Consider the following 57,671-nt stretch of genomic DNA (forward strand, 5'->3'; position numbering starts at 1 on the left):
ATCCACCTGGGCGCGCATGGACGCGGTGTTTTCCGCAAAGGCCGGGCTGCGCGGATCGATAGCGGTGGGGAGGATGGGCATGGGGGGCCTCGCAATGACCGCGCTTGCCTTTTTCCCACCGTCACCCCGGCGTAGGCCGGGGTCCAGCATCGTAGGGCACAGCGCTTGTGAACTGGACCCCGGCCTACGCCGGGGTGACGGTGGAAAAGGTGGGAACCGCCACCCTCAAACCGTCTCGCGGAACAACTCCCGCCCGATCAGCATCCGGCGGATTTCGCTGGTGCCGGCGCCGATCTCATACAGCTTGGCGTCACGCAGCAGCCGACCGGTGGCGTAATCATTGATATAGCCATTGCCACCCAAAATCTGGATCGCATCCAGCGCCACCTGGGTGGCCTTTTCCGCCGCCAGCAGGATGGCACCGGCAGCATCTTTGCGGGTGATGCGCTTGGCATCCGCCGCCCGGCCCACGGCATAGACATAGGCGCGGCAGGAATTCAGCGCGACATACATGTCCGCCACCTTGCCCTGGATCAACTGGAACTCACCGATCGGCTGGCCAAACTGCTGGCGTTCATGGATATAGGGCACCACAATATCCAAGGCCGCCTGCATGATGCCCAGCGGCCCCGCCGCCAGCACGGCGCGTTCATAATCCAGGCCGGACATCAGCACCCGCACGCCACCATTCACTTGGCCCAGAACATTTTCTTCCGGGATTTCGCAATCCTGGAAGACCAGCTCGCCCGTGTGGCTGCCGCGCATCCCCAGCTTGTCCAGCTTCTGCGCGCAGGAGAAACCTTTGAAATTCTTTTCCACCAGAAAGGCGGTGATACCCTTCGGCCCGGCCGCCGGGTCGGTCTTGGCATAGACCACCAACACATCGGCATCCGGGCCGTTGGTGATCCACATCTTGGTGCCGTTCAGCACATAGCGGTCACCCTGCTTGTCGGCCCGCAGCTTCATGGATACCACGTCTGATCCCGCCCCAGGCTCGCTCATCGCCAGCGCCCCGATGAAATCGCCGCTGACCAGCTTGGGCAGATAGCGCGCCTTCTGGTCCGCATTGCCATTCAAACGGATCTGATTGACGCAGAGGTTGGAATGCGCGCCGTAGGACAGGCCGACAGAGGCCGAGGCGCGGGAGATTTCCTCCATTGCCACCATATGCTCCACATAGCCCATGGCGGCCCCGCCATATTCCTCCTCCACCGTCACGCCCAGCACGCCCAGATCGCCCATCTTCTTCCACAGATCCATGGGGAACTGGTCGGTGCGGTCGATCTCCGCCGCGCGCGGTGCGATCTCATTCCCAGCGAAGGCGGAGACGGCGTCGCGCAGCGCATCCGCCGTTTCGCCAAGGCCGAAATCGAACGGGGCAAGGCTGTTGCGCAGCATGGGCGTTTCCTCCATTTATGGCTTCTTATAGAAACGGTCATACGTTTTTTTAATGGCTAAATCAACCAGCATCCGCGCGGGTCTCAACCCGTCGGCAATGCGTTGCAGGGGCTTGACGCGACCAGCCCGGACGGCCGATGAAAGCCACCCGAACAAACCGCAGGAGCAACCCCATGGCCCGTACCGCCGGCAGCCACGGCCCCCGGACCATGGAGGCCATCCGCAAGGCGGCCCTGACGCTGATTTTCAAGAAGGGTTATGAGGCGCTGACCTTGCGGGAATTGGCCGTTGCCGTGGGCATCCAGCCCGGTTCCCTCTACAATCACGTGCGCAACAAACAGGATATCCTGTTTGATCTGGTGCATGACCATATGACGTTGCTGCTGGCAGAGGCAAAGGCCGCCATCCCGCCCGACCAGCCGCCCAAGGCACAGTTGGAAGGTTTCATTACCTTCCATGTGCTCTATCACATCACAAGGCGCGAACAGGTTTTCATCGCCAATTCGGAACTGCGCAGCCTGGAGCCCGCCAACCATGCGGCCATTGTGGGTTTGCGGCGGGACTATGAAGGGCTGCTGATCGATATCCTGCGCCGGGGGCGGGAGGATGGCAGTTTACGGGCGGATGAACCGACCATCACCGCCTATGCCATCCTCTCCATGCTGACCGGTATCTGCACCTGGTACCAACCGGGGGGGCGCAAAAGTGCCGAACAGTTGGTGGCCCTGCACCGTGACCTTATCCTGTCCGGCATTGCCACCCGCTGAACAGCCGGGCCGTCAGGCCGCCTGTTCCCCCGCATGTTCCACATCGTTCAGGAACTTCGCCACCTCGTCACGCAACTGATCGGCCTGTTCGGACAGGGAACCCGCCGCCCCATGCAACTGGGTGGAGGCGCTGAGGGTGAAATGCGTGCCCTCCCGCACCACGGCGATATTGTCCGACACTTCCGAGGTGCGGCGGGCGGCTTCATGCACATTGCGGCTGATCTCTGCCGTGGCAGCGGCCTGCTGGGTGACCGCGCTGGCGATGGTGCCGGAATTCTGACCGATCCGGTCGATGATATCGGCAATCTCCGCCATCATGGTGCCGGCATCACCGGCGGCACCCTGCACGGCACGGGCCTGGTCGGCAATATCGTCGGTGGCCTTGGCCGTCTGGTTGGCAAGGCTTTTCACTTCCGATGCCACCACGGCAAAGCCCTTGCCGGCCTCCCCTGCCCGCGCCGCCTCGATGGTGGCATTCAGTGCCAGCAGGTTGGTCTGGGCGGCAATGTCGGCGATCAGCCCCACCACACCCTGCACGCTTTCCACCACCTGGGCCAACTCGGCTACGGTGCTGCGGGCCTGATGCGCCTTTTCCACCGCCTGCCCCGTAATGCTGGAGGTGATTTCCACCTGCCGGCCGATTTCGGAGCTGGACGCCGTCAGCTCCTCTGTCGCCGCGGCAACGGTGCCGACATTGTCGCGGGCGATATGCGCCCCGTCCGCCACCATTTCCGACCGTTCCCCAGTTTCGCGGGCCTGGTCGCGTAGCCCCCCCGAGGTCGCCTCCAACTGGGCAGCAGCCGAGGCGACGGTACTCAGCCGGTCAGAGACGCGAGCCTTGAACTGGGCCATCAGTCGTTCCAGCGCTTCCTGGCGCCGCTGGCGGAATGCCTCTTCCTTGGCCTTTTCCGCTTCCAGGGCGCGGGCTGTCAACGCATTGTCGCGGAACACTGTCACGGCGGCGGCCATCTCACCCAACTCGTTCTGGGCGCTGGCATCCGGCACCCGCACATCCAGATCACCCCCGGCCAGACGGCGCATAACCAGTGTCAACTCATGCAGGGGGCGGCTGAGGGTGCGGCTGATGGCAAGCGACAGCAGAAAAACGATCACGCCAATCAGCAAAACGATGCTCAATTCCGACAGCATCGCCTTATGATATTGCTTCTCAATATCGTCAATATAGATGGCCGATCCGATGATCCAGCCCCATTCCGGCAATTGCTGCACAAAGGCCACCTTGTCAAAAGCCTCCGTGCCACCGCGCGGCCATTTGTAAAGGACGAAGCCTTTCTTGTCAGGCCCGGCGGCTACCTTAATGAATTCGCGGAACAGATAGGTTCCCCCCGAATCCTGATTGTCCCATTGCGAGGTTCCGACGACTTCCGGCGAGGTCGGATGCATGAGAACAAGCGCCTTGTCGTCATTCACCCAGATATATTCACCACCATAGCGCATGGCGCCCATGGCATCCAGCGAGGCACCCTGTGCCTCAGCGCGGCTTAGGATACCCTGTTTTTCCTGATCGGCGTAATGGCGAGCAACCGCAAGCGCGCCTTCCACCGCCATCTGCGCCTGTTGCTTGTGCTGCTGCACCAGTTGGTGATGCAACATTTCCGTATTGAAGACGGTATGCGCGATCAGGCCCAGGATCGACACAGCCACGATCATCCCCAAACGTCGCCCGATACGCGCGGTAGTGATGCTTTTCATGATAAGCGAGATCATTTATACCCCCCCGGGAAATCCAGCCCTAAGGTAAAACTACTTCCTTGGGGTATTTGGGGATGAAATTATTAACGATGTGTTAATTTTATAAATAAATCACAATTAACTCAATGTATTGATCCAGCTCAATGTCAAAAGGGCAAACAGGGTGTTTACTGAACTTTTTCCCAGCAAATCCAATGGTGAAGATGGGCGGTGAAGAAAAGGCCGCATTGCGGGAACCCCGTGAAGGGGTAACGGCCTCGGCAGCTCAATCACAATGACGCCGCCCCGCCAAAAATACAAGGGGCGGCAATATGGTTTGGATTATTCTGCTGCCTTACGCAGCACATAGTTCAGCTTGGCAAGCGCATTACGAGCCAGTGCGGCCCGGCCTGCGCTGGCCGGGCCCTGGATCACCACTTCCCGATTGGTGCGGGGATCAATGGCACTGACGCGGATGATCGAGCCCACCTGCTGGAATTCGATCAATATATCACCTTCCGTCAGCGGCTTATCGCGGCCGACCATTCCAGCACCTCGTCAGAGATCGGACGCGCTATAGGCGCCATAAGAGAGTGAATTGGTCCAGAAGCGCTCCAGCTTGCGCATGGTCTCGTTGCAGCGGGACAACTCATCAGGCGACATGCCGCTGCGGTCCAGCATTTCCACCTGCCGGGCAAACAGTTCCGACACCCGGTCACGCAACGCCAAGCCTTTTTCCGACAGGCGGACACGGACAGAGCGGCGATCATGCGCAGAGCGCTCCTGCGTCAAATAGCCGTTCTCGTGCATCTTCTTGACGTTATACGACACGTTGGAGCCCAGATAATAACCACGGGCAGTCAGCTCACCCACTGTCAGTTCATCATCGCCGATATTATAAAGGATGAGGCTCTGAACATTGTTGATATCCTGCACGCTCAGCCGATCCAACTCGACCTTCAGCACTTCCAGGAAATGGCGATGCAGCCGCTCAATGAGCAGGATGCTGTCATAATAAGGCTGGTGCAATGCCTTCTCCATTGAACTCGACCGCCCGCAGAACACGTCAAATGAAAGGCGTCAGCCAGACGCCCATTATCCACCGCCCGGCAGCGCCGGTATGTGAACTGCATAGCACGACACTAACCCGAGGTTAATGCCTGAATAATATCACAAGGGGAAGGCATCCATACAAATTGGAAAAAATTCGGGCAAAAAGCCGGTCAGGCGTTTCGCCGTGCCCCCAGCTTGGCCCGTGCAACGGAGAGTGAGCCGTTCAACGCCTGGCCAATCGCCCCACCATCGCCCTTGATATTGTCACGCACCAGCACATGCATCGCATCGATATGAAGACCCACCACCTGCATTTGGGCCGGCGTGGGTTCCGGCAGAGGAATCAGGAAGCTGTTCAATGCATGGGCGAAATCTGACAGCAAATCATAACCGAAGGTTTTTCCCAGAGTCAGAATTCCATCACTGATTTTGACGATGCGCCGCAGATGGGTGGCGCGGTTCTCCACATCATCCAGGGCCCGGCGATAGGCTGCGTGCAGATCGCTCAAATCCAGTTTCGTCTGCGCCTCATGCGCATCCGCCAGACGGGCCACATAGCTGTTTGCCCGCATGATCGCGGCGGGATCAATCCGGCCGGGTTTGCCATCGGCGGAGCCGCCCACCTTTTCGCGCAGCTTGTTGGGACGCTGGATGATCTCCACCGTGGGTTTTGCAGCGCCGGGCTTGACGTTATCGTTCATGGCCCCGCCATTCATGCCTGCATCCGCTGCTGGGCAATTTCATCGCTTTCTTCCAATGCTGCCCCGGATGGGGGCTCGCTCTTCTTCGGACTTTCGCCGATTCCATTCTGGCTGTCGATAACCATGTGGGCGCCATCTTCGACAACACGCACATCTTCGGGGCCCAGGCGGCGTTTTTCTTCCCCATCATAGGGCAGAGTCTGGCGCCGGCGATCGGGGCCGAAATAATTGGGCGCACGGACGAAGGCACGCGGCTTGTCGATGATGGCCAGCAGCCGGCTGGCAACATTCATCACCGACATCGGCTTGGCCAGATATTCCGTCACCCCGCTGTCGCGGGCCAGGCGTACGGCGGCTTCATCGGCATCGCCGCTCATCATCACAAAAGGCAGGAAACGGATCTTGTCGCTTTCATGGGCGCGGACCCAGCGCAGCAGTTCAATCCCGTCCTTCGGCTCCATCAGGTGATCGGCAAAGACGATATCGATATCCTTGCCAGCACCGTCCATCTGGGCCGACACCTCCAGCACGGCCATCGCCTCTTCGCCGTTTTCGGCCTGGATCATCTTGCCGACGCCCAAGCCCTTGAACACCGTCATCATGATGGAGCGGACAAAACGGTTATCATCCACCACCAGGATGGACAGACCGTCAAACCGATAATATTTGCCGCTGCTGGCCATGGATAGGAACCGGCCTTCAACCGAAACAGGTGGGAAGCCGACATCGGCCTCGCTCAGGCTTAATGATTGTTAAGAAAAAGGCAAGCCCAGACACAACATGCAAAAGCATAGCACCATACTATTTTATTAAAATCATGGTTTCCACCGCGTTCATTTAAATCGCATTAACAGGCTATCCGGAAAGACAGGTATCTGGAACCCCTGAGATTAACGGGTTGGTTACGCTCCAGACGTTACGACTCAGCGATAAATATGACGCTGGAGTGACAGAGATGGCGCAGACAGGGGGTAAACCCGCAACCGAGGAAGGCGTGATTGAGCGTACTGCCCTGATCATGCACGGCCTGTGCAATGAGCTGCAACAGAGCCTGCAACGCTCTGCCACGGAAGCAGACGATATCGACCTGGGCATGTTGATGGGATTGACCATGTATCTGGATGCTAGGCTGGGGCCGTTTCGAACCGACCGGCTGATGACCGCTGCACCCCAGATCATTCTGCGCACCGATGCCCATGTCACCCCGACACAGGATGCAGCCATCCGCTCCACCTTGCGCCGGCTGGGGCGGGTGCTTGCGACTCTGCCGTAACGAACCCCTATCTTATTGACCGAATTCGAAAAATATTAACAACCATTAACTATTTTTCCGCCTAAAATCCGGGCATTAGCTGAGATCTGCTGTACGCAGGCGGCCATTATTGTTCAGATTTAACGGGTCGTTATATATCGAAACGCTATATATCTTGACTACTTATGTCGGTTGACTATCGTGGCGCCAGTTTTGGAAGGGTCCATGATGATTGATGTTAAAACGCTCTGCCTCGGTGTTCTCAGCCGGGGTGACGCCTCTGGTTACGAGATCCGCAAGGAGTTCGAGGAGGGGCCGCTCAGCCATTTCAGTGATGCCGGATTCGGCTCCATCTATCCGGCGCTGCGTCGTCTGACCGAAGATGGTCATATTGTTATGCTGCCGCATAGCGGTGACGGACGCCCGGACAAGAAGCTGTACCGCATCACGCCGGCCGGCCGTCATGCGCTCTATCAGGCGCTGACGCGCGCGCCGGCACCGGACAAGCTGCGGTCAGACCTGATGTTCATCCTGACCTTCGGCCATCTTCTGCCGCCGCGTCATCTGGACCGGATCATCAGCGACCGCATCTCTGACTATCGCCGCCTGATTGCGACGATGGAGGCGCAGGAAAATCAGGTCGCCCGCACGCCGGGTGAAAGCTTTGTGGAAGGTATGGGTCTGGCGATCTATCGCGCCGTTGCCTCCTATCTGGAAGATCACCGGCATGAACTGGTGGCCGCCGCCCTGATGGAAAATCAGGTGGCTGAATAATCCAGGTCAATCACAGGTCGGCCAGGGCTGGCCACACGGCATCCGGCACCACCCCGGATGCCGTTTTGTTTTTGCCCCAACGAAACCTAAGCAGCCCTTGCCCTGTGGCGGTGGGCTGGGTTAACTGACATCTCCCATGCAGCCTCAGCCCAGCCCCGCACCAGCACCCCGTTCGGCTGCCCCCCACTCTTCACCGGTGGCGGCATCGGCGCGGCGCATCCGGGCGATGGTGTTGCGCAACTGGTACCTGATCCGCCGATCCTGGCCGCGTCTGCTGGAACTCTGTTATTGGCCGACGGTGCAGCTGCTGATCTGGGGCTTCATGTCGCAGTTTCTGCGGGGGCAGGCCGGCTGGGTTGCCGGCACCGTGTCAGTACTAATTGCCGCCGTGCTGCTGTGGGAAGTGCTGGTGCGCACCCAGATCGGCATGAGCATTACCTTTCTGGAAGAACTGTGGAGCCGCAACCTGGGCAACCTGTTCGTCAGCCCGCTGCGGCCCTGGGAATGGGTGGTGTCGCTGGTGGTGATGGGTCTGATCCGGGTGTTGATCGGGCTGGCCCCGCCGGTGCTGATCGCGGCCCTGCTGTTTGACTATAATCTCTTGTCCCTGGGCCTGCCGCTGGCGGGGTTTTTCGCCAACCTGATGACGCTGGGCGTCGCCCTCGGGCTGCTCACTTCAGGGATTATTCTCCGCCACGGGCTGGGGGCGGAAATGCTGGCCTGGATGGCTGTCTTCGTTCTGGCACCCTTTTCCGCCGTCTATTACCCGGTGGCGGCCCTGCCCCACTGGTTGCAACCGGTCGCCCTGGCCCTGCCCACCGCCCATGTCTTCGAAGGGATGCGGGCCATCCTGAATGGTACAGGGCTTGCCTGGGGGCATCTGCTTGGCGCCGTGCTGCTTAACCTTCTCTATCTGGGGCTTGCCGCCCTATACTTCCTGCGGGCGTTCGGCAATGCGCGCCAGCGCGGCGCCCTGTTGCAAACCGGGGAGTAGGGAGAGAAGGGCTTTGGCCAGCGGCTTGCGCAAATATGCGATACAGAAGCCCAAAGGGGCGAAATGGGAGACCCTGTCCCTGGTGGATGATCTGCGCCAGGGACAGGCAGAGTTCCGCACGGCGGTAGAATTACACGGAAAAACACCCGTCCGCCTGATCCAGGTGGATTTCACCGGCGATGAGGCGCTGGCCGATTTCGACTGGCATCTGATTGAGCTGCATGACCCAAACAAGGGGGCGCGGCCGCGCCCCACCGTGGTGGCTGGCCGCGAACGGGGACAGAAACCGCCGAAACCCGGCCGCAAGCCGCCCTCGGCTTCCCCTCAGCCGGCCGCAAGCCGCACCAAGGGCCAGCCCCCCGGCCCGGGAGAGAAGGTGCCGGTGCCTTACAAGACATATGTCGCCGCCTTCCTGTTCGGTGTGCTGGCGATCATCATCTGGGCAGTCACGTTTAAAATGTGAATGACGAAGGGAGAGGCTGGGTTGCGGCGGCCGCCGATCAGGCGAGACCGCCGCCCACCGCGCGGTCAAGCCGCCGGCTCTTCCTTCCCAGCAGAAGCCGCTGGAGACGCCGTTTCGCCCTCCCCTGGTTCCCCCTTCAGGCGGGCAGCTTCCATGGCCAGGGTGCGATAGCGCTTGGCGGAAAACGGGATGCTGGCCAGATAGGCCAGACCCACCGCCGTCAGCGTGGCCCAGGGCGCGCTGACCATGGCGGCGGCTGTCATGCCGACACCCAGCAGCAAAAATACCACATAGCGCTGCGGGATGCGCAAACCCTTCAGGGAGAAGGTGGGAATGGCGCTGATCATCAGGCCCGCCACGCCAACCGTCCAGGGCACCACCAGGATAGGGCTGTCGAACCAGCCCTCCCCCACTTCCAGCGTGGCGATCAGCGGCAGCAGGGCCAGAAAGGCCCCAGCCGGTGCCGGCACACCCGTAAAGTAATTATAGGCAAAGGGCGGCTTTTCCGCCGCCGCCCCCAGCATGGTGTTGAACCGCGCCAGCCGCAAAGCCGCGCAGACGCCCATCACCAGGGCCGCCATCCAGCCAAAGGTGCGGGCATCAGCCAGCGCCCAAAGGTAAAGGATCATTGCCGGGGCCACGCCGAAGCTGACCACGTCGGACAGGCTGTCCAGCTCCTCACCGAACTTGCTCTGCGCGTTCAACATGCGGGCAATATGCCCATCCAACAGGTCGAACAGGGCGCCAACGGCAATGGCCAGCACGGCCTCCTTCCACTTGCCTTCCATGGCAAAGCGGATACCCGTCATGCCCGATGCCAGATTGAGCATCGTCAGCATGTTGGGCAGCAGCCGGTTGATGGGCAGACCGCGCAGCCGGGGCGGCCGCAGCCGCTTCTGACGCAGGCGGGGAGCGGGACGCGGCGGCACCCCCCCCATCAGCGAACCTCGCCCCCGCGTTGCGGTTCAGTACCGACCAGATCGGCCAGCACGGTCTCACCGGCGATCATCTTCTGGCCGATCACCACCAGCGGAGCGACCTCATCGGGCAGATAGACATCGCAACGGCTGCCGAAACGGATCAGGCCATAACGTTCGCCCGCCCGCACCGGCTGGCCAGGGGCCACCCACCACAGGATACGGCGTGCCACCAGACCGGCGATCTGCACAAACGCCATTTCCCGCCCGTCGGGCAGGGTCATGCGGATGGACATGCGCTCGTTCTCGTCGCTGGCCTTGTCGAAGGAAGCGTTGAGGAACTTGCCCGGATGATATTCGGCGCTATGCACCGTGCCGTCGGTCGGCACACGGTTCACATGCACGTCGAACACGTTCAGGAAGATGGAGATGCGGGTCAGCTTTACATCGCCCATGCCCAGCTCGGGCGGCGGCGATGCCTTGGTGATCATGATGACACGGCCATCGGCCGGGCTGACCACCAAGCCGGGGCGGGTGGGCGTCACACGATCGGGATCGCGGAAGAAATAGACGCACCAGGCGGTCAGCACCAGACCGATCCAGCCCAACGCCGTGGACCAGGTGAACAGCAGCGCCGACACGATGGCGAACAGGGCGATGAACGGCCAGCCGGCCTTGTTGATCGGAACGATGACGGTTTTCAGCGCAGACATTGGCGAAGCGGCTACCCGCTGGTGATTGAAACGAAAAGCCATACTAGACAGTCGGCCAATGGAAATTAAGCCAATTCGACGAAGGGCACCGGTGCGATGGCGGCAGATGGCCCCTTACTATCGCCAAGGGCCTAATCAAGGGGTGTCAGACCCAAGTTGGACTGTCGCTTAAGACGGCTTGGTCCATTATCAATGGGAACAACCCCCTGGTTGTTCCCTGATGCCCCTCACCTGATGGTTCCCCGATGGCCGCGTCCCCACTGCGAATCCTGATTTGCGAAGATGAATCGCTGATCGCGCTCGGCCTCTGCGCCATCGTGGAGGATGCTGGCCATATTGTCTGCGGCACCTGCGCCACGGCGGTAGAGGCGGTGGCCGCCGCCATCACCCACCGGCCCGATCTGGTATTGATGGATGTGATGCTGCGGGGCGGAGAAGATGGCATTGCCGCCGCGCTGGAAATCCGCCAGCGCCTGGATATCCCCTGCCTGTTCATGAGTGCGGTGGACGCCCCCGCCGTGCGGGAACGGATGGAAGCCGCGCGCCCGCTGGGCTTCATCGCCAAACCCTATCGCCCCGCCGACCTGCTGCAACAGTTGCAGCGGCTGGTTTGAAGCCGTGCTTTGAGCTAAATGGGGGCATGTCGACGCAACCGCTCCCCCTCTTCCCGCCCCTGCCGATTGACGAGGCGCTGCCGGCCTTGCTGGCCGCGCTCAGCAATGGCCCCAATGCCACGCTGCAGGCCCCGCCCGGTGCCGGTAAAACCACCCGCGTGCCGCTGGCCCTGCTGGACCAGCCCTGGCGCGGCGATGGCCGCATCATCATGCTGGAACCCCGCCGGCTGGCCGCCCGGGGTGCTGCCCGCCGCATGGCCGCCATGCTGGGGGAGGAGGTGGGCGGCACGGTTGGTTACCGCGTCCGCCTGGATAGCCGCGTTTCCGCCCGCACCCGGATTGAGGTGGTGACCGAAGGCATCTTCCTGCGCCAGCTCCAATCCGACGCCTCGCTGGACGGGGTGGCCGCCGTGCTGTTCGACGAATTCCATGAACGCAGCCTGGATGCCGATCTGGCCCTGGCCTTCTGTCTGCAAAGCCAGGCACTGCTGCGCGACAATCTGCGTCTGCTGGTGATGTCGGCCACGCTGGATGGCGGGCCGGTGGCAGGGCTGTTGGGGGGTGCACCACTGATCACCTCCGAAGGCCGCGCCCATCCGGTGGAAACCCGCTGGGCAGAGCCCAATGGCGGGGAGCGGATGGAAGATGCCACCGCCCGCACCATCCGCCGCGCACTGGCCGAAGAGATGGGCAGCCTGCTGGTCTTCCTACCCGGCAGCGGGGAAATCCGCCGGGTGGAGCGGTTGCTGGGCGAAGGCCGCCTGCCGGCCGACGTGATGCTGACCCCGCTTTATGGCGACCTGTCGCTGGAAGCCCAGGATGCCGCCATCCGCCCCGCCCCGGATGGCAAGCGCAAGGTGGTGCTGGCAACCTCCATCGCCGAGACCAGCCTGACCATCGAAGGGGTGCGGGTGGTGATCGACAGCGGCCTGTCGCGGCTGGCCCGGTTCGATCCGCGCAGCGGCATGGGCCGGCTGGAAACCGTGCGTTCCTCCCGCGCCTCTGCCGATCAGCGGCGGGGCCGCGCCGGGCGTACCGCGCCCGGCATCTGTTATCGCCTGTGGTCAGAAGCCGCCGACCGCGCCCTGGCCGCCTTCACCCCGCCGGAGATTGCGCGGGCCGATCTGGCCCCGCTGGCGCTGGAACTGGCGCAATGGGGCATCCATGATGCCGCCGAACTGGCCTGGCTGGACCAACCGCCCGCCCCTTCCCTGTCGCAGGCGCGGGAGTTGCTGCGCCAGTTGGGTGCCCTGGACGATGGAAACCGAATCACCCGGCATGGGCAAGCGATGGCCGGGCTGGGGCTGCATCCGCGCCTGGCCCATCTGGTACTGCGCGGGCGGGAACTGGGGCGGACGCGGCTAGCCTGCCGCGTCGCGGCCCTGATCGGGGAGCGGGACATTCTGCGCGGCGGCAGCGGGATGCGCGATGCCGACCTGCGCACCCGTCTGGACCATCTGGCCGAACGCGGGCGCGGGGGCGAGGTGGATCGCGGCGCCCTGCATCAGGCCCTGGATTCGGCCCGCCAGTTGGAACGGCAGGTCGGCGGGCCGCCGGGGGACATGGATCATGATGGGGCCGGCCTGCTGCTGGCCCTGGCCTATCCCGACCGTATCGCCCAGCGCCGCCCCGGCAGCCCCGGCCAGTACCGGCTTTCCGGCGGCCGTGGGGCAGCGCTGGACCCGACCGACGCGCTGGCCAGCCGTGACTGGCTGGCCGTGGCCGATCTGGATGGCCAGGGCCGCGATGCCCGCGTCTTCCTGGCGGCCCCGGTGACCCAGGCGGAGTTGGAGGAAGCCTTCGCCGGCGACATCGTAGCGGAAACCCTGGTGGAATGGGATGGCCGCGAACAGGCGGTGAAGGCCCGCCGTCGTCGTCGCCTGTTCGCCCTTTCCCTGAAGGAAGAACTGCTGCAGAACCCGCCGGCGGAGGCCGTGATGCCGGCCCTGTTGCAGGGCATCCGGGAAATGGGGCTGGCCTGCCTGCCTTGGAGCAAGGAGCTGGAAAGCTGGCGCACCCGCGTCGCCTTCCTGCATCGCGCCGCGCCAGAACGCTGGCCCGACATGTCCGACACCGCCCTGCTGGCCACGCTGGAGGATTGGCTGGCCCCCTATCTGGCCGGGGTGATGCGGCGCAGCCACCTGGACCGCATCGATCTGCACGCCGCCTTGACCGGCCTGCTGGACTGGAACAGCCAGCAGGCCCTGAATGCCGAAGCGCCCACCCATCTGACCGTCCCCACCGGCAACCGCATCCCCATTGATTATACCGGCGAGGAGCCAGTTCTGGCCGTGCGGCTGCAGGAACTGTTCGGGCTGGCCGAAACGCCGCGCCTGGGCGGTGGGCGGGTGCCGGTGCTGCTGCACCTGCTGTCGCCAGCCCACCGGCCCGTGCAGGTGACGCGCGATCTGGCCGGGTTCTGGAAAGGCTCCTACCGCGAGGTGAAGAAGGATCTGGCCGGGCGCTATCCGCGCCATTACTGGCCAGACGACCCGCTGGAAGCCGAACCGACGGCCCGCGCCAAGCGGCGGGGCACCTGACGGGCGTGAAAAACCCGGAAAACCAAGGATTTGGAAAAAATTTATTCGGCTTCGTCATTTTCCTTGTTGCCAGCCCCCCGTCCCTTTGCTAGAAGCACGGCCACCGCGACGGCGCCCCGATAGCTCAGCGGTAGAGCAACCGCTTCGTAAGCGGTAGGCCGTTGGTTCAAATCCGACTCGGGGCACCACGCGCGCCAGTTTAGGGCCCGCTGCTGACAAGGCAGCGGGCCTTTTACGTTTTCGGGCCTGTCCACACGTGCCAAAAGAAAACCCCCGCAGCCGGTGCCGGCTGCGGGGGTTTCAATGGAATCAGCCCCGATGTGCCGGCGCCCTTCAATGCTCCAGCGCTTCCGCCTTGTTGTGGCGCACCGAGGACCAGAAGGACAGGCCGATGAAGGTGGCACCGATCAGGCCGGTCAGCACTTCTGGAATATGGGTCAGGGTCTGGGCATACATGATGATGGCCAGGGCCAGGATGGCCCAGAAGGCACCATGTTCCAGATAGCGATATTCGGCCAGCGTGCCCTTATCCACCAGCATGATGGTCATGGAACGCACATAGAAGGCACCCACCCCCAAACCAATGGCGATGACGAACAGGTTGTTGGAAAGGGCAAAGGCGCCAATCACCCCGTCGAAGGAGAAGGAGGCATCCAGCAGTTCCAGATAGAGGAAGGAGGCGGCACCGGATTTATAGACCCCGTCCATCGTCTCCTGGCTGGCTTCCATATAGCCGGCGACCCCTTTCACCGCGACAAAGGCCACCATCCCCAGGATGCCGGCCACCAGGAACTCCCGCGCATCCTCGCCCAGGAACGTACTGACGCCATAGAGCGCCAGCAACACCAGGACAATTTCGATGGATTCGATGTTGGCCGCCTTAGCCAGGCGGCGTTCAATAAAGGCCACCCAATGGGTATCCTTCTCCTTGTCGAAGAAGAATTTCAAGCCGACCATGAACAGGAAGGTACCGCCGAACGCGGCGATGCCGACATGCGCATCGGTCAGGATCTGGGCATAGCGGTCGGGCTCCTCCACCGCCAGCGTCACCGCCTCAATCGGTCCCAGTTGGGCGGCGATGGCGACAATCAGCAGCGGGAAGATGATCCGCATCCCGAAAACGGCAATCAGAATGCCCCACGTCAGAAAGCGCCGGCGCCATTTGGCATCCATGTCCTTCAAAATGGTGGCATTCACCACCGCATTATCGAAGGATAGCGAAATTTCCAGCACGCAGAGCACACAAACAATGAAGGCCGTGCCCATCGCACCGGCCAGGGTGCCCGTGGCATTGTAGCCCAGAAAGGCACCCGCCAGCAGACCCACTACCGTGAACAGGAAGGACCAGTTGAAGTAGCTGAGCGTCGATTTTTGCGTCATGGCGGGGGCTGCTCTCATCGGAACCGGGGCTGTTTTGAATGGCCGAACCAGAGTGAATGGCCCCGTTTCGGCACATCCCCACCACACGGTCTGCGGCGAGGTGCCCCATGCTTGTCCGTGACAAGCCCGCCAATGGCAAGCCCCGCTTACGCAACGGTGCCTTCCTGGCACCGGCGCAAACGGGGCACCCCTGCCCCGATCAACCGGCGCGGATACCGCCGATGAAGCGGTCCATCTCCATCGTCAGGGCCTGGGATTGGTCCAGCAGCCCGGCGGCGGCGGTCTGCACCTGGCTGGCATTGCGGTCCGTCTCCCCGGCCAGTTGCTGCACGCCATTGACGTTTTCGATCACGCCTTGGGCACCATTGGCTGCCTGCTGCACATTGCGGGCAATTTCCCGCGTGGCCGCCCCCTGCTCCTCCACCGCCGAAGCGATGGCGGTGGAGGCCTGATTGATGGCGACAATGGTGTCGCTGATCTTCTCAATCGCGCTGACCACCGAACCGGTAGCACCCTGGATGGTGCTGATCTGGGCTCCGATCTCATCGGTGGCGCGGGCTGTCTGGCCAGCGAGGTTCTTCACCTCCCCAGCCACCACGGCAAAGCCCTTGCCCGCTTCACCCGCCCGCGCCGCCTCAATCGTGGCGTTCAACGCCAGCAGGTTGGTCTGGCTGGCAATGGCATTGATCAGATTGACCACATCACCAATCTTGGCCGCCGCACTGGACAGGCTGCGCACCATTTCATTGGCACGCTGTGTCTCATCCACGGCGCGGCCGCTCATCTCGGCAGAACGCGTCACCTCCACCCCAATTTCCTTAATGGAGGCGGAGAGTTCTTCTGCGGCAGCGGCAACAATCTGGATGCCGCTGCCGGCCTCGTTGGCAGCGCGCAGAGCGCCCGTCGACTGGCGGGTCGATTGCGTGGCCACGCTGCTCAGCGCGTCGGACGTGGCGCGCAACTGGGTCGCCTCGGCCACCACACCATCGACAATCCCCTTGATCTCACTCTCGAAGCCATCGGCAAGCGCCAGCATGGCCCGCCGCCGCTCCTGTGCGGCGCGGGCGGCGGCCTGTTCATTCTCCTGGCGCAGGCTTTCCACAGCCAGGCTGTTTTCCTTGAACACCTGCACGGCCCGCGCCATGTCCCCCATCTCATCCCGGCGTTCTGTTCCCGTGACCGGGGCCGCCAGATCGCCAGAGGCCAGACGCCGCATCACGCTCGACAGGCCGGTGATCGGGCCACTGACGGCCCGGCCGATATAGAGTGAGGCCGCCAGCAGCAGCACGACCACAACAACCAGCACAGCCGCCGCCTGATAGAGTTCCTCCCGGAAGGCGCTTTCAATATCATCAACATAGACGCCCGACGCGATCACCCAGTTCCAGGCAGTGAAGGGGGCGTTATAGGAAATCTTCTCGAAAGCAGCGTCACCGCCGCCGGGCTTGGTGAAGCGATAGGTGGTATAGCCACCGCCTGCCTGGGCCTTGGAGATCTGGTCCCGCAGAAAGGCGAAGCCATCCACATCCTTTTCGTCGATACGCTGTTTGCCCTCCAGTTCCCGTCGGGTGCCGTGCACCTCCGTGATGCCATTGACATTATAGATGAAGAAATAATCACCTTTGGCGAAACGCAAAGCCCGAATGGCATCCTTTGCCCGGGCCTGGGCATCTTCCTGTGACAAGCGTCCCGCAACCGACTCCTTGTTATAGAAATCAGCAATACTGACAGCAACCTCAACAACATTACGGATAGAATGCTAACGCTCCCCATACATAGTTGAACGAATATTCAACAAATCATAGGCGATCATTCCCAGTGGAAATATTATTGCAACAATAACAAGTATCAAGATTTTGCGGGTGATGGGCGTGTTATGTAACATTATAACCCTCTCAAATGCCATAAATAGGGTAATTCCATAATTTCCCGACTTTGAATCAGGCGAAATTCAAAAACCTCCCTTGCGCTAAGGCTGTCCTGATGTCCTCAGAAATTTTCAGATTGCCGGTGAGAGTGATTTGCAGTATCTAACCAGGGCCGCCGGACGATGGCGGCAAAAGGCCGGGGAATGGCATGTACGTCTGTGTCTGCAACGCCATCAACTGCAAGTCTGTGCGCCGCACCGTGGAAAATGGGGCGTCCAGCGTCGCGTCAGTTTTCAAGGCCTGCGGCAAGACCCCGCAATGCGGCCGCTGCGTCAGCATGATCCGCGACATGGTGGGGGCCGCCCGCCCCAGCGCCTGCAATGATCACGCCCATGGCCATGACATGGCCCCCGCCATCGCAGCGGAATGAGTGGCTTAGCCAGCAAATTTAAAGTTTTGGTTGAGTGATCAGGGGGCCGGGGCCGGCACACCCGCCCGGATGCGGTTGATCTGTTTCCAGGCCGCCTGCCCCATCGGCTCCCCCTCCATCCCGCCGGGCAGGGGCAGCGGATCGGTCACCCCCTCCCCATAAATTACCCGATACTGGCGCTCCGCATCCTGGGGTCGGCCGACCTTCTCATAGATTTCCGCCAACCGGTAACGGGCCAGCATGTCCTGGGGTTCGTCGCGCACCCGCTCCTCATAAAATCGCTGAGCCATGACATAATCATGCGCGGCCAGTGCAGCCTCCGCGCGTTCCCGGTTCAGGTCGCGCCAGGGCATGATCGGCATACGCGGCAGAGAACAGCCGCCCAGCAACAGCAGGCCCAGCATTCCTGTCGCCATAAGCCTGTTTGCCCGCATCATCCCCTCCCTAACTGCCATTGCCGGCAGAGTCGCGCGGAACGGATCGGTCGGCAAGCTCAATGCGCGGGCTGAAAGCGGAAAGCGACAGAACGGCACAGCAGCACCCAGGCCGTCCCAAAGGCCCAGCCGCCCAGCACATCGCTGGGCCAATGCACCCCCAGCACCACCCGGCTGATGCCGATGGCCAGCGGCAGGCCGCAACCCAGCGCCAGCACATAGGTCTTTACGGCGGGCCGGCTCACCCGGTCGGCCACGATCAGGGCCAGACTGAGATAGGTGACGGTCGACATGGTGGCATGGCTGCTGGGGAAGCTGGAGGTCAAGACCTCCACCGCATGGGGAACCAGATCGGGCCGGGGGCGCACGAAGGCCAGCTTCAACCCCATCCCCAGCAGCAGCCCGCCCCCGGCACTGACCAGCATCAGGGCCGCGTCGACCGGCCGATCCAGCAGACGCAGCAGAATGGCCGCCAGCAGGGCAACACTGAGGGTGACCGGCAGGCCCCCCATGGCCGTCAGATCCTCAACATAGATCAACAGCCAGCGCGGCAGGCGATAGAGTGCGGGATCGGTTGCATCGCGCCACACGGTCAGCATCATCCCTTCGACATGATCACCGGCTAAACCCACCATGAAAAGACCGGTCAGGCAGAGCGCCGCCACCAGCATCAGCAACCGTCTCTCTGCCTGCATCATCTCTCCTGCTTCAGCGATCTGAACCAACGGTATAACCCGGCGGATAGGCCGGTTGATCCGCTATTGTCGGTCCGGTCGCATCCGTCCATTGTTGAAAAAATAACCAGGATCGGGGCCTTTCACCTAACGGCTCCCGATCGAAAATCATCTGCATAGATGCGGAGAGGGCGGAACGTTTCAATGGCATTGGCGCTGAAAAGCTGGATCAGGGAGAGGATCAGCACCGTGCCCACGGCCAGCGAACCGCTGGCCGATTTCCCCGAGCTGCGCAGGCTGCTGACCATCTGGCGTCACGCCTGGGTCGATGCCGGCAGGCAGGTTCCCGACCGCCGGCTGATGGACCCGGTGAACCTGCCCCGCCCCCTGCTGCCCAGCATGTTCATCTATGAGCGGGAGGGGGAGCGGTTTCGTTGCCGGCTGGCAGGATCGCGCCTGCGGGAAGTGTTCGGCCATGCCATGGAAGGCCGTTACCTTGATGACATGGTGAAGCCAGAATCGGCTCCCCGGCGCAACGCCATCTTTAATACCGTGTTGGAAGAAGGCAAGCCATTGATCTATAGCGGCTTTCTGGTAGCGGAAGGCAAAGAGTGGCGTTATTTCCGGCGCCTGCTGCTGCCCATGCGCAAACAGGCCGGCGGGCCGGTTGATCAGATCATGGGCGCGGTGCATTTCTGCGACCCGCCGCCCGGCCTGCGGCAGAACCCGCATGATCCCGATGGTCAGATCATCCTGATGATTCTGGAGCCGCAGCCGGCCGACCGGTCTGTTTAAAGGCTGCGGCGCGAGCGCAGCGCCGCCGTCAGCGTGCCATCATCCAGATAATCCAGTTCCCCGCCCACCGGCACGCCATGGGCCAGCCGGGACAGGGCTACGCCGCAATGCGCCAGCCGGTCGGACAGGTAATGCGCCGTCGTCTGCCCGCCCACCGTGGCGTTCAAGGCCAGAATCACCTCCCGCACCTCCGGGCGTGACGCCCGTTCCAGCAGGCCGGGGATGGCCAGATCGTCCGGCCCCACCCCTTCCAGCGCCGACAGCGTGCCGCCCAGCACATGGTAACGGCCCCGGAAGGCCCCCGTGCGTTCCAGCGCCCAGAGGTCGCCCACCTCTTCCACCACGCACAGCAAGGCGGGGTCGCGGCTGGTATCGGTGCAGATATGGCAGGGGTCGCGGCTATCCAGGTTGCCACAGACCGAACAGCTGCGGATATTGGCCGCCGCCTCCGCCAGGGCGGCCCCCAGCGGTGCCATCAAGCCATCCCGCCGCTTGATCAGATGCAGGGCGACACGGCGCGCCGAACGCGGCCCCAGGCCGGGCAGCTTGGCGAGCAACTGGATCAGGCGGTCGATTTCAGGTCCAATCATGCGGCGGAGCCTAGCCGATGTTCAGCAATTGTTCCAGTGTTTAGCAACAGCCCGGCTGCCCTTATACCCCTCAATCGCCTGCGCCAGCATCCGCTGGCTTGGCTACGCCGCACGAGCGGCGCGGCAGCAGTCGCTGCCGTCCCAACGGTCATGAATGATGACCGTTGGGATTACAATAACGCCCCGGACGGGCCGGGGCGTTATCGTGGGATCAAAAGGACAGATCAGAACGGCATCTTGAAGCCGGGGGGCAGCTTCAGCCCGCCCATCATGGCGTTTGTCTGTTCCGACATATAGGCCTCGACCTTCGCCTTGGCATCGTTGAAGGCGGCGGTGATCAGGTCTTCCAGCACCTCGACATCTTCCGGATCGACGACCGATTTGTCGATCTTGATGCCGCGCAGGTCGCCCTTACCGTTCAGCGTGACCTGGACCATGCCGGCCCCGGAAACGCCGGTCGCCTCATGCTCGGCCAGCTTGGCCTGCATTTCCTGCATCTTGGCCTGCATCTGCTGGGCCTGCTTCATCATCTGGCCGATATTTTTCATGGCTCAGAAGTCTCCTTCATAATCGCCCTCGTCCATGGGCGGTGGGGCATCGAAATAAGGGTTGTCGGGCATCTCGTCACCCCCAAAAGCGTCCAGCGCTTCGGGAATATCGGGCAGAGCCAGCGGGAGCGGGGCCATGGTGACGGCGGAGAGGTCGCGGATCGTGTCGATCTTCGCGCCGGGAAAGGCCTCCAGGATGGCCTTGACCAGCGGATGTTCCGCCGCCTCGGCCCGCACACGCAGTTCTTCGGCCTTTTCCTGCTCAGCCAGTGTCGGCTCACCGGCCGAACCGGAAACAGAGACGACCCAGCGCCGCCCGGTCCATTCCGTCAGCAGCTGGCCCACCCGGCCCGGCAGATTCTGCGGCACGGAAGACTGCAAGCGCAGCTCAATCATCCCCGGTTCGAACTTCACCAGATGCACGGCGGCACGCAGCGTGCCGGCTAGCACCCCTTCCCGCTTGGCCAGGAACAGGTCGGCCACCTCCCGGAAGCTATGCGGATCATCCAGCACCAGGGCCGCCGGCTGGGGAACCGGGGCCAGCGCCGGGGCCGGCTGGGCCAGGGCCGCCATGGCCCGGCCACCGCCATTCACCACGGCCATCGGGGCGCCACCCGCCGGGGCTGCCGCCATCACCAGACCACCACCCAGGGCCGTGGCACCACCACCCTGGCCGCCCCCACCCGCGCCATGCAAGGCGCGGGCTGCCGCCTCTGCCCCGCCCGCCTCGTTGATCTTCTTGATCAGATCGCCGGGTGTGGGCAGGTCGGCGGTATAGGACAGGCGGATCAGCACCATTTCCAGCGCCTGCATCGGCACCGGCGCATGTTGGATTTCACCCAGCCCCTTCAACAGAATCTGCCAGGCCCGCGCCAGGGCCGGCATTCCCAGCCGGCCAGCCAGGGCCACACCACGCGTGCGCTCCTCCTCCGGGATGGAGGGATCGTCGGCGGTGCCCGCCACCACGCGGGCGCGGGTCAGGAAATGGGTCAGGTCGAGCAAATCCTGGGTGACAACAATGGGGTCGGCACCGCGCTTGTGCATATCTTCCAGGATATCCAGCGCCTCAGCCGGTTTGCCCGTCATCGTCGCTTCAAACAGGTCCAGCACGCGGGTACGGTCGGCCAGACCCAGCATGTCGCGCACCTGGGCCAGTGTCACCGACCCGCCACCCAGCGCAATGGCCTGATCCAGCAGCGACAGGCCATCGCGCACCGAGCCGTCGGCGGCGCGCGCGATCTGGGCGATGGCATCCGCCTCCACCGGCACCTGTTCCTTGTCGGCGATGCGGTTGAAATGGCCGACAAGCGTGCCATGATCCACCCGGCGCAGGTCGAATCGCTGGCAGCGCGACAGCACCGTCACCGGCACCTTGCGGATTTCCGTGGTGGCGAAGACGAATTTCACATGCGGCGGGGGCTCTTCCAGCGTCTTCAACAGGGCGTTGAAGGCGCTTTTCGACAGCATGTGCACTTCGTCGATGATGTAGAGCTTGTAACGCGCCGAAGAGGGGGCATAGCGCACCCCCTCAATGATCTCGCGCACATTATCGACGCCGGTATTGGACGCGGCGTCCATCTCGATCACATCGACATTGCGATCGGCGGCGATGGAGACACACATCTCACAGACGCCGCAGGGGCTGATGGTCGGCCCGCCGGTCCCGTCGGGGCCAATGCAGTTCAGCGCGCGGGCGATGATTCGGGCCGTCGTCGTCTTGCCCACGCCGCGCACACCCGTCAGCATATAGGCCTGATGGATGCGGCCGGACTGGATGGCATTGCGCAACGTGCGCACCAGCGCATCCTGGCCCACCAGCTCGTCAAAATTCTGCGGCCGGTACTTGCGCGCCAGCACGCGATAGGCAGCACCGGCGGCGGGGCTGGTCGATGTCGTCTCGTCGGTCACAGGCCTGATCTTCGGCAACGGGCTTGGGAAAGCATCGGGCTTCAATGTAGTGCCCCCCAGGGCCGGACGCCATGGGCAATTGCGCGATACAGCAAACGGCAACATTCGCGCTGAAACACAGCGTGCTGCATTAAACAAAAATTCTGCTGAAGGTGGGAGGCTGGACGAACGACCCGAGCCGAAACTCGTTACGGCTGCTTCCTTCCGGACCTGACCGGGTTGGCGAGGGACTCGCCCGCTGCCAACCTCCCGCCCCCTATATCGGCGTGCCGCGCCCACATGGCAAGGGAAAATTGCACCGTTGCTGTTTGAGCACAGGGGCGGATTTGTTGCAACGCGGCAGCAAACCCCCCTTTGCATGTTGCACAGCGAAGGATTATCCGTCGGCTTAATCCAGGCTGGCGATGCCGGGCCTGACCCCCACAGGAATGAACAGGCAAACATGACCAACCATCGTCGCACCCGCACTGGCAAGCTGCTGTCCTGCGCCGCTGCCGCCGCCATGCTGATGGCCGCCCCCGCACTGGCCGCCGATACCGCCATCCTGGAAGAAGTGATCGTCACCGCGCAGAAGCGCTCCCAGAATATGCAGGAAGTGCCGGTCTCGGTGGCCGCCGTGACGGCTGACCAGTTGGCGAACTTCGCCGCCGGTGGTGCGGATATCCGCTTCCTGGCCGCCCGCGTGCCCTCGCTGAACGCCGAATCCTCTTTCGGCCGCACCTTTCCGCGCTTTTATATCCGCGGCCTGGGAAACACCGATTTCGACCTGAACGCCTCCCAGCCGGTCAGCCTGGTCTTTGACGAGGTGGTGCTGGAAAACCCGATCATGAAGGGTTTCCCGGTGTTCGACGTGGAGCAGATCGAAGTGTTGCGCGGCCCCCAAGGCACGCTGTTCGGCCGCAACACGCCGGCCGGCATCATCTCCGTCAGCTCCGTCAAGCCGACCTTCGAGACGAACGGCTATGGCAAGGTCTCCTATGGTCGCTGGAACGCCATTGAGGCGGAAGGTGCCGTCGGCGGCGCGCTGATTGACAATGTGCTGGCCGCCCGTATCTCCCTCTCCCACCAGCGCCGCGACGGTTATGTCGATAATGACTATACCGGCGAGAAGGACGCGATGGAGGGCTACGAGGACACGGCCGGCCGCGTCCAGTTCCTCTATACCCCAACCGAGCGCTTCACGGCCAACCTGAACGGCCATTTCCGCTCGATGAACGGTACGGCCCGCGTGTTCCGCGCCAATATCATCAAAAAGGGCAGCAACGATCTGGTGCCGGGCTTCTCGCCCTACCACGCCTACACCGACGGTCAGAACACCCAGGACGTGAATTCGCGCGGCGCCAACCTGAACGCCCAGTATGAATTCGAAGGCGTCACCCTGACCTCCATCACCGCCTATGAATATGTCGACGCCTTCTCCCGCGGTGACGTGGATGGCGGCGTGGCCGGCAAGGGCCCGGGCTTCGTGCCCTTCTCCGTCGAATCGGCCAGCAAGATCAACGGCATCGACCAGTTCACCCAGGAACTGCGTCTGGCGTCGAGCAATGATGGCCCGCTGAAGTGGCAGACCGGCCTGTATTATTTCGATGAAAAGGCCGATTTCGCCAACCTGTCCTATGGTGCTGCCTCCAGCGACGTGCTGAAGCGCACCACGGTGGCTAATTCGGTGCAGGATAACGACACCTGGGCCGTGTTCGGCCAGATGTCCTATGCCCTGACCGAAGAACTGACCCTGACCGGTGGCCTGCGCTACACCGAGGACGACAAGACCCTGGTGCGTCGTGAAGTGGCCTATGGTTCCGGCAACCCGGTGGCCGGCAGCGTTTCCCGCGCCAAGACCAGCGACGAGCGCGTGAGCTGGGATCTGGCCGCCGATTACGCCTTCACCGATGACGTGCGCGGCTTTGTGCGCGTTGCCAGCGGCTTCCGCGCCCCCACCATCCAGCCACGCAGCGTGAACATCACCACCGCCAATTCGGAAAAGGTGATGTCCTATGAAGCCGGCGTGAAGTCCGATCTGCTGGGCAAGCGCGCCCGCGTCAACCTGACCGGCTTCTATTATGAGGTGAAGGACCAGCAGTTCACCGCCGTCGGCGGTGTCAGCAACAACAACACCCTGCTGAATGCCGACAAGGGCATTGGCAAGGGCTTTGAAGCCGACATCGAACTGCTGCCGGTGGAAAACCTGATGCTGACCGTCGGTACCAGCTACAACCACACGGAAATCAAGGACGCCACGCTGTATGTGCCGGCCTGCTCCGGTGGCTGCACCGTGCTGGACCCGATCCGTACCGTCGGCACCTCCCGGCAGGCCAGCATCAACGGCAACCCGTTCCCGCAGGCCCCGCGCTGGATCTTCAACACCACCGCCCGCTATGGCATCCCGGTGGGTGAGAATGATGAGGTCTATGCCTTCACCGACTGGTCGTACAAGAGCACGGCCAACTTCTTCCTGTACGAATCGGCAGAGTTCCATTCCCAAGCCCGCTGGATCGGTGGTCTGCGCGCTGGTTACGCCTATGATGGCGGCCGCTTCGACCTGTCTGCCTTTGTCCGCAACATCACGGACGAGCGCGGCCTGGAAGGGGGGATCGACTTCAACAACCTGACCGGTTTCATCATCGAGCCGCGCACCTATGGTGTGACCGCCCGCATGAAGTTCTGATCGGGTTCCTGATCCCCGGTGCCATGCATCGGGGATTCCAAGCGACAGCCCTCCCAGTGGGCATGGTTTATGCCCACTGGTGCAATCTGCTTGTTCTTTACGAAGGGGCGTCCCGCGTGGGGCGCCCCTTTTGCTTTTGCTGCTGCGGGCGTATGGCTTGTTGGCACAGGCAACAGCAAAGGCCGCCACATCATGGCGAAGCTGAATTTTTATGCCGGCAGCGGTCTGGACCGCGCAGCCCACTTACGCAAAGACCCTGACTGGCTGGCCCGACAATTGGCGCTGGCCGGGTCACAGACGCGGCTGGTGCCCTATTGGCGCGGCAAGCATCTGGTGGCGGGAAGCGATGATCAGCCCCTGCCCGTCTTCCTGTCGCCCGACGGTGAATGGTGGCGAGATCTGACCACGGCTACCCCCATCTTTTTAGGGGTAGAGGGGGAAATCAGCTATTTCGCCCTGGATTTCTCCGCGCAGGAGGATGCGGAAACGCTGCCCGCCTTCACGGCACTTGGCCGGTTCCAGGAAATCCGCACCGTGGCACGGTTGATGGATCGGCAGACGGCCGCGCTTTATGCCTATGTGCGGGCCCTGATGCTGTGGCATGAACGGCACCGGTTCTGCGGTACCTGCGGCGCAGCCACGGAAATCACAGAAGCCGGGCACAGCCGGCGCTGCTGTAACCCCGCCTGTGGGATCAGTCACTTTCCCCGCCACGACCCGGCGGTCATCATGCTGGTGCATGATGGTGACCGCTGCCTGCTGGGTCGCCAGTCGCGCTTTCCCCCCGGCATGTATTCCACGCTGGCCGGATTCGTGGAACCGGGTGAAAGCCTGGAAGAGACAGTGGCGCGGGAATGCTGGGAAGAAGCGGGCGTGCGGGTGGATGATATCACCTATCATTCCAGCCAGCCCTGGCCCTTCCCGTCCTCCCTGATGCTGGGCTTCCACGCCCGTGCCACCACGCTGGATATCCGCGTTGATGGGGAGGAACTGGAAGATGCCCGCTGGTTCAGCCGGGATGATCTGCTGGCGCAGCATGAGCCGGAAACATTCCGCCTGCCGTCGCCAGACAGCATTTCCCGCCAACTGATCAATAGCTGGCTGTTTGGCTGAGCATGAAAAAGGCCGGCGCGCAATCGCCGGCCTTTTTAACTCAATCGTCGCGCTGGGTGCGTTCCATTCGCTCATGCCGTTCCTGGGCTTCCAGGCTCAACGTGGCGATGGGGCGGGCTTCCAGGCGGCGGACACCGATCGGGTCGCCCGTCTCCTCGCAATAGCCGTAATCGTCATTGGCGAGACGTTCCAGGGCACTGTCGATCTTGGAGATCAGCTTGCGTTCCCGGTCGCGCGTGCGCAGTTCGAGGGCACGGTCGGTTTCCAGCGTCGCACGGTCGGCGATGTCCGGCTCTTGCAGGCCGCCATCCTCATGCAGGCTGTTCAGGGTTTCGTTCGATTCCCGCAGCAGCTCCGCCCGCCACTGCAGCAGCTTGTGGCGGAAATACTGCTTCATCACGGGATTCATATATTCCTCGTCCTCGCTGGGACGATATCCGGCGGGCAACAGAGGCAACGATGATGACGACATCTTCAGCGGTCCGATCCTGGGCCTCGAAACGGGGCGGAGTATAGGGAGAGGCATCTCTCCCCGCAACATTCCTGCAGGGCACTCATGCAATCTTCTTAAATCCCGCTGAAACAAAGGGTTAAAGCTCAGACGCCCCGTCGTGAAACAACAAGGGCGGCCCAAAGGCCGCCCCATACCCCGCCGACAGCGATGAAGCGGGGCCGCATCAGCCGCCGCTGGTCAGCTTGGCAATCTCCACCTGCGCCCGCAGATCAATCTCATCCAGCACTTCCTGCAGGCGGGGATCATCCAGATTCTCCCGCTGCACCTGCACCATGCGCACCAGATCGTGCAGCTTTTCCACGGGGAAGCTGCCGGTCAACAGGCCAAGGCGCAATTCTTCCAGCCGATCCAGAATATCTTCCCCGCGCGCTTGGGCGCGGCGGCGCTTTCCGGACAGGGCGTCATCCACCTCCTGCAAGGCAAACAGGGGATTGATGCCGACAGCCGCCTGCGAGCCGGAAGAGCGGACAGCCCCTTCCTCCTCCCCCTCATTCAGGTGGCTGGCGAACATGCCGCCGCCGCTTTTCTGCGCCTTCCGGACCTGGCCGGGGCGGGCGGAACCTGGACCCTCGATCTTCATGGCCGTGGCAACAACTTCCCATCAAAGCGACTAAGGAACCGACACCTTGGTATCGGTGGCTTGGATCATACATCATATAGGTATCATCCCGCCGCCTTGGACACATAGGGCAAATTTTTCCCAAAGGACCAGAGCGGCGGCGAAATACCCCCGCCACCCGGCAGGAATCGGATGGCGGCGGCCTCCAAAGTCCTTGAAAGCCGCACTATGGCTCGACTGGCATGGAAATGGCATAGTTATTGGCGAGACGAGGCGACAATGCCCGCCGGAACCGAATGACTTTCTGAAGAATCGGATCGACGCCATGGTGACGACCCAGCACAAGCGCCCCAACCGCTCCCGCCCGCTGCCGATGCTGCTGCTGGCCCTGGTGGCGGCGCTGACCGTGATGCTGACCCCCGGCACCGCTGGGGCGCAGAGCCGCATCAAGGATATCGCGAACATCGAAGGTGTGCGCGACAATATGCTGATCGGCTATGGGCTGGTGGTCGGCCTGAACGGCACCGGCGACACGATCAACAACTCCCCCTTCACCGAACAGAGCCTGATCGGCATGTTGGAACGGCTGGGCGTCAATGTCCGGGGCGACACGATCCGCACCAAGAATGTGGCGGCCGTCATGGTGACGGCCACCCTGCCGCCCTTCAGCTCGCAGGGCTCAAGGATTGATGTTTCGGTGGCCGCCATGGCCGATGCCAAGAATCTGCAGGGCGGCACCCTGCTGGTGACGCCGCTGCTGGGCGCCGATGGGGAGGTCTATGCCGTAGCGCAGGGGGCCGTGGCGGTGGGCGGATTCTCCGCCCAGGGGGCCGCTGCCTCCGTCACCCGCGGGGTGCCGACCAACGGCCGGATCGCCGGCGGCGCCATCGTGGAGCGGGAGATAGATTTCGCCCTGTCCGACCTGCCCTTCCTGCGCCTGTCCCTGCGCAACCCGGATTTCACCACCGCCATGCGCACGGCGGAGGTCATCAACCAGCAGTTCGGCCGCAATACCGCCAAGGCCCTGGACCCGGCCGCCGTGATGATCGATGTGCCGATGGCGCGCAAGGCCGATCTGGTCTCCTTCATCCGCGATGTGGAGCAATTGCGGGTGCAGCCCGACCAGCCGGCCCGCGTGGTGATCGACGAGGCATCCGGTGTGATCGTCATGGGCGAGAATGTACGGATCAGCACGGTCGCCATCGCCCAGGGTAACCTCACCATCCGTATCACGGAAACACCGCAGGTTTCCCAGCCAGGCCCGCTGTCGCAGGGTGGCCAGACGACGGTGGTGCCGCGCACCGATATCCAGGTGGACGATAGCGCTGACAAAAAGCTGGCCGTGATGCCGTCGGGCGTATCGCTCCAGGAACTGGTCAACAACCTCAATGCACTTGGGATTGGTCCGCGTGATATGATCTCCATCCTGCAATCCATCAAAGCCGCTGGCGCGCTCCAGGCCGAGATCGAGGTGATGTGATGAGCGACTTCAAACTCTCCCCCCCCGGCTTCGACGCCCAGGCCCTGGCCCAGGTGCGCAGCGCCGCCCTTCCCCGTACGCCGACGGCGAAATCCCCCGACGCACAGGGGGAAACCGCCCCCGGCGTGGAAAAGGCGGCGCAGGATTTCGAAGGGGTGTTCCTGTCACAGATGCTGTCGCAGATGTGGACCGATGTGGATACCGACCCGAATTTCGGCGGTGGCGAGGCAGAGAAAACCTGGCGCGGCATGATGACCGAGGAATATGGCAAACAGATCGCCAAAGCCGGTGGCGTCGGCATCTCCCGCGAGGTCCAGCAGGCCATGTTGCGGATGCAGGAACAGGCCCAGAACGGCAACCCATTGGCCAGCATGATGCATAAGGGGGAAAAATGAGCGCAAACAGTTGCGTGCAAGCGCTGGTGGAGGCAATGCAGCGTCTGGCAGCCTTGTTCGAGGAGGAGAACGCCGCCATCCGCAGCCGCAATCTGCCAGCCCTGACGGATATTGCCAGCCGCAAGACCCTGATGGTGCGCACCTATGAGGATTGCGTGCGTTCCATCAAATACGACCCGGACGAATTGCGCACCCTGGATGAGACGGTGCGCGACGTGTTGAAGCAGGAAACCGAACGCTTCATCGACAGCACGCTTGCCCATGCAAGGCTGGCGCGCGCCGCAGCACAGGTGACGCAATCCACCGTCCATACCATGGTCAATGCCATCAACCGAGCACGGGCCGAAGAAGGGGCCTATACACGCCGAGGCGGTATGGTGATGCCGGCAGCCTATGCCCGCAAAACCACGCCCAGCATGACGCTGGACAGGCGGCTCTAGCAGGGTGCTGTAAAGGGCATTTACACCGTGCGAGCGGGGGATTTTCGGCAAGATCAGACGTGAACAAGGCGCCCCGCCACCAGCCGGGCGCCTTTTCCTTGTAAACGCGCCGCCCCCGGCAAGCCTTGCCGGGGGAGAGGGCAGGAACTACCGCCCGGCAACGGTATCAGGGGGGGCAGACACACCGGGACACAGGGTTTTCAAGGCGCGGCGATTGGCACGAAGGCTGCATTCCTTGAAGCTGACACCAGCGCAGGAAGCCCATCATGGACATAGCCAGCCTTTTCACCACCCCGACGGCACCCACCGGTGCCACGGCCGGCATGGGAACCCCGGCGGGCAATGCAACCTCCATGACGGGCGGTGATGAGGTTCAAAACTTCAACCGCCTGCTGAAAGGCTTCCTGGACAATAGCGGCACAACAGGCAGCGCCGTGCCGGCGCTGCGGACCTCGTTGGAAAATGCCGGCACTCCGCGCCAGGGCGATGCGGTGAACATGGCCAGCCAGCCCCCGCAGGGCCTGGAAGGTGGCACCCCCCTGGTAACCGAGGGTGCCCCGTTGCCGCCGCCAACGGTCGACACAACACCCGAAATGCGCTGGCAGCAGGCCGGGCTGAACTTGCTGGCCATGGGGCAGGCCGATGACACCGCCCCGCCCCTCAGCGATGAGGTTGCTTCCTTTCTCAACGACCTCAGTGCCTTGATGCGCCAGCAGGGGCTGTTCGCCGGAAAGACCGCCCCGAAAATCAACAAGGGGGAGGATAATCCTGCGACGCTGTCAACCGGGCAGGAAATCCCCGCTCCGCAGACAATGGCGGCTTCTGCCGCCGCCCCCCTCCCCTCAATTCGCACGAATGCGACGCCGACAATCTTCAGCGGCGCGCTGGCCACGAACATGCAGGTGGTTGCATCCCCGGAAACGGGGACGATGACGGAGGAGATCACCATTACCAGCACCGGTCCGTTCGCCGGGCCGCTGGCGGGGGAGACCACAGCGGCAGAGGATGACGAAACCCTGGCCGCGGTGCCCATCGATGCCGAGCAGGCGGTGAAAGCAGCAGCAGCGGATTCAGGTCAAGATGTGGCGCTGCTGCTCAATAACGGATTGATGCCGCCCCCCGTAGCCGACACAGTGGCCACCCCGATGGCGCTGGCCGGAAAGGCACACGGTGATACGGTCGATGCCCTGGTGACTGAGTCGTCAGCACCGTCCCCCAACCCCACCCCGGCACCAGCGAAAACCGGGCGGGAAGTCCCCGCCAGCCGTCGGACTGACCCTGTGGCAGCAGGAATGGCTGCATCCACTCAAGCCACGCCCGGGGCAGGCGGACAGCAACACGCTGTCACCCGTCCCGATATCGCAGTACCGGAGGACACAACCACGCCCCCGGCCACGACAAAGGCCGGGACGAATGGCCCTGTCCCGCCCCAGGGCACCCCCGTGGCAGCAGTTTCTTCCGTACCGGCCGCCGCAATCGCGCAGGAGCCGGCGAGCCCTGCTGTCCATTCTGATAGGGGCATGGGAACGGCTGCTGCTGAACCGCCTGTCGTGACCACAGTCAGCCAGGACAACGCAGCCACCCGTCCCGATCAGCCAATCGCCGCGACTACCATTATCCGTTCTCCTGGCGCCCCCACCGCCACCGAGACGCGGCCAGCCGCCCGACCGGATCAGGGAACCGCGAATAGCGTGGCTGTGCCGGTACACCTTGCGAATCCTGCGCCGGATAGCGACCGTTCGTGGATTAAGCCCGCGTCCGTCAACACGGGGGCTGATCAAGTCGCCGCCCGTGGAACTGTCGCCGCCGGCAGCATCATTCTGCCAGCCGGAATGCAGCCTTCATCCGTGAACGAACCGACGCCGACAGCAGAAGGAATGGCAACAAGCAGGACAGCTCAGTCCGGCCCGGCGGTAAACGTGACGACAAATCCCGTTGTTGCCCCCCCTCCTTCCGCTGTTGGAACAACGACCACCGGCAGCATCGTTCTGCCGGCAGGGATGCAGCCGGCAACTGTGAATGAGCCGATACCGACCGCAGAAGGGGTGACAACCAAGGCCGCTCCGTCCGGCCCGGCGGTGCGCGTGCCGGCGCCTTCCAATGTCGCTGTTGATAATAGCAGCGTGCCTCTGCGGGATGCCGCCCCCCCGACCAGCGGTGATGCCCCCGTCATAGCCCCGATAACGAAGGGTGCGAGCGCTGCAACGCTGACACCCGCCGTTGCCCCCACCGCAGCATCCCGGTCGAACGCCCTTGCCGATAGCGCTACACCGGTCGCCAATGGGACGCCTGCCGCAGCCGCGACCGATCGCGGCTTGCAGCGCGGCAATGTCACCACAGCGACAGCAGCGCAGCCGGTTTCGCTGGATCAGGGCCAGCCGGCAGCATCCACCCCCGCCAGCAAGCCTGGGATGACGCGCGCCGCGGAAATGACGGAGAACCCAAAACCCGCCGTCAAGCAGGCTGACCTTCACCAGAATTCCACCACCGGTATCACAGATGCGCCCCGGCAACAGTCCGCCATCACGGATCAGCAGCCGGCAATTCCTGCCGCCCCAGCGGGGGCGGGTGAAACGGAAATGGCTGACCTGACCGGAATTGGCGCTTCTGCTTTATCTGGCACTTCAGTCAAGGTCACTCAGCCGCAACAGCCCCAGCCAGCGGCAGCGATTGCGCAACCCGAAACCATCGCCCCGGCCTCTAACCTGGTGGCAGGTGACACCACCCCTCAGGCCCCAGCGGATAATGCAGAGACCGCGCGGGAGGCCACGGCCTCTCCCACCAGCACCGGTATCAGCCAGCCAGCTGGCACCGTAGCCCGCCAAAAGACTGCCAACCCCACCGCCACCAGCGGCGCGAATGATGAAGTGGCGGCCCCAGCAACCGACAAGGCGACTGTCCGTGACGATAACCTCGGCACCGGCGCAATCGCTCCCAAAGAAGGTGGCAAACCACGCCGAATGCTGGCCCCCCATCATACCGAAACCGAGGCCGCGACGCACATGGCGGCAATGGAAGCAGCGGGCGAGCGGCCGCAGCAAGCCGCCCCACGCCCGGCCAGCACCATCCCGACAACGACCGGCGCAACGGACAGCCTTCTGAGCCGTGCAGTGGCGGAAACCGGCTCCACAGCCGGCGGAGAGTTGGGGACCGAACAGCAGGGCGCGCAGACAAGGTCCGGAACCCGGGGGCTGGAGGAAACCAGTCTCAACAATGCCGCTGCTGACGGTGGCAAGGTCGGGGCGGCCGATTTCAGCCAGCACCTGCGCCAAACCAGTGCCCCCGGCGCCCCTCACCGTCCGGGTACCACCCCCCCCGCCACCTATCAGGTTGCCGTGCAGATGCAGCGGGCGGCCCAGGACGGCAACGACAAGATTTCCATCCAGCTTCGTCCCTATGATCTGGGACGGGTCGATGTGCAGCTTGAGTTCAACAAGGAAGGCAGGCTGCGGGCCAAGGTGACGGCAGACAGCTTCCAGACCCTGGAATTGTTGCAGAAGGATAGTCGCAACCTGGAAAACGCCCTGCGGGAAGCGGGCCTGAGCACCGATCAGAACAGCCTCAGCTTCTCCTTGCGCGATGATGGTGATCAGGCACAACGCCAGCAGCAGGAAAAACAGCAGGATCAGAAATCTGGCACACGATTTGCTTCTATCGAGGTTGAGGAAGACGGTCCGGCAATCCCTGCCTACCAGCCCATAATGGGGCCGGGGCGGGTTGATGTCCGGATCTGATAGAACCCCCAGTGGGAAAGAAGGTCACCGATGTCGATCTCCAGCGCGGCCAATACGCTAAAGAACAGCACCCCCGCTGCCAATGGCACGAAGAACACGGCCACCAGCACCACGGGGACCGGCTCTTCGGCCACCACCAACTCCCTGAAGGATCTTTCGCAAAATTACGAAACCTTCCTGCGGCTGTTGACGGCCCAGCTGCAAAATCAGGATCCCCTTCAGCCGCAGGACACGGCGGCCTTCACCAATCAGCTGGTCCAGTTTTCCCAGGTCGAACAGCAGATCGCCGGAAACAAGAAACTGGATGAGATGGTGGCCGCCATCAATAACGGCCAACCCAACCAGGCCCTGGGCTATCTGGGCAAGACGGTGGAAATCCAGTCCAATGGTTGGTCATTGCAGGATGGCAAGGCCCACCTGACCGTCAGCACCGACGCGCCAGCCGACAGCTCCGTGCTGGAGATCAGCGACAGTAAGACCAATAAGGTTGTTCGCACGATTGAACTGACCAAGAATGCCGGAACCCAGGATGTCGACTGGGATGGCAAGGATGCCAGCGGCAACCAGCTGGAAGACGGCACCTATGTGGCCAAGGTCAAGGCCACAGGGTCTGACGGCAAGGCCCTCGAAGCCCAGATTCTCACCTTTGGCAAGGTAACGGGTGTCGACCTTACAGGGACCGAACCCCATCTGATGCTGGGCAAGCTGCCGATCAAGATGTCGAACGTCCTGTCCATTAAGTAATGGTAACCAAAGTTATTTTACAGCCTTTCACTGTTTGTTAATGGCGCCGACCTTATCGATGGGGGTACCCCGTTGATTGAGGTCAACATGACCATTTTAACCCGCAACGGCGCGGACGAAGTTGCCGACGCCAGCCCCCACGCCTCCAACGTCAGCAGCCTGACGCTGGACGATCTGCCGCCGCCTGACACACGCCGCTGGGTGATGCGCCGCAAGGCGGAAGTGGTGGCCGGCGTGCGCGCCGGCCTGTTGAGCTTCGCCGAAGCCTGTGCCCGCTACAGCTTGTCAGAAGAAGAACTGGCCTCCTGGCAGCGTCTGATCGACCGCCATGGCGTGAAGGCCCTGCGCGTCACCCGCCTGCAGGATTATCGCCGCCCAGTGGGTATGGAGTGAACAGCTGTCACGTCCCCACATCCATACAAATCAGTTCAGCGTAGATTATCGGCGATGCTGTGCAGACCATGGGCGCGCAGCACCGCCTCCCGCTGACGCAGGCGGCGGCGGTCAACGGACTGCCGGGTCGCCTCCCCGCCCAGAATCGTGCCATCCTCGCCCGACAGGGCTATGACCAGCCGTTCCAGCAAAGCCGGGTCACGACTGGGGTCGCGGGTATCCAGCGGCTTATCCGCATTGATCTCCCGCAACAGACGTTCGGCCAACGCTGCTTGACTGAACGGCAGATGCCCTTCCTGGATCAGCCGGGCGATCTGCTTCATGGCTGGGCTGGCCAGCGGTTCGGCCGCCCGCTTGCGGCACAGCACGATATCGGCCAACCGCAACAGCGCTTCGCCCAAAGTGGGCTGCGGGGCCAGTAATTCCTGCACGACATCGGCAAAAATCAGCAGATCGGCAAGAATGGCATCCACCTGGCGGACAAGCCCATTCTCAACATTCTCCCCCGCCAGCACGGCCAGGGCCTCCACCTTGCCCAACAGGGAGCGGTAATCAAACAGCCAGATGCTGATCAGCGAATTCAGCACATAATCGTGCAAATCGAGTGGGGCGCGCTCCAGAATATGCTGGCTGAAGCCACCCAGATCCTTGCCGCGAAAATCAGGGTAGGAACTGCGTTCAGCGGCAAAGGCGCGCGCTTTCTGCTGGGCCTGGGTGACCAGACCATCCAGCAGGGTCAGGCGTTGTTTCGGGGTTTGCCCGGCCACAGGGGCCTGTACCCCGGCAACCCGGTGCAGGGCCGCATTTACCAGCCCCTGGGCATCCTGCAGCTTGCGGATATGGCTGTAGCAATGCAGCAACTCGCTGGCGCCGATATTGTTGCGCTGAAGATAATCGCGCATCACCTGGCTGATGGTCCGGCGCCCTTCTGCCGTATAGAGATCCTCCAGCTGCTGGCACAGCGCCACTTCGCCCACCGGCGTGCACACCGTCAGGGGCTTCACTGTGCGCAGCGGGCGCGACTGTTCATAGACCACCGTTTCAGAACCCACGCCGTTGGCCAGCGTGCGCAGCCGGACGACCTTCACATCATGCGTCTTGTCGGTGATCAGCAGATGTCTGGCCTCGGCAATCGCATCCTCTTCCGTATCGCAGAGCATATGCAGCTGCCAGCGGTCCTCCGTTTTCAGGAAGACTTCAAAGGTCAGACGCTTGTTCCAGAAACCAAGACCGAAAAACATGAAAGCCCCCATGAACAGGCTTAGTCTATGGAATATAGGGGGAGAGGCAATGCACTGTTGAGCGCAGGATGAGTTCAAAAGAATAGCGGCGCCCCCAGGGAGGGGGCGCCGCGTCGGCAATATTGCTGAAAATCATTCCCCGTTCAATCAAAGGGATTGGAACTGCCCTTGCGCAGCAGCATCCGGATGGGGATGCCCGGCAGATCAAAACTCTCGCGCAGCCCATTGACCAGATAGCGGGAATAGTTTTCCGGCAGATCCACCGGCTTGCTGACGAACAGGGCGAAGGTGGGCGGACGGCTCTTCACCTGGGTCATATAGCGAATCTTCAGACGGCGGCCATCCACCAGCGGCGGCGGGTGCGATTCCGTCATCCCCGCCAGCCAGCGGTTCAGCTGAGAGGTGGGGATACGCCGGTTCCACACGCCATAGGTGGTCACCACGCAATCCAGCAACTCATGCAGACGCTGACCCTTCAGGGCGGAAATGGTGACGGTGGGGATGCCCTTCACCTGCGGCAGCGACGTCTGCAGCCGGTCGGTCAGGCGGCGCAGAGCGGCATTCTTGTCCACCACCGCGTCCCATTTGTTGAGCGCGATGACCAGGGCGCGCCCTTCCTCCACCACCAGACGGGCGATGGTCAGATCCTGCTTGTCCAGGATACCATCGGCATCCAGCACCAGCACCACCACATGGGCCATGCGGATGACGCGCAGCGTATCCTGGTTGGCCGCCCGTTCCAGCTTGTCATCCACACGGGCCCGCTTGCGCAGGCCGGCCGTATCGACCAGCCGGATGGCCCGGCCCTTCCAGCTCCATTCCACCGCGATGGCATCGCGGGTCATGCCGGCCTCTGGCCCGGTCAGCACCCGCTCTTCCTGCACCAGGGCGTTCAGCAGGGTGGATTTGCCGACATTCGGGCGCCCGACAATGGCCATCTGCAGGGCCTTGGGCTCCGGCTCATCCGGCACATCGTCGGTCTTCTCCGCGGCGATGGCTTCAACCAGATCGTCCTCGGGCAGGTCGTCTTCGACCTCCTCCTCCTCCGGCGCCGGTTCTTCCTTCGGCATATGTGGCAGCAGGGCATCCACCAGATCGGCCATGCCCTCGCCATGTTCGGCCGACAGCGGAACCGGTTCACCCAGGCCCAGCTCATAGGCCTCAATCAGGCCCGGCTGGCTGGCCGCACCCTCACACTTATTGGCCACCAGGATCGTCGGGGTCTTCACCCGCGCCCGCAGCCAGGCGGCAAAATGCTTGTCCATCGCCGTGACGCCGGCACGGGCGTCAATCAGGAACAGGCAGACATCGGCACGTTCGATGGCACGCTCGGTCTGGACGCGCATCCGCGCCTCCAGGCTGCCATCGAACACATCTTCCAGACCGGCCGTATCGACCACCGTGAATTCCAGCCCACCGACTCGACCATCGGCCGCGCGCCAGTCGCGGGTCACGCCCGGCGTGTCATCAACCAGGGCGATCTTCTTGCCGACCAGCCGGTTGAACAGGGTGGACTTGCCGACATTCGGGCGCCCGACAATGGCGACCGTCAGCCGGTGCGTGGCCTTTATCACTTAAAACACTCCAATTACTGATAGGCGACCACGTCGCCGTCGTCGGTGAGAATATACAGGGTCTCACCGGCAACGACAGGGGCCTGGATCGCAGGGCCGGGCAGCTCTGTACGCCGGATCACCTTGCCATCCGTCACCGACAGTTCCACCATCTGACCGGTGCTGTTGGTCAGGATCAGGCGGCCCCCCGCCACCAGCGGGCCGGTCCACAGGATCGGGTCTTCCCGGTCCTCCGGATCTTCATAGCGATCCAGCTCGGCAATCCAGCGGACACGGCCATCCTTGCGGGTCAAGGCCACAACCTGGCTGTCATTGGTGGTAACGAACACCCAGTCGCCCACCACGGCCGGGGTGGTGATGCCGCCAATATCCTGTTCCCAGACGCGCTGGCCGGAGCGGATATCGATGGCGGCCATGCGGCCGGAATGGCTGATGGCATAGGCCACGCCATCGGCAATCACCGGCAGACCACGAATGTCAGCCAGACCGGTCAGGTTCTCACCCCGGCGCACCGATGCCAGACTGTCCTGCCAGGCCTGACGGCCATTTTCCACGCGCAGGGCGAAGACCTCGCCGGAGGAATAGGGGACAATGGCGGTGTCACCCTCAATCGCGGCGGCAGAGCCGCCCAGCAGGGCCGCCGGCTCCAGGAAGCCGGTATGATACCATTCCAGCGCCCCCGTCTCCGCATTCAGGGCGATCAGCTGGTTATCCACTGCCGAGACGAAGACGCGGTTATCCACCACCGTCGGAGCGGAGCGGATGGGACCGGCGATTCGCCGCCGCCAGACCACATCCCCCTTGTCGACATCCAGGGCCACCGCCTCACCAAAGCCGTTGGTGGCGTACAGGCGGCCATTGGCGAACGTCACGCCACCGCCAAAGGCCTCGCCATCCTGCTTTTCCCGCAGGATGTTGCGGCGCCAGACGCGCGCCCCGCTCTTGGCATCAAAGGCGTGCAGATCATAATCCGTGTCCAACACGTAAAGCCGGCCATTGGCCACCACCGGGCCGGCCAGCAGACGCGCGCTGGAAGAGGAACCCTGGATGCTGGCCGACCAGACGCGGCGCAGCGGACCATTGCTCAGGGCCACATTACCGGGATAGTGCGCCGGGTTGCCGCCGGGCTGCGCCCAGTCGGCGTTGGCCTGGGCTTCCGGCAGGGCGACCGCCTGATCCGCCACCTGGGGATCGACTTCCAATTGCTGCTGAAGCTGCAGCACGGAGATGCGGTTGCCGCCCAGCTTGGGGCCCTTATCCTCGCTGAACCAGTCGCCGATACCGCAGCCGGACAGCAGCAGACAGGCAAGCAAGGGCGCCGCCACCCGGCGGGCCATCACATAACGGGAAGACCGGGCGGAAAACGTGGCGCGCGGGGCGCCGAAACGGGTGCTGCTGACCATGATATCCTGGTTCTCGGGCGTCATTTCGGCGCCGCGAACAGCGCGGCGAGTTCGGTGGCACGGCTGCGCACGCCCTGCGGGGCCTGGGCATCCTCGGCAAGCTGCTTGAACAGCTGTTCGGCGCGGGCATTATCGCCCGTCTTGGCGGCCAGCAGGCCGGCCACTTCGGTGGCAGAAGCCCGCCAGGGGTTGCCGGCCGTCAATAGCGGGGCAATGCGCTGGACCAGCTTGGCCGGGTCGCCCGCATCCATCTGCAACTGCACCGACAGCAGGGTCGCCATGTCGCGCAGCAATGCGTCGCTCTCCCCACTGCCGGCGATCTGGTCGTAAAGCGCAATGGCCTCGTCCCGCTGCCCGTTTCGGGCGCGCAGGCCCGCCTCATACAGGCGGGCAATGACGGCCTGGCTCTGCCCCAACTGGCTGGCAGCGGCGGCCAGCGCATCGCCGGCGACCTTCACATCAGGCGCGCCTTCTTCCGGCCGGGCCTTGGCCAGCGCCGCGCTCAGCACGGCGGTACGCTTCTCCATCTCATGGGCGCGCCACTCTTTCCAGCCTACATAGCCGGCTGTGGCCACCACGATCAGAACGGCCCCACCCACCACAGTCGCGCCATGGCGCTTCCAGAAGGAGACCAATTGATCGCGACGGAGATCCTCGTCAACTTCGCGAAAGATGTCGGACATGCATCACCCTCGGCCGGTCGCCGAACCGAATAAACAAAGGGGGGCGATACCAGACACCCCGCCCCGGGTCAAGGCGGCTGCCCCTTCCCTTCACCGCCCTTGCACGACCGGGACGGATAATCCCAGCGGCAAAGACGGCCATAACAATACGATGCTTTCAGGCAATTGCGGGGCAAAAAGCGAACTGCCAGCGGATTTCGCCAAGGCGGAGCCATCCGCCAGACACGGCAAGCATGATGGGCAAAGCGGTATCGACGGGTCATGCCAAGGGTCATGGACATGACCCTTGGCATCAGTTCCCCACCGGCTCCGGCGGATTCAGGTTCAGCCAGTCGGCCGCCACCATGGCCTGGGTGCGATTACGGACCCCCAGCGCCTTGAAGATAGCGGTGATATGAATCTTCACCGTTCCGACCGTCAGATCAAGCGCTTCAGCGATCTCGATATTGGAGCGCCCCTGGCGGATCATCACCAGGATTTCCCGCTGCCGGGGCGTCAGTTGCTTGCCCCCATCCTCCCGGAAGAATCCCGCCGGAACCGGCCCGGCCACGGTCATCAACGGTTCCCCGCCCGGACGCATTGCCACAACCGGTGGCACAAAGATGCCTCCGTCTGCAACCACCTGAAGGGCGCTGGCCAGTTCTGCATCCACATCGCTGCGTCGCACATAGGCCCGCGCCCCCTCACCCAAGGCTGCACGCATCCGTTCTGGATCATTCCCCCCCAGGGCGATCAGCGGCAAGGCTGGACAGGCGGCAACGAAATCCCTGATGGCCCCGCGCGACACCATGGTCGTGGACAAGACGACGATATGGCCGTCGCCCCCCGCCCCCGCCAATGCGCACGCCTCCGCCAGATCCGCCACATCATCCACACGGTCCGTGAAGCCGGCGCGCCGGGCAATCTGCCGAACCCGCTGGCAAAAGCCAGCCTCATGATCGATTAATAGAATACGCATTCGCTCCGACCCCTTGGGTCATCCCGCAACTTGTCATGGGTGGAGCGGGATGGCACTGGCTCACTATACACGGGGTTTCGCGCTCCTACAATTTTATGCATCAGCAAAATGCAAAATCTTTGAGTGCATCGTGAAAGCATCGCGCTCAACCGTAACGGGCCGTTAACCGACTTTGCCGACAAACAGTGAACGAAGGCAAATCTACGCCCAATGATGGCCAATAGAATATCAATAGGCATTAACCAAGATTAGATATCTCCCAACGGGTTAGGTCATGAAACACCGAATCTCCCATTTGCCCATCTTGCGACGCCAGTTATTAAGACATTCTATAGCATACATGTCATAAATTTCGGGGACGTCCCATGCAACCCACCACCGTGCTGCCCCCGCCCCAGAAAGCATACTATAATATGATGTGGTCAATAGGGTCATGCTCTCGCCCTGTCCGGGAATGCTGAATATGACATCCCGAGTGGCCATTCTGGTTTCCAGCGGGTCAGCCCATTCGGCACTGAAGGAGGGGTTACAGGATTGCATGGCGGAAGTGGCGCATTATCCGACCGTGGGCGCTCTGCTTCAAGCGGGCAGCCTACCCGATATCCTGTTGATCGACCTGCCCCATTTCAGCATTCTGCGGGGGCGTGAGCCGGTAGCTTGCCTGCGCCTTTCACGGCGGGGGCGAATCCTGCTGGTGCTGTCGTTGTCGGATACGCTGGCCGCCGCCCCTTTGCTGCCCTTCGCAGATGCCTGGATTTTCACCGACGCGATCGGCGGCCGAGCGCAGCCGCTGATCGCGCTGGGGCGGGAGGCCCATACCGCCCTGCCGGCGCAGCTGCTCAGCCAGGCGGGAATCGATCAGATGCGGCTGACTCTGCTCGACCGGCTCTCCCCGGCGGAACATCGTTGTCTGCTGGCTTTGGGACAGGGGCTTAACAACAAAGATATTGGCAAAGCGCTGGGCCTGCCAGAGACAACGGTCAAATCACTGGTACGATCAATGCTGAGTCGGCTGAATTTTCGCAACCGCACAGAGGCAGGCGTCTTCTCAGCCCGCAATCAGGACGCGATCAACTCCACATCTCCCGGCAATATCCTTCACTGAAAGGGCCCCCCGATATGTTGGGGGGCTGCCAGATCAGCCGGCGGCGGCCAGGGACGGGATATCACCCGCACTGCCATCCAGTTCCCCCGCGATCCCATTGTTCAGCGCCCAGATGGCGGCCTGGGTCCGGTTGGAGGCATTGATCTTCCGCAGCAGGCTCTTCAAATGCACCTTCACCGTGGCTTCGGTGATGGAGAGCTGGTTGGCGATCATCTTGTTGCTGTCACCGCTCAGCAGGCAGCGCAGAATCTGCACCTCACGCTGAGACAGGCCCTTGCGGGAGGTGGGCATTGCCGGAGCAGGCGCGGTCGATACCCGCCCGCTGATCAGCAGGGCCGCCAGATGAGTGGGGAATACCTTTTCCCCCAACATTACCAGCCGCAGCGACTGGGTCAGCGCATCGGAAGAAAGATCCTTCATCAAATAGCCATCGGCCCCCGCCTCCAGCGCACTTGAAAGCCGGCGGGTGCACAGTTCGGATGTCAGCACCACCATGCGGGCGTCAGGCAGGGCATGGCGCAGACGGCGCAAGGCCTCGGCCTCGTCGTCGCCCCCCGTTGCCAGATCAAGCAGAACCAGTTCCGGCTTGTGCCCCTGTTCAGCCACCTGAAGCCCTTCACGCACATTGCCGGCCTCTGCTGTGATCTGGAACGGCGACTCCTCCAGCAGACGCTTCAGCCCCTCACGGAACAGCTTATTTGCATCGATGAGAAAAGTGCTGACATTGTCCATTGCCATCTCCTGCGCATCTTGGGTCCCGTCATAAACGGGGGTCTCCAGCCATGGCCTTCTCCATCCGGGAAAGCCTTCCGAGCACCAGCCTTGGAGCCAACGCGCCGGAATGCCCAAATGAGCGACCCACTTTCGGCTTGAACCTTACCCCGGAAAGTACGGAACTGAATATCTCTCGAAGGCAGTAATTGCTGTCAGCTTTAGGCATATGCCAGAAAAATTGCCCCATTTTTGTCCCAATGATCGTCAACCAATAAGAAATACTATATGTAACAAGTAAATTTTACCGCATTAAATCCAGATATCTAATTTTTTGTAGAATTTCATAATCGATAATTTTGACATATGTCACATTTTAACTTAACCAAATTAACTATATTTTTTTACCACAATTCACGAAATTGGTAAAAATTCAATTCAGTACACCCGATCTACATGATCAGCAGCGGGCGGGCGCCCAGGCGACCCGAAAGGGGCAAAATACCGCCTATGACCCGCCATATTTCCGCCCCAACCGGGGGCCTATGCCCCTATACTTCCGGGGTAAGGGCAGCATCCGCTGTGACCTTTTCGTGGCGCGATTTCGGAGGCAGCACCCTTTTTCGGATATTTCCGCTACCCCGGAAGCGATGAGCACGGGGCTCCGACGCCCCCTTGCATAAGGGGCCCTGCTCCGCGCTTCACCCTGCCGTTGCAGCCAGACGGCGCTCGCCCAGACGCTGAAGCAACCATTCCACCGCTCCCACGTCGGGAATATGCAGATCGGCAGCGGTGGGCTGGTCGGGCGCCCCTACCCGGACTCCCAAACCGGTCCCCGCCACGGCGCGGAAACCATCCTCATCCGTCACATCATCGCCCAGGAACAAGGGCGGATGACCGGCCAGCAGGTCGCCCAGCAGCCAGCCGATGGCCGATCCCTTGTGCCAGTCCAGTACCGGCCGCAGTTCGTGCATTTCCTTCCCATCCATATGGCGCAGGCTCGGCTCCCCTGTCAGCACTTCGCGGACAATGGCGGCGACATGCGGCTTCGCCGCCGGGGCCACCAGCCGCGTATGCACGGTAATGGCATAGCGTTTGGATTGCACAAAGGCGTTGGTGATGGACGCCAGCTCGTTCTCCAGCCGGGCAGCGGCCCGCTGGATGGCAGCGCGAAAAGGCTGCCCAGGCTGGTAGACCTGATCGGGGGTGGCGATATCCAGCCCGTGGCTGCCGACATAGATGATATTGTCGATGGCGACCAGCCGCCGCACATCCTCCACATCGCGCCCACTCACAATGGCCAATGGATACAACCCAGCCAGATGGCTCAGCAGGTCATGCATGGTGGGGGTCAGGAATGCTTGATCCGGACGGTCCACGATTGGTGTCAGTGTCCCGTCATAATCCAGCAGAAGCGCGACAGGCTGGCTGGACGCCCGCTCCAGACCTGCGATACGCGCAAGGACTGCATCGACGGAACACATAGCTTCTGGTGAGATGGAAGGCGGATACATCATCTCTGATCCTGGCGTGACGGAAAATTCTCATGGCTAAGAGCGACTTAACGCCCAAACCCTCTGAGTGTTCCGCCACCCTGCCCCGAACCGGCGCAAGATGATACCGCTATGTTGATCATATAAATGGCGACGGCCCCGTAAAGGGGCCGCCAAAACACTTGCCATTCCCAGCACCCAAGGGCATATTGTGCATCGCAGCACATGTGCTGCTTGCCCTTTTCGGGCGTTTCCTCCCTAAACTCAGGCCGCTCCCGTAGCGGCCTTTTTCTTTTTCGGCCTTGGGGAGCTTCCCGCCCGGTTCAGGCTTCACGGTGGAACAATCCCACCGGAGAAGCTTGTTACCGTATCGGGCCCTCGTGAGGTCTATTTGTTTCAAATCAGTGCTGGCGGTCAAGCCGTTTCGATCCAAACAATGCGGTTACGACGTCGTTTCGTTGCCACGATCATACCGCTTTTTCGGTAAATGCCACAGACGGGTCGATCAGGCTGCGCGCAGCCGTCATTCTGGGGCGATTGCCATCGTACCGTAAGCGGGCCCAGTGCCAGAAGCCAAGGGCTGTTGGAAAAGGTGACCATTGGCGACAGGAAGCCGACAGCTGCCTGGTGAATTCCGGCAATTGAGAAAATCGTCGCTGCTGACAGTCGGTTGAAGCGCGGCAGCGGCAGCGGATGGCGGGCGCCCTTGCCCTGAACGGAAGGCCGCCCGCCCCGCCGGTCACTTCACCGTGTCGGCGGAGAAAATAAAGGAATAGGTGGACGCATAGTCCGGATTGCTGCTGGTCGCCTTCGTCCCCGCCGCCGTCATCGGGAACAGGGTGACACTGCGCTGGGTCATCCCATTCTTGCGGAAGAAGGTAACGGCAGCGGATTGTGCGATGTCAGCATATTGATGGCAATCCATACAGGCTGACTTGGCCTGCACATAGGTTTCCATCGTTGTATTGGCCACTATGCGCGTCGCCTTAGCCGGCGTGATGCCCCCAGCCGGTAACGGCACCACGCTCTGCGGCGGGATAGCCGTGGGCAGGGATGGCCATTGCACATCGATCAGCCGGTAATAATTAAATACCGACTGGGCGGGGAACAGGTTCCAGGCATATTGGTTGGTGCTGTTGGCCACATTCTCCACCGGTGTCATCCGCGTCACCTGCATCGGCGCGGCATAGGGGCTGCAACCCTGCGGCAGATAAGGCGGGCTGGTATTGGTACAGGGTACCGTGGGTGCCTTATTGGCCTCACATTTATAGAAATCGGTGGTCGGGTCGCAGGATGGATTAAAATAGGTATAGCCGGGGCTGGGCTTACGGTTGGGATTGGCCGGCAGGTTGACCGTGTCGCCGCCATTGTCCGGCGCATTATCCACCTGTTCGAAGGTGGACCAGAGGAATTGCGGTGCCCCCGGCAGCCGGCGGATAATATGCAGTCCAGTCAGGCCCACCGTCTGGTTGCTGGTATTGCCATAGGGATCGGTGACGGTCGCCTGAGCCGTTAGATAGCGGTAATTCAGCGATCCGTCGGATGGCAACACCACCCAGGCGGCCTTCAACTCAATGGAGCCGACATTCAGGCCAAATGTCTTGGCGTTGCCGGCGCAATCCACGTCACCCGGCCCCATCGGCAGGTTGAAAGCACCCTTCCCGTTCTGGCCGGCATTGCTGGCGCAGGCTTCCTGCCCGGCAAAACTGGTCAGGTTCTGGCCGGTGATATAGGCGGCCTCGTCCAGATTGACGCTGACCGTGTAATAGGTGAGCCCGCCCCGTTGATCGGTCAGCCAATCCGGCTCCAGCTTGGTGCCGCTGGCCTGGCCGATGGCGGACAGATCCAGGGTAGAGGCTTCCGACAATACCGAGAGGTTCAGCCGGCCCGGATTGGCCGCCGCCTTTTTTAAGGCAGCTTTGTCCCCGCTGAACAGCAGGTTGGCCAGCACATAGGTCTGCCACACGGTGGGCTTGGTATTGCTGGGCAGGCCGAACTGGCTGGACGGCACGGATGTGTCCGGCGTGCCGGGTGTGCTGCTGCTGGCTGCCCAGTTCAGATAGATGAATTGTTGCCAGGCAATGCAGTCCGCATTGGTCTGGTTGGCCAGATTGAAATTGGGCGGCAACACCGGCTTCATGGTGATCTGGGTCGTCCCAAAGCCGGTGCAGGGGTTGGAAACGGTCTGAGCGGCGACCGTGCCGGTGCCCAGCACCAGCACGGTCAGCAGCACCAACGCCGGGGACACGCCCCGGCGATAGAGCAGGGAAAGGCCCCGGCGCAGCATGGTTCAGGCCCCCGCCGTGATATGGACCAGCGCCGCCATGGTCTCGGCCTGTTCGTTCAGTGTCACCGCAACAGCGCGTAGGCCGGGCGAAGCCCCGCTAGCCACCGACACTTCCAGTGTCAGGGCCGTATACGTGCCCGGGTAGGAATTGCCGGGCACAGAATAAGTGACCGAGCTGGCGCCCGTCACGTTGACCGTGATGTTGCCATCCACCTCGCCACCGGCCAGTTCCGTCAGCACCGCCACCTTTGGCAGGGTGCCGCCTTCATAAGGACTGACGATCAGGGTCAGTGCTGCCTTGGCCCCACCCGCCGGCAGGAACGGGGCGATCATCGTGGTATTGCTGGCCATGGGGATGGCAAAGCCGGTGGGGTTGGGCTCCGCCACCGCATAATAGGCGTCCCACAGGACTGAATACATGCATTGCAGCGGCGCCGCCTGCGCACCGGCACCAGCGCAGGGCAGCGTGGGGGGAGTGGCCTCGGTGAGAAGCGGGCGAGCATACAGCCCCACATCGAACTGCTGGGCGATCTGGCCGGCCCAGGTGATGGGGCTGCCGTTGATCTGGATATCGGCCAGGGTCAGCGAGGAGTCCATAGCCAGCCAGGACAGCGGAATCTGACAGGCAGCGTGCAGGATGAAACCGCCATCGCCGGTATTGCCGGGGAAGTTCTCGCCCGTCACCGGGTCCACCAGCGTGGCTGACCCGCGCACGACCTGCCAGACATCCGACGGCTTGGCATCCGCCGGCACATTGGTGCCGGGCTTGATCCGCGCACCAAAGCTCCAGGTGGTGAAATTGGGCATCTGGATATAAAGACCGAACGGATTGGCCAGATTGATCAGGTTGAAGGTGCCCGTTACCTGCCCGCCGACCACCCGGTTCACCGTCTGGCCGATATGCGGATCACTGTTGCGATAAGCCTGACCGAACTGGCCACAGCACAGCAGGTTTTGCGCATTGTCGTTACCGCTGACCAACTGCTGGGTCGACACGCCGGCCAGCCCGATTTCCGTCTGCAAGGTATTGGGTGTGCTGGTCAGATGGACAGCACCGCCGGTGCGATCCGCCAATGAACCGGTGCGCGACGATTTCGGACCGCTGTTCCATTTGTTCAACGGGTTATAGGCGGCGCGACCGGTACCGGGATCGGTCACCACATTGCCTCCGCCGTCCTTCAACGTCAGATCATCCTCCGTGACGACCACCAGACGATCGGCGTGCAGGCCGTAATTCAGGATTTCGTTATAGAGTTCCACCACGCGGGTCGGGCTGATGGCCCACAGCGAGTACCAATATTCCGGGTTCTCACAGCAGAAATCCACGCGAATGATATTATTATTTTCATCGCGGGCCGCTGCCCATTCACAATATTCATCATGCCAGCCGCGCGGACCATAGGGACCATATTTTTGCAGGGGACCATTCCAGTTCGCTTCCGGGCAGAACTGTGCCGGAATATCCGGCAGGGCCGTGGCAGCGGTACCGTAATAGCCGGTATCGGCAAGTGAATAGATATCCTGCATCCCCAGATTATAGGGGTTGGCCGGCGGGATCGGCGGGGTGGCGGAGCAATATTGCATCAACCGGCCGGAAAAGGCCGACCAGGAGACCTGGGCCGTCGGTGTGTCAGCCGGAATGTCCGTGTCCGTTGGATCATAAAAGAAGGAGGGGGCGGCCGGCATGGCCTGCTGCACAAAACCCTTCAGATTGTCATTCCACAGCGCGGCCAAGGCCGTCTGGCTTGCCGTGGAATCCGGGAAATCAACGATGAAGGCAGGCGTACCGAACGTGAAATCGGACATTTCTCACCCCTGGTTGTGCATGAGGGAAAATTCTCCCGGCCGAACTGTCCGCCTTGGCATATTATTTGGTCAAGTTAAAGTTGTTCAGGTGCCTTCATATTTCCCCATTTTTTGCCGAGCCTTTTCTGCCGGGATGGGTGAGGCAGCGGGAAAAATTCGCCGCCCCCGGTAGGCAGAACGACGGGATTTTCGGCCCCCGCCGGCCGAAAATCCCAATAGAAGCGCTCATTACAGCCTCTGGCACGCTGATTGCTTTCCTGTTTTCCCGAACACCGGACGGCCCAAGGGGGGCAATGGACCGGCAGAAAGAACCGAAGGAGTTTTCCCATGTCGTTCGTCCAGGATTGCGTCAGCCTGTCCCGTCAGCATCTGATGGCCGGTTATCTGGCCGAGGCCGAGATGAGCTGCCTCACGGCGCTCCAGGTCGAACCGGAACATTCGGAAGCCACCCATCTGCTGGGTGTCATCGCGTTGCGCTCCAACCGGGCCGCAGAAGCCAACGACCTGTTCAACAAGGCCATCGCCCTGGACGACCACAAGGCGGAATTCCATAACAGCCGCGGCGTGCTGCTTTACGGCTGCTGCCGCTTCGTAGAAGCGGCCGTGGAATTCGCCAAGGCGGTGGAGCTGGATGACAATGATCCGGTTTCCCACAATAATCTGGGCAATGCCATGCGCGCCCTGGGCGATCTGGTGGAGTCCGAACAGAGCTTCCGCCGCGCCATTGCCCGCCGCCCCTCCTATGCCGAGGCCCATAACAATCTGGGCAACACGCTGCGCGATCTGGGCAATCTGGGCGAAGCGGAATTCTGCTTCCGCCATTCCCTGGCGTTGCGGCCGAAGAACCTGGATGCCGCTTATAATCTGGCAGCATTGCTGCTTTATACCGACCGGCTGGACGAAGCCGGCCGCCTGTTCGCCAATGTGCTGGCCGGCGATCCCTCACGCGGGGAAGCCGCCATTGGTCTGGCACAAGTGTTCCAAGGCCAGGGCCGTCTTGACGATGCCATCGCGCTGCTGACCGGGGTTCACAACCGTATGCCTGACAATTCCGATGTGCTGTTCGCCCTGCAGCTGCTGCGTTCCACCCAGATCCCGGCCTGGCACATCCCGATGATCAATGATCATGAACGCAATGATGCCTATGAGGCGGCCTTGCTGAACAATGTGCAGAAAGGCGATGTGGTGCTGGAAATCGGCACCGGTTCCGCCCTGGTGGCGATGATGGCCGCCCGCGCCGGGGCCGGTCATGTCTATACCTGCGAGATGCACAAGCCGCTGGTTGAGGTGGCGCGGGAAACCGTGGCGGTGAACGGCTACAGCGACCGCGTCAGTGTGATCGGCAAGAAATCCACCGATCTGGTGATCGGCAGCGATATGCCGGAAAAGGCTGATATTTTCGTGTCGGAACTGATCAATGTCGGCATGTTGGCCCCCGACATGCTGGCCATCCTGCAGCACGCCCGCCAGAACCTGCTGAGGCAGGATGCCAAGATCATCCCGGCCGCCGCTACCGTCTGGTGCTCCCTGATACAGGCCGATGATCTGCGCCGCATCAGCCCGATCCGCACCATCAGCGGGTTCGATATGTCGCGCTTCGACCAGTTCCGCACACCGGGTTACTGCACGCTGGATCTGGCCGCTGATAATCACCAGCTGCTCTCAACCCCGGAACAGGCCTGGTTCTTCGATTTCTACAAGAACATGCCGACCACCGCGTCCAAGACCCTGACAATCACCGCCAGCGAGACGGGCACTGCCCATGGCGTGGCCTTCTGGTTTGACCTGCATATGGACGAGAAGGTGACCTACAATTCCAACTCCCCCACCCGCACCAACCATTGGAAGCAGGCCGTTTACTTCTTCGGCCAGGATTTGCCGGTGGTGAAAGGCCAACCGGTGATGATCGGCACCGGTTACGACCGAACCCAAATCCACTTCTATATCTGATGCCGCACCGGCGCTGACCATGACCCCATCATGGCCAGCGCCGGTTTGCTCTTATATCTTGGGCACCGATGTGGTCAGCATCAGCGCGTGCAGCTCGCCCCCCATCCGGCCTTTCAGGGCCGCATAGACCATCTGATGCTGAGCAACGCGGGTCTTGCCCTTGAAGGCGGGGGTTTCCACATAAGCGGCGTAATGGTCGCCATCGCCGCGCAGATCATCAATCCGCACCACGGCGTCAGGGAACGCCTCGCGGATCAATGCCTCAATCTCGGATGCCTGCATCGCCATGGGCGGGTTCCTCATTCAAAACGGCTATGCGCTGAAGGGAAGCATCCAGCAGACACTTCCCCATCAGCAACAGACTCACCCCAGCTTGCCGTCCATATAGGCCGGCAGCCAGCTTTCATTGACTTCCACCAAGGATGCCACAGAGATGGCGAGCCCACCGGGGGCGGTCAAGCTGTCGCCACCCACGGTGCCGATATGGGTGAGCGTCACGCCGGCCTCAGCGGCCTTGGCTTCCACCGTTTCCACGTCGGACGGCTTTACCGTCAGCACGTAACGGCCCTGGTCCTCGCCAAACAGCTCGGCAATGTGCCAGCCGTCCAGCCCGGCCAGATCGGCACCCTTGCCGGATGCCATGGCCATTTCAGCCAGGGCCACCTGCAGGCCGCCATCGGACACGTCATGCGAGGCGGTGATCAGGCCAGCCTGAATGGCCTCGCGCACGAAGGTGCCATGGCGCTTTTCGGCTTCCAGGTCCACCGCCGGGGCGGGGCCGGCTTCCAGGCCCAGGATTTCGCGCAGGTAAAGGCTCTGGCCCAGATGGCCCTCGGTCTCACCCACCAGCAGAATGACGTCACCATCATTCTTGAAGCCCAGGCCGACCGCCTTGTGGCCATCGGCCAGCAGACCCACACCGCCCACGGTCGGGGTCGGCAGGATGCCTTCGCCGTTGGTCTCGTTGTAGAGCGAGACATTGCCGGAGACGACGGGATAGTCCAGCACCCGGCAGGCTTCCGCCATGCCTTCCACGCAACCGGCGAACTGGCCCATGATGCGGGGCTTTTCCGGGTTGCCGAAATTCATGTTGTCGGTGATGGCCAGCGGCAGCGCGCCCACGGCGGACACGTTGCGATAGCTTTCCGCCACGGCCTGACGGCCACCCTGCACCGGGTCAGCGAAGCAGTAGCGCGGCGTCACGTCGGACGACATGGCCAGCGCCTTGTTGGTGCCATGCACACGCACCACGGCGGCATCGGACTGGCCCGAGATGAAGCGGGTGTCGGCCCCCACCTGGCTGTCATATTGCTGCCAGATCCAGCGCTTGGAGGCCAGATCCGGGCAGGCCACCAGCTTGGCCAGGATATCGGCCAGCGACAGATCGGACGGCCACAGGGCGGATTCGTCCAGATCCAGCGCCGGCTGTGCCGGCGTCGGCTCCGTCGGGCGATGATAGAGCGGGGCCGCGTCGAACAGCGGGGCCAGTTCCAGATCGCAATAGGTCTGGCCGTGCATCTTCAGCACGAAATGGCCGGTATCGGTCAGGTGGCCAATGACGGCGAAGTCCAGTTCCCACTTGTCGAAGATGGCGCGCGCCTCTTCCTCGTGGCCGGGCTTCAGCACGATCAGCATACGCTCCTGGCTTTCCGACAGCATGATCTCGTAGGGGGTCATCCCCACCTCACGCTGCGGCACCTTTTCCAGATGCAGCTCGATGCCCAACCCACCCTTGCCGGCCATTTCGACCGAGGAGGAGGTGAGGCCGGCGGCACCCATGTCCTGAATGGACTGGATGGCGTCGGTGTTCATCAGTTCCAGGCAGGCTTCGATCAGCAGCTTTTCGGTGAACGGGTCACCCACCTGCACCGTCGGGCGCTTGGCCTCGCTATCCTCGGTGAACTCCGCCGAGGACATGGTGGCGCCATGGATACCGTCGCGGCCGGTCTTGGAACCGACATAGACGACGGGGTTACCGACACCGGCCGCCTTGGAATAGAAAATCTTGTCCTGATCGGCGATGCCCACGGTCATGGCATTGACCAGGCAATTGCCGTTATAGGCCTTGTGGAAATTGGTCTCCCCACCCACGGTGGGCACGCCGACGCAATTGCCATAATGGCCGATGCCCGACACCACACCGGCGACCAGCTGACGGGTCTTCGGGTGGGACGGCTCCCCGAAACGCAGGGCGTTCAGATTGGCGATCGGGCGCGCCCCCATGGTGAACACGTCGCGCAGAATGCCGCCAACACCCGTCGCCGCACCCTGGAAAGGTTCGATATAGGAGGGGTGGTTATGGCTTTCCATCTTGAAGATGGCGGCCTGATTGTCACCAATATCGATGACGCCGGCATTTTCCCCCGGACCGCAGATGACCCAGGGTGCCTTGGTCGGGAACTGCTTCAGCCAAACGCGGGACGACTTGTAGGAGCAATGCTCCGACCACATCACCGAATAGATGCCCAGCTCGGTGAAGGTGGGCTGACGGCCGACAATCTCCAGCAGGCGGGCATATTCGTCCGCCTTGATGCCATGTTCGGCGGCCAACGCCTCGGTGACCTCGGGTTCTTTCCAGGACGTGGCGCTCACGACAGGCTCTCCACCAGGCTATCGAAGAAGGCACGGCCATCGGTATTGCCATGCAGCGGATCAAAGGCGCGTTCGGGATGCGGCATCATCCCCAGCACATTGCGCTCGGCATTGAAGATACCGGCAATGTTGTTGGTGGCACCATTGGGATTGGCCTGGTCGGCGGTCTGGCTGGGAAGTGCGGCATAGCGGAACGCCACCAGCCCTTCACCTTCCAGGCGCTTCAACGTCTCCTCATCGGCGACGTAATTGCCTTCACCATGGCCGACCGGAATGCCGATCACCTGGCCCTTGGTGTATTTCTTCGTGAAATCGCTGTCGGTATTTTCCACCGTCAACCCGACGGTGCGGCAGACATATTTCAGCGACTTGTTGCGGATCAGCGCGCCGGGCAGCAAACCCGCCTCGGTGATGATCTGGAAGCCATTGCAGATGCCGACAACGCGCACGCCCTTGGCGGCGCGTTCCTTCACCAGCTTCATGATGGGCGAATGGGCGGCCATGGCGCCGCAGCGCAGATAGTCGCCATAGGAGAAGCCGCCCGGTACGGCGATCACATCGACATCCGGCAGTTCGGTGTCCTTGTGGAAAGCCATGTGGGGTTTACGGCCGGAGGCCTGCTCAAGCGCCACCGCGATATCACGATCGCAGTTGGAGCCGGGAAAGACGATGACGGCGGACTTCATCCCGCGGGACCCGTTCCTGGAGGTGGAGGGAAGGGCGGAGAACCGTCAGCGGGACGGTGCCCCCGATGCGGGCGGAACCTACTTCCGCTCCGTTCCTATTGCAAGGATCGCCATCCCCCCCTCGCCTGATAGCTGCCCCCCATTTGTGCGGGGTGCTTCAGGCGGCCCGGCGCTGCGGACCGGGGGCCGCCGGTTCCGGTTCTGTCTGTACCGGCAGGATGATGATGGCGTCCAGCCCGCCCGCCGGCCGGTTGCGCAGACGGACATCGCCGCCATGGCCGCGCGCCACGGACCGGGCGATGGAAAGGCCCAGCCCCACACCGCCGGTGCGGCGGTTGCGCGATGCCTCCAGCCGGACAAAGGGCTGGAACACCCGCTCCACCTCCCCGTCCGGGATGCCGGGGCCCTCATCGGCAATGGTGATTTCCACTTCATGCCCCCGCCGGACCATGGAGACGCGGGCCACCCCGCCATAGGCAACGGCATTTTCCACCAGATTGCGCACGGCCCGGCGCAGGCTGTTGGTGCGGCAGACCAGGGGAAGGCGCGGCGCCTGCACAAAGAAGACCGGCTGTCCGGTATCGGCGAAATCATCGCAGACACTTTCCACCAGGGTGGCCAGATCGGCCTTCACCGCCTCCTCCCCCACCTCTTCCCGGCTGAAGGCCAGGGCAGCCTCCACCGTGCTGCGCAACTCATCCAGGGTTTCCAGCATCCGCGCCTTGGTCTCCCCCTCCTCCAGCAACTCCACCCGCAGGCGCAGATTGGTGATGGGGGTGCGCAGGTCATGGCTGACGGCGGCCAGCATCCGCGTGCGGTCATCAACGAAACGGCGGATACGCTCGCCCATGGCGTTGAAGGCCTGGGTGGCGCGGCGCACCTCCTCCGGCCCGACATTGTTGGGCAGGGGCGCCACGCTCTCTCCCCTGCCCAGCCGGTCGGCCCCATCGGCCAGGGCGCGCAGCGGGCGCGACATGCGGCGGGAAATATAAAAGGCCACCAGCGCCACCATGATCAGGGAGGTCAGCACCGACCCGGTGGCCACATCGCTCCAGATATCCGGTTGGACGGTACGACGATTGATGGCGTTCAGCCATTGTCCATCAGGCAACCGGATGGAAAACTTCATTCCCATTCCCACTGGCGCCAAGGCTGCCCACGGATTTTGGATTATACCGGGCGTGGCATTCTCCGCCTTGATCCAAGTCTTGAACAGCACCTGATCGGCAGGAACATTGGCAGCAGCGGCCAGCTTGTCCCAAATGGCCCTGTCGGCCGCATTGCGCGGCTGGAGATCGTGCGGCAAGAGGGAGGCATCATCCAGCGTGTAGCGGGTATTGCTGCTGGCAATGGCCTTCAGCACCCCTTCCCGATATTCCGGTGGCAGGGTGGAGACGATGCGGGCGGTGCCGGCCACCCGCTGCAACATCTCCTCGACATGGGTACGGCGGACGGCGGCAGCCTTTTCATCCAGCGAGGCGGTCCAACTGCCCAGCTTGGCCACCAGCACCGCCGCCACCAGCAGGAAAACCATCTGGGTGAACAGGCTGCGCGGCCGGGCCAGCGCGGCGCGCAGCCGGGCAATGTTGGAGGGGGGGGGCGACGGGTTGTTCATGGTGCCGGCTTCACGGCGGCCGCCAGACAATAGCCGCCACCCCAGACGGTCTTGATCAGGCTGGGATTGCGGCTGTCGGGTTCAATCTTGCGGCGCAGGCGGCTGACCTGATTATCGATGGACCGGTCGAACACATCCGCCTCCCGCCCCTTGGTCAGGTCCAGCAACTGTTCACGCGACAATACCATGTTGGGATGGCGGACCAGCGCTTCCAGCAGAGAGAATTCAGCGGTGGAGAGGGAGACGACAACCCCATCTTCCCCGGTCAGTTCGCGGCGCGCCAGATCCAGCACCCAGCGGTCAAAGGCCAGCCGCGTCTCCTCCCCCCGCCTGCGCCCGCCACCCACCGGCAGACTGTGGCTGCGGCGCAGCACGGCGCGGATGCGGGCCAGCAGTTCGCGGGGCTCAAAGGGCTTGGTGACATAATCATCCGCCCCCATTTCCAGCCCGACAATGCGGTCCATCGGTTCGCCGATGGCGGTCAGGAAGATGACCGGCGTGTCCATCGTCTCCCGGATATGGCGGAACAGCGACAGGCCGTCTTCGCCCGGCATCATCACATCCAGCACAATCAGATCGACGGCGGCAGCCCGCAGGCGGCGGCGGGCCATGGCCGCATCCTCCGCCGCCGTGATGCGCATCCCGTGTTTTTCCAGAAAACGGCCCAGCGTCTCCCGGATATCACGGTGATCATCAACAACAAGAATATGCGGCGCTTCGGATGACATGGCTCTGGCAGGCAAAGGGGCGATTGCCTGCCAAAATTCGCACGGCTTCCCGCCGCATTCAAAGGCGAACTGGTATCAAATTATGTCAACCACCCTGCGGACAGGACAGTTCCCGCAGCACCGCCCGCACGGGCGAGGCATCCGCCGTGGCCAGCCGCAGGGGCGGGGCGATCAGTTCGTAAAACCCGTCCGCCACCCCATCCAGCACCAGCCCTTCCAGGATCGCCATGCCGTGGCGGCGTACGGTCATATGGGCGTCCAGGCTTTTGCTGTCCTGCGGATCGACCGAGGGGGCATCGGTGCCGATCAGCCGCACGCCACGCGCCGCCAGCCAATCCATCAAGGCCGGATTAATGGCGGTGAAGTCGCTGACCCAATCGGCGGGGAAGCATTCAAAGGTGCGCAGCAGCAGGCGGGTGGTGCCCTCTTGGAAGAAGGGGGCCACATGCGCCACACCGGCCAGCCCGGCATCGGGCGGAATGGTCAGCAGCTGGCAGGGGCCGATATAGGTGTCCAGCGGCACCGCCCCCATCGGCAGGCCCGCATCATCATAATGCAGCGGTGCATCCGTGTGGGTGCCGGTATGGGTGGACAGGCTGATCTGGCAGACATTGACCGGGCAGCCGGGCCCGATGCTCCAGGTGCGTTCTTCCCGATAGGCACTGTCGCCCGGCCAGACCGGAATGCCGACCCGCACCTTCTGACTGATATCCCAGAGTTTCCCGCTCATAGCGCCGTCCTCAGACTCAACAGTTCGGGGAAGAAGGACAGGTCCAGCGCCTTGACCAGATAGGAGACGCCGGCACTGCCGCCGGTACCCTGCTTGTAACCGATGATGCGTTCCACGGTTTTCATGTGGCTGAAGCGCCATTGCTGGAACCGGTATTCCAGATCGACCAGCTTTTCCGCCAGTTCATACAGCTCCCAATGGGTGGCGGTATCGCGGTAAACGGCGGCCCAGGCCGCTTCCACCGCCTTGTCGCTGCGATAGGGTTCCCGCCAGTCGCGCGACAGGTGGCTTTCAGGGATGGTAAAACCGCGCCTCGCCAGCAGGGCCAGGCATTCATCATAAAGCGACGGCTCACCCAAGGCGGCCAGCAGCCTGTCATAGGTGGCCGGGTCGCCCTGATGGACGGGGATCATCCCAGCATTCTTGTTGCCCAGCATAAATTCCAGCAGCCGGTACTGCCAGGACTGGAAACCCGAACTCTGTCCCAGATGCGGGCGCAACCGGCTGTAATCGGCCGGCGTCATGGTGGACAGCACGTCCCAGCCCTGGATCAGCTGGGCCTGGATGCGGGCCACCCGCGCGATCATCTTGAAGGCGGGGCCCAGATCGTCCCGCCTGATCTGCTCCCGCGCCGCCGCCAATTCATGCAGGCACAGCTTCATCCAGAGTTCCGAGGATTGATGGATGATGATGAACAGCAGCTCATCATGCTCGGCCGAGCGGGTATGCTGGCAGGAAAGCAGGGCATCCAACCCCAGATAATCGCCATAGCTCATCGGCGGGGTCTGATGGATATTCTCAGTCGAAAGATCGACGCTGGTCTTTTTCATGGAAGCCTTCTGTCTGGCTGCCCGGCCGCCGGGGCCGTCTGTTACCGGCCGATATAGCATGGCTTTTGGGGCGCCCCGCTGCAAAAGCGCTGCATCATTTCACCATCCACCCTGTATAAGGCTGGCTTGCCCGGCATCTCGCCGCCCCATCTGCAACTGACGGCATTTTCATCCATGGGACAGATTATCGATTTCCTGGCATCCGGCATTATCGCGGTGATCAGCGCCATGGGCTATGCCGGTGTGGCGCTGCTGATGGCGATTGAATCGGCCTGCATCCCGCTGCCTTCTGAAATCATCATGCCCTTTGCCGGTTTTCTGGTATCGACCGGGGAGATGAACCTGCTGCTGGTGGCCACCGCCGGGGCGGTGGGCTGCAATCTGGGGTCAGAAGTGGCCTATATCATTGGCAAGCGTGGCGGTCGGGCCGCCATCCTGCGCTGGGGCCGTTATGTGCTGCTGGATGCGCATGATCTGGACATGGCGGACAGGTTTTTTGCCCGCTTCGGCGCGCCCGCAATGTTCATCGCCCGGATGCTGCCGGTGATCCGCACCTTCATCGCCCTGCCCGCCGGCATCTCCGCCATGCCCCGCCTGCCCTTTCACCTTTACACCTTCGTCGGTTCCTGGATCTGGTGTTACGGGCTGGCCTATATCGGCATGGCGCTGGGGGAACAGTGGCACGAAAACCCGACCTTGCGCACCTGGCTGCACCGGTTTGATGCGCTGATCGTGCT

General features: G+C 62.5%; 53 protein-coding genes, 1 tRNA gene and 1 other RNA gene (1 of these 55 running past the window's edge). 21 read left to right on the top strand and 34 right to left on the bottom strand.

The annotated features are described in order from the left end of the window. Nucleotides 1-225: 225 nt before the first annotated feature. A complete protein-coding gene (locus GE253_RS13255; protein WP_282183218.1) occupies nt 226-1,413 on the bottom strand; it encodes an isovaleryl-CoA dehydrogenase in 1,188 nt (395 codons plus the stop codon). 158 nt (nt 1,414-1,571) lie between these two features. Between GE253_RS13255 and GE253_RS13260 the strand changes: the two genes are divergently transcribed. Next, nucleotides 1,572-2,165, top strand: coding sequence for a TetR/AcrR family transcriptional regulator (locus tag GE253_RS13260; protein ID WP_153204596.1), 594 nt, complete (start codon nt 1,572-1,574; stop codon nt 2,163-2,165). A 12-nt stretch (nt 2,166-2,177) separates the two neighbouring features. Here the strand turns inward: GE253_RS13260 and GE253_RS13265 are convergent, their stop codons facing one another. From GE253_RS13265 to GE253_RS13285, 5 genes are all read right to left on the bottom strand, one after another. Further along, on the bottom strand, nt 2,178-3,878 hold the full coding sequence (locus GE253_RS13265; protein ID WP_173012627.1) for a methyl-accepting chemotaxis protein: 1,701 nt from the start codon (nt 3,876-3,878) through the stop codon (nt 2,178-2,180). A gap of 321 nt (nt 3,879-4,199) precedes the next feature. Beyond that, nucleotides 4,200-4,403 (bottom strand): hypothetical protein, encoded by a 204-nt coding sequence (locus GE253_RS13270; RefSeq protein ID WP_153204598.1) that lies wholly within the window; start codon nt 4,401-4,403, stop codon nt 4,200-4,202. A gap of 12 nt (nt 4,404-4,415) precedes the next feature. After that, nucleotides 4,416-4,898: a MarR family winged helix-turn-helix transcriptional regulator gene (locus tag GE253_RS13275; RefSeq protein WP_247878640.1), complete on the bottom strand. Its 483-nt coding sequence runs from the start codon at nt 4,896-4,898 to the stop codon at nt 4,416-4,418. Between the two features lie 182 nt (nt 4,899-5,080). Next, nucleotides 5,081-5,611 carry a hypothetical protein gene (locus tag GE253_RS13280; RefSeq protein ID WP_153204599.1) on the bottom strand — a complete coding sequence of 177 codons (531 nt, stop codon included), beginning with the start codon at nt 5,609-5,611 and terminating at the stop codon, nt 5,081-5,083. A gap of 11 nt (nt 5,612-5,622) precedes the next feature. After that, nucleotides 5,623-6,294: a response regulator gene (locus GE253_RS13285; protein WP_153204600.1), complete on the bottom strand. Its 672-nt coding sequence runs from the start codon at nt 6,292-6,294 to the stop codon at nt 5,623-5,625. A gap of 272 nt (nt 6,295-6,566) precedes the next feature. Here GE253_RS13285 and GE253_RS13290 point away from each other — a divergent pair, with 272 nt between their 5' ends. From GE253_RS13290 to GE253_RS13305, 4 genes are all read left to right on the top strand, one after another. Beyond that, the gene (locus GE253_RS13290) at nt 6,567-6,884 is read left to right on the top strand and encodes a hypothetical protein (protein WP_153204601.1); all 318 of its coding nucleotides are present in this window, start codon (nt 6,567-6,569) and stop codon (nt 6,882-6,884) included. Nucleotides 6,885-7,088: 204 nt separating this feature from the next. Then, entirely contained in the window at nt 7,089-7,637 is a 549-nt protein-coding gene (locus GE253_RS13295) for a PadR family transcriptional regulator (protein WP_247878641.1), read from the top strand. 226 nt (nt 7,638-7,863) lie between these two features. After that, nucleotides 7,864-8,631: an ABC transporter permease gene (locus tag GE253_RS13300; protein ID WP_247878642.1), complete on the top strand. Its 768-nt coding sequence runs from the start codon at nt 7,864-7,866 to the stop codon at nt 8,629-8,631. 13 nt (nt 8,632-8,644) lie between these two features. Further along, the gene (locus GE253_RS13305; RefSeq protein ID WP_153204603.1) at nt 8,645-9,094 is read left to right on the top strand and encodes a hypothetical protein; all 450 of its coding nucleotides are present in this window, start codon (nt 8,645-8,647) and stop codon (nt 9,092-9,094) included. A 65-nt stretch (nt 9,095-9,159) separates the two neighbouring features. Here the strand turns inward: GE253_RS13305 and pssA are convergent, their stop codons facing one another. Further along, nucleotides 9,160-10,032: a CDP-diacylglycerol--serine O-phosphatidyltransferase gene (pssA, locus tag GE253_RS13310; protein ID WP_153204604.1), complete on the bottom strand. Its 873-nt coding sequence runs from the start codon at nt 10,030-10,032 to the stop codon at nt 9,160-9,162. Continuing rightward, entirely contained in the window at nt 10,032-10,766 is a 735-nt protein-coding gene (locus GE253_RS13315; protein ID WP_282183219.1) for a phosphatidylserine decarboxylase, read from the bottom strand. Before GE253_RS13315 ends, pssA begins: the two co-directional genes overlap by 1 nt. Before the next feature lie 203 nt (nt 10,767-10,969). Between GE253_RS13315 and GE253_RS13320 the strand changes: the two genes are divergently transcribed. The 3 genes from GE253_RS13320 (at nt 10,970) to GE253_RS13330 (ending at nt 14,066) form a co-directional block, all read left to right on the top strand. Next, complete coding sequence (locus tag GE253_RS13320) at nt 10,970-11,338, top strand: response regulator (RefSeq protein WP_153204606.1); 369 nt, start codon at nt 10,970-10,972, stop codon at nt 11,336-11,338. Between the two features lie 26 nt (nt 11,339-11,364). After that, nucleotides 11,365-13,878: an ATP-dependent helicase HrpB gene (gene hrpB / locus GE253_RS13325; protein WP_153204607.1), complete on the top strand. Its 2,514-nt coding sequence runs from the start codon at nt 11,365-11,367 to the stop codon at nt 13,876-13,878. A 113-nt stretch (nt 13,879-13,991) separates the two neighbouring features. After that, nucleotides 13,992-14,066 (top strand) — tRNA-Thr (locus tag GE253_RS13330). 145 nt (nt 14,067-14,211) lie between these two features. On the opposite strand, the gene GE253_RS13335 is transcribed toward GE253_RS13330, so the two are convergent. Together GE253_RS13335 and GE253_RS26680 are read right to left on the bottom strand one after the other, a co-directional pair. Then, nucleotides 14,212-15,258, bottom strand: coding sequence for a DUF475 domain-containing protein (locus GE253_RS13335; RefSeq protein WP_153204608.1), 1,047 nt, complete (start codon nt 15,256-15,258; stop codon nt 14,212-14,214). Between the two features lie 199 nt (nt 15,259-15,457). Next, entirely contained in the window at nt 15,458-17,011 is a 1,554-nt protein-coding gene (locus GE253_RS26680) for a cache domain-containing protein (protein ID WP_348770853.1), read from the bottom strand. 323 nt (nt 17,012-17,334) lie between these two features. On the opposite strand from GE253_RS26680, the gene GE253_RS13345 reads away from it, so the two are divergent. After that, nucleotides 17,335-17,556, top strand: a complete 222-nt coding sequence (locus tag GE253_RS13345; RefSeq protein ID WP_153204609.1) for a (2Fe-2S)-binding protein — start codon at nt 17,335-17,337, stop codon at nt 17,554-17,556. A gap of 38 nt (nt 17,557-17,594) precedes the next feature. Here GE253_RS13345 and GE253_RS13350 read toward each other — a convergent pair whose 3' ends face one another. Both GE253_RS13350 and GE253_RS13355 read right to left on the bottom strand, forming a co-directional pair. After that, on the bottom strand, nt 17,595-17,972 hold the full coding sequence (locus GE253_RS13350) for a tetratricopeptide repeat protein (protein ID WP_173012628.1): 378 nt from the start codon (nt 17,970-17,972) through the stop codon (nt 17,595-17,597). Nucleotides 17,973-18,049: 77 nt separating this feature from the next. Next, complete coding sequence (locus GE253_RS13355) at nt 18,050-18,715, bottom strand: phosphatase PAP2 family protein (protein WP_153204611.1); 666 nt, start codon at nt 18,713-18,715, stop codon at nt 18,050-18,052. Nucleotides 18,716-18,868: 153 nt separating this feature from the next. On the opposite strand from GE253_RS13355, the gene GE253_RS13360 reads away from it, so the two are divergent. Beyond that, nucleotides 18,869-19,459 (top strand): PAS domain-containing protein, encoded by a 591-nt coding sequence (locus GE253_RS13360; protein ID WP_173012629.1) that lies wholly within the window; start codon nt 18,869-18,871, stop codon nt 19,457-19,459. Here the strand turns inward: GE253_RS13360 and recR are convergent. From recR to ffs, 4 genes are all read right to left on the bottom strand, one after another. Beyond that, nucleotides 19,456-20,049, bottom strand: a complete 594-nt coding sequence (recR, locus tag GE253_RS13365) for a recombination mediator RecR (RefSeq protein ID WP_153204613.1) — start codon at nt 20,047-20,049, stop codon at nt 19,456-19,458. The two genes, GE253_RS13360 and recR, sit on opposite strands and share 4 nt — an antisense overlap. Before the next feature lie 224 nt (nt 20,050-20,273). After that, on the bottom strand, nt 20,274-20,597 hold the full coding sequence (locus GE253_RS13370; RefSeq protein ID WP_153204614.1) for a YbaB/EbfC family nucleoid-associated protein: 324 nt from the start codon (nt 20,595-20,597) through the stop codon (nt 20,274-20,276). Nucleotides 20,598-20,600: 3 nt separating this feature from the next. Next, complete coding sequence (locus GE253_RS13375) at nt 20,601-22,505, bottom strand: DNA polymerase III subunit gamma/tau (protein ID WP_348770848.1); 1,905 nt, start codon at nt 22,503-22,505, stop codon at nt 20,601-20,603. Between the two features lie 152 nt (nt 22,506-22,657). Continuing rightward, nucleotides 22,658-22,755, bottom strand: an RNA gene (gene ffs / locus GE253_RS13380) — signal recognition particle sRNA small type. 192 nt (nt 22,756-22,947) lie between these two features. Here ffs and GE253_RS13385 point away from each other — a divergent pair. Both GE253_RS13385 and nudC read left to right on the top strand, forming a co-directional pair. After that, nucleotides 22,948-25,170, top strand: coding sequence for a TonB-dependent receptor (locus GE253_RS13385; RefSeq protein WP_153204616.1), 2,223 nt, complete (start codon nt 22,948-22,950; stop codon nt 25,168-25,170). Between the two features lie 192 nt (nt 25,171-25,362). Further along, on the top strand, nt 25,363-26,283 hold the full coding sequence (gene nudC / locus GE253_RS13390) for an NAD(+) diphosphatase (protein ID WP_153204617.1): 921 nt from the start codon (nt 25,363-25,365) through the stop codon (nt 26,281-26,283). 40 nt (nt 26,284-26,323) lie between these two features. Here the strand turns inward: nudC and dksA are convergent, their stop codons facing one another. Continuing rightward, on the bottom strand, nt 26,324-26,755 hold the full coding sequence (gene dksA / locus GE253_RS13395; protein WP_153204618.1) for an RNA polymerase-binding protein DksA: 432 nt from the start codon (nt 26,753-26,755) through the stop codon (nt 26,324-26,326). Nucleotides 26,756-26,960: 205 nt separating this feature from the next. Then, nucleotides 26,961-27,377, bottom strand: coding sequence for a flagellar assembly protein FliX (locus GE253_RS13400; protein WP_089286959.1), 417 nt, complete (start codon nt 27,375-27,377; stop codon nt 26,961-26,963). A gap of 304 nt (nt 27,378-27,681) precedes the next feature. On the opposite strand from GE253_RS13400, the gene GE253_RS13405 reads away from it, so the two are divergent. The 6 genes from GE253_RS13405 (at nt 27,682) to GE253_RS26260 (ending at nt 34,542) form a co-directional block, all read left to right on the top strand. Further along, the gene (locus GE253_RS13405) at nt 27,682-28,836 is read left to right on the top strand and encodes a flagellar basal body P-ring protein FlgI (protein WP_153204619.1); all 1,155 of its coding nucleotides are present in this window, start codon (nt 27,682-27,684) and stop codon (nt 28,834-28,836) included. After that, entirely contained in the window at nt 28,836-29,231 is a 396-nt protein-coding gene (locus GE253_RS13410) for a rod-binding protein (RefSeq protein ID WP_153204620.1), read from the top strand. The genes GE253_RS13405 and GE253_RS13410 overlap by 1 nt, the downstream gene beginning before the upstream one ends. Further along, nucleotides 29,228-29,671: a hypothetical protein gene (locus tag GE253_RS13415; RefSeq protein WP_153204621.1), complete on the top strand. Its 444-nt coding sequence runs from the start codon at nt 29,228-29,230 to the stop codon at nt 29,669-29,671. Before GE253_RS13410 ends, GE253_RS13415 begins: the two co-directional genes overlap by 4 nt. Nucleotides 29,672-29,937: 266 nt before the next feature. Further along, nucleotides 29,938-33,405, top strand: coding sequence for a flagellar hook-length control protein FliK (locus GE253_RS13420; protein WP_153204622.1), 3,468 nt, complete (start codon nt 29,938-29,940; stop codon nt 33,403-33,405). Between the two features lie 30 nt (nt 33,406-33,435). After that, nucleotides 33,436-34,149 (top strand): flagellar hook capping FlgD N-terminal domain-containing protein, encoded by a 714-nt coding sequence (locus GE253_RS13425; RefSeq protein ID WP_153204623.1) that lies wholly within the window; start codon nt 33,436-33,438, stop codon nt 34,147-34,149. An 87-nt stretch (nt 34,150-34,236) separates the two neighbouring features. Beyond that, entirely contained in the window at nt 34,237-34,542 is a 306-nt protein-coding gene (locus GE253_RS26260; RefSeq protein ID WP_153204624.1) for a DUF1153 domain-containing protein, read from the top strand. A 35-nt stretch (nt 34,543-34,577) separates the two neighbouring features. On the opposite strand, the gene GE253_RS13435 is transcribed toward GE253_RS26260, so the two are convergent. From GE253_RS13435 to GE253_RS13455, 5 genes are all read right to left on the bottom strand, one after another. After that, nucleotides 34,578-35,783: a hypothetical protein gene (locus tag GE253_RS13435; RefSeq protein ID WP_153204625.1), complete on the bottom strand. Its 1,206-nt coding sequence runs from the start codon at nt 35,781-35,783 to the stop codon at nt 34,578-34,580. Nucleotides 35,784-35,926: 143 nt separating this feature from the next. Then, a complete protein-coding gene (der, locus tag GE253_RS13440) occupies nt 35,927-37,357 on the bottom strand; it encodes a ribosome biogenesis GTPase Der (protein ID WP_348770849.1) in 1,431 nt (476 codons plus the stop codon). 14 nt (nt 37,358-37,371) lie between these two features. Beyond that, nucleotides 37,372-38,784, bottom strand: a complete 1,413-nt coding sequence (locus GE253_RS13445; RefSeq protein WP_247878643.1) for a PQQ-binding-like beta-propeller repeat protein — start codon at nt 38,782-38,784, stop codon at nt 37,372-37,374. Then, nucleotides 38,781-39,443, bottom strand: a complete 663-nt coding sequence (locus GE253_RS13450) for a tetratricopeptide repeat protein (RefSeq protein ID WP_153204626.1) — start codon at nt 39,441-39,443, stop codon at nt 38,781-38,783. The genes GE253_RS13445 and GE253_RS13450 overlap by 4 nt, the downstream gene beginning before the upstream one ends. Before the next feature lie 292 nt (nt 39,444-39,735). After that, nucleotides 39,736-40,401, bottom strand: coding sequence for a response regulator transcription factor (locus GE253_RS13455; protein WP_153204627.1), 666 nt, complete (start codon nt 40,399-40,401; stop codon nt 39,736-39,738). 463 nt (nt 40,402-40,864) lie between these two features. On the opposite strand from GE253_RS13455, the gene GE253_RS13460 reads away from it, so the two are divergent. Continuing rightward, entirely contained in the window at nt 40,865-41,506 is a 642-nt protein-coding gene (locus GE253_RS13460; RefSeq protein WP_173012630.1) for a LuxR C-terminal-related transcriptional regulator, read from the top strand. Nucleotides 41,507-41,539: 33 nt separating this feature from the next. Here GE253_RS13460 and GE253_RS13465 read toward each other — a convergent pair whose 3' ends face one another. The 4 genes from GE253_RS13465 to GE253_RS13480 form a co-directional block, all read right to left on the bottom strand. Further along, nucleotides 41,540-42,238: a response regulator transcription factor gene (locus tag GE253_RS13465; protein ID WP_153204629.1), complete on the bottom strand. Its 699-nt coding sequence runs from the start codon at nt 42,236-42,238 to the stop codon at nt 41,540-41,542. A gap of 680 nt (nt 42,239-42,918) precedes the next feature. After that, entirely contained in the window at nt 42,919-43,734 is an 816-nt protein-coding gene (otsB, locus tag GE253_RS13470; RefSeq protein ID WP_153204630.1) for a trehalose-phosphatase, read from the bottom strand. Nucleotides 43,735-44,449: 715 nt separating this feature from the next. Beyond that, nucleotides 44,450-45,997, bottom strand: a complete 1,548-nt coding sequence (locus tag GE253_RS13475; protein WP_153204631.1) for a hypothetical protein — start codon at nt 45,995-45,997, stop codon at nt 44,450-44,452. Between the two features lie 3 nt (nt 45,998-46,000). Further along, a complete protein-coding gene (locus GE253_RS13480) occupies nt 46,001-47,803 on the bottom strand; it encodes a hypothetical protein (RefSeq protein WP_153204632.1) in 1,803 nt (600 codons plus the stop codon). A 327-nt stretch (nt 47,804-48,130) separates the two neighbouring features. On the opposite strand from GE253_RS13480, the gene GE253_RS13485 reads away from it, so the two are divergent. Then, nucleotides 48,131-49,753: a tetratricopeptide repeat protein gene (locus GE253_RS13485; protein ID WP_153204633.1), complete on the top strand. Its 1,623-nt coding sequence runs from the start codon at nt 48,131-48,133 to the stop codon at nt 49,751-49,753. 51 nt (nt 49,754-49,804) lie between these two features. Here GE253_RS13485 and GE253_RS13490 read toward each other — a convergent pair whose 3' ends face one another. The 7 genes from GE253_RS13490 to kynA form a co-directional block, all read right to left on the bottom strand. Continuing rightward, nucleotides 49,805-50,041 (bottom strand): BolA family transcriptional regulator, encoded by a 237-nt coding sequence (locus tag GE253_RS13490; protein WP_153204634.1) that lies wholly within the window; start codon nt 50,039-50,041, stop codon nt 49,805-49,807. Between the two features lie 75 nt (nt 50,042-50,116). Continuing rightward, a complete protein-coding gene (gene purL, locus GE253_RS13495) occupies nt 50,117-52,345 on the bottom strand; it encodes a phosphoribosylformylglycinamidine synthase subunit PurL (protein WP_348770850.1) in 2,229 nt (742 codons plus the stop codon). Then, nucleotides 52,342-53,031: a phosphoribosylformylglycinamidine synthase subunit PurQ gene (purQ, locus tag GE253_RS13500; protein ID WP_153204635.1), complete on the bottom strand. Its 690-nt coding sequence runs from the start codon at nt 53,029-53,031 to the stop codon at nt 52,342-52,344. Before purQ ends, purL begins: the two co-directional genes overlap by 4 nt. Before the next feature lie 157 nt (nt 53,032-53,188). Continuing rightward, the gene (locus GE253_RS13505; RefSeq protein ID WP_153204636.1) at nt 53,189-54,646 is read right to left on the bottom strand and encodes an ATP-binding protein; all 1,458 of its coding nucleotides are present in this window, start codon (nt 54,644-54,646) and stop codon (nt 53,189-53,191) included. Further along, nucleotides 54,643-55,374, bottom strand: coding sequence for a response regulator (locus tag GE253_RS13510; RefSeq protein WP_153204709.1), 732 nt, complete (start codon nt 55,372-55,374; stop codon nt 54,643-54,645). Before GE253_RS13510 ends, GE253_RS13505 begins: the two co-directional genes overlap by 4 nt. An 85-nt stretch (nt 55,375-55,459) precedes the next feature. Continuing rightward, nucleotides 55,460-56,104: an arylformamidase gene (gene kynB / locus GE253_RS13515; RefSeq protein ID WP_153204637.1), complete on the bottom strand. Its 645-nt coding sequence runs from the start codon at nt 56,102-56,104 to the stop codon at nt 55,460-55,462. After that, nucleotides 56,101-56,934, bottom strand: coding sequence for a tryptophan 2,3-dioxygenase (gene kynA, locus GE253_RS13520; protein ID WP_153204638.1), 834 nt, complete (start codon nt 56,932-56,934; stop codon nt 56,101-56,103). Before kynA ends, kynB begins: the two co-directional genes overlap by 4 nt. A 174-nt stretch (nt 56,935-57,108) precedes the next feature. On the opposite strand from kynA, the gene GE253_RS13525 reads away from it, so the two are divergent. Beyond that, nucleotides 57,109-57,671, top strand: partial view of a DedA family protein gene (locus tag GE253_RS13525; RefSeq protein ID WP_089289324.1) — the 5' portion only. 67 nt of this gene lie beyond the right edge of the window; the window shows 563 of its 630 coding nt (coding positions 1-563); it begins with the start codon at nt 57,109-57,111; the stop codon falls past the right edge of the window.

Source organism: Niveispirillum sp. SYP-B3756 (assembly GCF_009495745.1).
GTDB lineage: Bacteria > Pseudomonadota > Alphaproteobacteria > Azospirillales > Azospirillaceae > Niveispirillum.

Coding starts and splice junctions, on each gene's coding strand:
- GE253_RS13345 (WP_153204609.1), top strand. CDS start 17,335: ATGTACGTCTGTGTCTGCAACGCCATCAACTGCAAGTCTGTGCGCCGC.
- GE253_RS13420 (WP_153204622.1), top strand. CDS start 29,938: ATGGACATAGCCAGCCTTTTCACCACCCCGACGGCACCCACCGGTGCC.
- GE253_RS13255 (WP_282183218.1), bottom strand. CDS start 1,413: ATGGAGGAAACGCCCATGCTGCGCAACAGCCTTGCCCCGTTCGATTTC.
- GE253_RS13400 (WP_089286959.1), bottom strand. CDS start 27,377: ATGAAGATCGAGGGTCCAGGTTCCGCCCGCCCCGGCCAGGTCCGGAAG.
- pssA (WP_153204604.1), bottom strand. CDS start 10,032: ATGGGGGGGGTGCCGCCGCGTCCCGCTCCCCGCCTGCGTCAGAAGCGG.
- GE253_RS13490 (WP_153204634.1), bottom strand. CDS start 50,041: ATGGCGATGCAGGCATCCGAGATTGAGGCATTGATCCGCGAGGCGTTC.
- GE253_RS13370 (WP_153204614.1), bottom strand. CDS start 20,597: ATGAAAAATATCGGCCAGATGATGAAGCAGGCCCAGCAGATGCAGGCC.
- GE253_RS13505 (WP_153204636.1), bottom strand. CDS start 54,646: ATGAACAACCCGTCGCCCCCCCCCTCCAACATTGCCCGGCTGCGCGCC.
- GE253_RS13480 (WP_153204632.1), bottom strand. CDS start 47,803: ATGTCCGATTTCACGTTCGGTACGCCTGCCTTCATCGTTGATTTCCCG.
- GE253_RS13265 (WP_173012627.1), bottom strand. CDS start 3,878: ATGAAAAGCATCACTACCGCGCGTATCGGGCGACGTTTGGGGATGATC.
- GE253_RS13455 (WP_153204627.1), bottom strand. CDS start 40,401: ATGCGTATTCTATTAATCGATCATGAGGCTGGCTTTTGCCAGCGGGTT.
- GE253_RS13320 (WP_153204606.1), top strand. CDS start 10,970: ATGGCCGCGTCCCCACTGCGAATCCTGATTTGCGAAGATGAATCGCTG.
- GE253_RS13335 (WP_153204608.1), bottom strand. CDS start 15,258: ATGACGCAAAAATCGACGCTCAGCTACTTCAACTGGTCCTTCCTGTTC.
- GE253_RS13295 (WP_247878641.1), top strand. CDS start 7,089: ATGATGATTGATGTTAAAACGCTCTGCCTCGGTGTTCTCAGCCGGGGT.
- recR (WP_153204613.1), bottom strand. CDS start 20,049: ATGATTGGACCTGAAATCGACCGCCTGATCCAGTTGCTCGCCAAGCTG.
- GE253_RS13445 (WP_247878643.1), bottom strand. CDS start 38,784: ATGACGCCCGAGAACCAGGATATCATGGTCAGCAGCACCCGTTTCGGC.
- nudC (WP_153204617.1), top strand. CDS start 25,363: ATGGCGAAGCTGAATTTTTATGCCGGCAGCGGTCTGGACCGCGCAGCC.
- GE253_RS13270 (WP_153204598.1), bottom strand. CDS start 4,403: ATGGTCGGCCGCGATAAGCCGCTGACGGAAGGTGATATATTGATCGAA.
- GE253_RS13435 (WP_153204625.1), bottom strand. CDS start 35,783: ATGTTTTTCGGTCTTGGTTTCTGGAACAAGCGTCTGACCTTTGAAGTC.
- GE253_RS13360 (WP_173012629.1), top strand. CDS start 18,869: ATGGCATTGGCGCTGAAAAGCTGGATCAGGGAGAGGATCAGCACCGTG.
- GE253_RS13485 (WP_153204633.1), top strand. CDS start 48,131: ATGTCGTTCGTCCAGGATTGCGTCAGCCTGTCCCGTCAGCATCTGATG.
- dksA (WP_153204618.1), bottom strand. CDS start 26,755: ATGTCGTCATCATCGTTGCCTCTGTTGCCCGCCGGATATCGTCCCAGC.
- kynB (WP_153204637.1), bottom strand. CDS start 56,104: ATGAGCGGGAAACTCTGGGATATCAGTCAGAAGGTGCGGGTCGGCATT.
- GE253_RS13285 (WP_153204600.1), bottom strand. CDS start 6,294: ATGGCCAGCAGCGGCAAATATTATCGGTTTGACGGTCTGTCCATCCTG.
- GE253_RS13405 (WP_153204619.1), top strand. CDS start 27,682: ATGGTGACGACCCAGCACAAGCGCCCCAACCGCTCCCGCCCGCTGCCG.
- GE253_RS26260 (WP_153204624.1), top strand. CDS start 34,237: ATGACCATTTTAACCCGCAACGGCGCGGACGAAGTTGCCGACGCCAGC.
- purQ (WP_153204635.1), bottom strand. CDS start 53,031: ATGAAGTCCGCCGTCATCGTCTTTCCCGGCTCCAACTGCGATCGTGAT.
- GE253_RS13275 (WP_247878640.1), bottom strand. CDS start 4,898: ATGGAGAAGGCATTGCACCAGCCTTATTATGACAGCATCCTGCTCATT.
- GE253_RS13260 (WP_153204596.1), top strand. CDS start 1,572: ATGGCCCGTACCGCCGGCAGCCACGGCCCCCGGACCATGGAGGCCATC.
- GE253_RS13510 (WP_153204709.1), bottom strand. CDS start 55,374: ATGTCATCCGAAGCGCCGCATATTCTTGTTGTTGATGATCACCGTGAT.
- GE253_RS13290 (WP_153204601.1), top strand. CDS start 6,567: ATGGCGCAGACAGGGGGTAAACCCGCAACCGAGGAAGGCGTGATTGAG.
- GE253_RS13300 (WP_247878642.1), top strand. CDS start 7,864: ATGGTGTTGCGCAACTGGTACCTGATCCGCCGATCCTGGCCGCGTCTG.
- GE253_RS13415 (WP_153204621.1), top strand. CDS start 29,228: ATGAGCGCAAACAGTTGCGTGCAAGCGCTGGTGGAGGCAATGCAGCGT.
- GE253_RS13475 (WP_153204631.1), bottom strand. CDS start 45,997: ATGCTGCGCCGGGGCCTTTCCCTGCTCTATCGCCGGGGCGTGTCCCCG.
- GE253_RS13450 (WP_153204626.1), bottom strand. CDS start 39,443: ATGTCCGACATCTTTCGCGAAGTTGACGAGGATCTCCGTCGCGATCAA.
- GE253_RS13460 (WP_173012630.1), top strand. CDS start 40,865: ATGACATCCCGAGTGGCCATTCTGGTTTCCAGCGGGTCAGCCCATTCG.
- GE253_RS13315 (WP_282183219.1), bottom strand. CDS start 10,766: ATGGCTTTTCGTTTCAATCACCAGCGGGTAGCCGCTTCGCCAATGTCT.
- GE253_RS13385 (WP_153204616.1), top strand. CDS start 22,948: ATGACCAACCATCGTCGCACCCGCACTGGCAAGCTGCTGTCCTGCGCC.
- GE253_RS13410 (WP_153204620.1), top strand. CDS start 28,836: ATGAGCGACTTCAAACTCTCCCCCCCCGGCTTCGACGCCCAGGCCCTG.
- GE253_RS13465 (WP_153204629.1), bottom strand. CDS start 42,238: ATGGACAATGTCAGCACTTTTCTCATCGATGCAAATAAGCTGTTCCGT.
- kynA (WP_153204638.1), bottom strand. CDS start 56,934: ATGAAAAAGACCAGCGTCGATCTTTCGACTGAGAATATCCATCAGACC.
- GE253_RS13425 (WP_153204623.1), top strand. CDS start 33,436: ATGTCGATCTCCAGCGCGGCCAATACGCTAAAGAACAGCACCCCCGCT.
- GE253_RS13280 (WP_153204599.1), bottom strand. CDS start 5,611: ATGAACGATAACGTCAAGCCCGGCGCTGCAAAACCCACGGTGGAGATC.
- otsB (WP_153204630.1), bottom strand. CDS start 43,734: ATGATGTATCCGCCTTCCATCTCACCAGAAGCTATGTGTTCCGTCGAT.
- hrpB (WP_153204607.1), top strand. CDS start 11,365: ATGTCGACGCAACCGCTCCCCCTCTTCCCGCCCCTGCCGATTGACGAG.
- GE253_RS13350 (WP_173012628.1), bottom strand. CDS start 17,972: ATGGCGACAGGAATGCTGGGCCTGCTGTTGCTGGGCGGCTGTTCTCTG.